Origin of the sequence: Skermanella mucosa, assembly GCF_016765655.2 — a bacterium.
In the GTDB taxonomy this organism is placed as follows: domain Bacteria; phylum Pseudomonadota; class Alphaproteobacteria; order Azospirillales; family Azospirillaceae; genus Skermanella; species Skermanella mucosa.
Genome location: NZ_CP086106.1, coordinates 2,701,127 through 2,756,640 on the forward strand (window position 1 = coordinate 2,701,127; position 55,514 = coordinate 2,756,640).

The 55,514-nt window shown below is 66.7% G+C and carries 56 protein-coding genes, 1 tRNA gene and 1 pseudogene (2 of these 58 running past the window's edge); 34 read left to right on the forward strand and 24 right to left on the reverse strand.

Going from position 1 to position 55,514, the window contains the following annotated elements; all coding sequences use genetic code 11:
* Positions 1-423 carry the 3' portion of an anthranilate synthase component I gene (gene trpE, locus JL100_RS12270; RefSeq protein WP_202679586.1) on the forward strand. It extends 1,083 nt beyond the left edge of the window, so the window shows 423 of its 1,506 coding nt (coding positions 1,084-1,506); its start codon lies beyond the left edge, outside the window; the stop codon is at positions 421-423.
* Between the two features lie 63 nt (positions 424-486).
* On the opposite strand, the gene JL100_RS12275 is transcribed toward trpE, so the two are convergent.
* The 3 genes from JL100_RS12275 to cueR all read right to left on the reverse strand — a co-directional run bounded on the left by JL100_RS12275 (position 487) and on the right by cueR (position 2,294).
* A complete protein-coding gene (locus JL100_RS12275) occupies positions 487-699 on the reverse strand; it encodes a heavy-metal-associated domain-containing protein (RefSeq protein ID WP_202679585.1) in 213 nt (70 codons plus the stop codon).
* Between the two features lie 41 nt (positions 700-740).
* Positions 741-1,772 carry a divergent polysaccharide deacetylase family protein gene (locus tag JL100_RS12280; RefSeq protein WP_228421219.1) on the reverse strand — a complete coding sequence of 344 codons (1,032 nt, stop codon included), beginning with the start codon at positions 1,770-1,772 and terminating at the stop codon, positions 741-743.
* Positions 1,773-1,883: 111 nt separating this feature from the next.
* The gene (gene cueR, locus JL100_RS12285; protein WP_202679583.1) at positions 1,884-2,294 is read right to left on the reverse strand and encodes a Cu(I)-responsive transcriptional regulator; all 411 of its coding nucleotides are present in this window, start codon (positions 2,292-2,294) and stop codon (positions 1,884-1,886) included.
* Between the two features lie 235 nt (positions 2,295-2,529).
* Between cueR and JL100_RS12290 the strand changes: the two genes are divergently transcribed.
* The 8 genes and pseudogenes from JL100_RS12290 to JL100_RS36525 all read left to right on the forward strand — a co-directional run bounded on the left by JL100_RS12290 (position 2,530) and on the right by JL100_RS36525 (position 8,231).
* Positions 2,530-3,123 (forward strand): anthranilate synthase component II, encoded by a 594-nt coding sequence (locus JL100_RS12290; protein WP_202679582.1) that lies wholly within the window; start codon positions 2,530-2,532, stop codon positions 3,121-3,123.
* Positions 3,120-4,157 carry an anthranilate phosphoribosyltransferase gene (trpD, locus tag JL100_RS12295; protein ID WP_202679581.1) on the forward strand — a complete coding sequence of 346 codons (1,038 nt, stop codon included), beginning with the start codon at positions 3,120-3,122 and terminating at the stop codon, positions 4,155-4,157. The genes JL100_RS12290 and trpD overlap by 4 nt, the downstream gene beginning before the upstream one ends.
* A complete protein-coding gene (gene trpC / locus JL100_RS12300) occupies positions 4,154-4,957 on the forward strand; it encodes an indole-3-glycerol phosphate synthase TrpC (RefSeq protein WP_202679580.1) in 804 nt (267 codons plus the stop codon). Before trpD ends, trpC begins: the two co-directional genes overlap by 4 nt.
* Entirely contained in the window at positions 4,954-5,436 is a 483-nt protein-coding gene (moaC, locus tag JL100_RS12305; protein WP_202679579.1) for a cyclic pyranopterin monophosphate synthase MoaC, read from the forward strand. Before trpC ends, moaC begins: the two co-directional genes overlap by 4 nt.
* A complete protein-coding gene (locus JL100_RS12310; RefSeq protein ID WP_202679578.1) occupies positions 5,433-6,647 on the forward strand; it encodes a molybdopterin molybdotransferase MoeA in 1,215 nt (404 codons plus the stop codon). The genes moaC and JL100_RS12310 overlap by 4 nt, the downstream gene beginning before the upstream one ends.
* Before the next feature lie 131 nt (positions 6,648-6,778).
* On the forward strand, positions 6,779-7,498 hold the full coding sequence (gene lexA / locus JL100_RS12315) for a transcriptional repressor LexA (protein ID WP_202679577.1): 720 nt from the start codon (positions 6,779-6,781) through the stop codon (positions 7,496-7,498).
* A 103-nt stretch (positions 7,499-7,601) separates the two neighbouring features.
* A pseudogene (locus JL100_RS36810) lies at positions 7,602-7,901 on the forward strand (class I SAM-dependent methyltransferase); the annotation flags it as partial.
* Between the two features lie 39 nt (positions 7,902-7,940).
* A complete protein-coding gene (locus JL100_RS36525) occupies positions 7,941-8,231 on the forward strand; it encodes a hypothetical protein (protein WP_267133610.1) in 291 nt (96 codons plus the stop codon).
* Positions 8,232-8,271: 40 nt separating this feature from the next.
* Here JL100_RS36525 and JL100_RS12325 read toward each other — a convergent pair.
* The 4 genes from JL100_RS12325 to JL100_RS12340 all read right to left on the reverse strand — a co-directional run bounded on the left by JL100_RS12325 (position 8,272) and on the right by JL100_RS12340 (position 13,332).
* A tRNA-Lys gene (locus JL100_RS12325) sits at positions 8,272-8,347 on the reverse strand.
* A gap of 81 nt (positions 8,348-8,428) precedes the next feature.
* A complete protein-coding gene (gene coaD / locus JL100_RS12330) occupies positions 8,429-8,968 on the reverse strand; it encodes a pantetheine-phosphate adenylyltransferase (RefSeq protein WP_202679575.1) in 540 nt (179 codons plus the stop codon).
* Positions 8,969-9,040: 72 nt separating this feature from the next.
* The gene (gene gyrA / locus JL100_RS12335) at positions 9,041-11,722 is read right to left on the reverse strand and encodes a DNA gyrase subunit A (RefSeq protein ID WP_407697017.1); all 2,682 of its coding nucleotides are present in this window, start codon (positions 11,720-11,722) and stop codon (positions 9,041-9,043) included.
* A 263-nt stretch (positions 11,723-11,985) separates the two neighbouring features.
* Complete coding sequence (locus tag JL100_RS12340) at positions 11,986-13,332, reverse strand: MATE family efflux transporter (protein WP_202679573.1); 1,347 nt, start codon at positions 13,330-13,332, stop codon at positions 11,986-11,988.
* A 237-nt stretch (positions 13,333-13,569) separates the two neighbouring features.
* On the opposite strand from JL100_RS12340, the gene JL100_RS12345 reads away from it, so the two are divergent.
* The 3 genes from JL100_RS12345 to JL100_RS12355 all read left to right on the forward strand — a co-directional run bounded on the left by JL100_RS12345 (position 13,570) and on the right by JL100_RS12355 (position 14,384).
* Positions 13,570-13,728: an entericidin A/B family lipoprotein gene (locus JL100_RS12345; RefSeq protein WP_202679572.1), complete on the forward strand. Its 159-nt coding sequence runs from the start codon at positions 13,570-13,572 to the stop codon at positions 13,726-13,728.
* A 107-nt stretch (positions 13,729-13,835) separates the two neighbouring features.
* Positions 13,836-13,985 (forward strand): hypothetical protein, encoded by a 150-nt coding sequence (locus JL100_RS12350; protein ID WP_202679571.1) that lies wholly within the window; start codon positions 13,836-13,838, stop codon positions 13,983-13,985.
* 213 nt (positions 13,986-14,198) lie between these two features.
* Positions 14,199-14,384 (forward strand): hypothetical protein, encoded by a 186-nt coding sequence (locus JL100_RS12355; protein ID WP_202679570.1) that lies wholly within the window; start codon positions 14,199-14,201, stop codon positions 14,382-14,384.
* A gap of 73 nt (positions 14,385-14,457) precedes the next feature.
* Here the strand turns inward: JL100_RS12355 and JL100_RS12360 are convergent, their stop codons facing one another.
* Positions 14,458-14,829 carry a methyl-accepting chemotaxis protein gene (locus tag JL100_RS12360; RefSeq protein WP_158045509.1) on the reverse strand — a complete coding sequence of 124 codons (372 nt, stop codon included), beginning with the start codon at positions 14,827-14,829 and terminating at the stop codon, positions 14,458-14,460.
* A 218-nt stretch (positions 14,830-15,047) separates the two neighbouring features.
* Here JL100_RS12360 and JL100_RS12365 point away from each other — a divergent pair, with 218 nt between their 5' ends.
* From JL100_RS12365 to JL100_RS12400, 8 genes are all read left to right on the forward strand, one after another.
* Positions 15,048-15,680, forward strand: a complete 633-nt coding sequence (locus tag JL100_RS12365) for a hypothetical protein (RefSeq protein WP_202679569.1) — start codon at positions 15,048-15,050, stop codon at positions 15,678-15,680.
* Between the two features lie 116 nt (positions 15,681-15,796).
* Positions 15,797-16,882, forward strand: coding sequence for a histidinol-phosphate transaminase (gene hisC / locus JL100_RS12370; RefSeq protein ID WP_202679568.1), 1,086 nt, complete (start codon positions 15,797-15,799; stop codon positions 16,880-16,882).
* A 151-nt stretch (positions 16,883-17,033) separates the two neighbouring features.
* A complete protein-coding gene (locus JL100_RS12375) occupies positions 17,034-18,569 on the forward strand; it encodes a DegQ family serine endoprotease (RefSeq protein ID WP_202679567.1) in 1,536 nt (511 codons plus the stop codon).
* 104 nt (positions 18,570-18,673) lie between these two features.
* The gene (locus JL100_RS12380; protein ID WP_202679566.1) at positions 18,674-19,348 is read left to right on the forward strand and encodes a winged helix-turn-helix domain-containing protein; all 675 of its coding nucleotides are present in this window, start codon (positions 18,674-18,676) and stop codon (positions 19,346-19,348) included.
* The gene (locus tag JL100_RS12385; protein WP_228421220.1) at positions 19,341-20,729 is read left to right on the forward strand and encodes an ATP-binding protein; all 1,389 of its coding nucleotides are present in this window, start codon (positions 19,341-19,343) and stop codon (positions 20,727-20,729) included. The genes JL100_RS12380 and JL100_RS12385 overlap by 8 nt, the downstream gene beginning before the upstream one ends.
* A gap of 213 nt (positions 20,730-20,942) precedes the next feature.
* Complete coding sequence (locus JL100_RS12390; protein ID WP_202679565.1) at positions 20,943-21,419, forward strand: PAS domain-containing protein; 477 nt, start codon at positions 20,943-20,945, stop codon at positions 21,417-21,419.
* A 141-nt stretch (positions 21,420-21,560) separates the two neighbouring features.
* Complete coding sequence (locus JL100_RS12395) at positions 21,561-23,489, forward strand: DNA translocase FtsK (RefSeq protein WP_202679564.1); 1,929 nt, start codon at positions 21,561-21,563, stop codon at positions 23,487-23,489.
* 266 nt (positions 23,490-23,755) lie between these two features.
* Positions 23,756-23,920, forward strand: a complete 165-nt coding sequence (locus JL100_RS12400) for a hypothetical protein (RefSeq protein ID WP_202679563.1) — start codon at positions 23,756-23,758, stop codon at positions 23,918-23,920.
* A gap of 27 nt (positions 23,921-23,947) precedes the next feature.
* On the opposite strand, the gene JL100_RS12405 is transcribed toward JL100_RS12400, so the two are convergent.
* Together JL100_RS12405 and JL100_RS12410 are read right to left on the reverse strand one after the other, a co-directional pair.
* A complete protein-coding gene (locus tag JL100_RS12405) occupies positions 23,948-24,376 on the reverse strand; it encodes a response regulator (RefSeq protein ID WP_202679562.1) in 429 nt (142 codons plus the stop codon).
* Positions 24,357-24,608: a hypothetical protein gene (locus tag JL100_RS12410; RefSeq protein ID WP_202679561.1), complete on the reverse strand. Its 252-nt coding sequence runs from the start codon at positions 24,606-24,608 to the stop codon at positions 24,357-24,359. Before JL100_RS12410 ends, JL100_RS12405 begins: the two co-directional genes overlap by 20 nt.
* 1,186 nt (positions 24,609-25,794) lie before the next feature.
* On the opposite strand from JL100_RS12410, the gene fusA reads away from it, so the two are divergent.
* A complete protein-coding gene (fusA, locus tag JL100_RS12415; protein ID WP_202679560.1) occupies positions 25,795-27,918 on the forward strand; it encodes an elongation factor G in 2,124 nt (707 codons plus the stop codon).
* A gap of 80 nt (positions 27,919-27,998) precedes the next feature.
* The gene (locus JL100_RS12420; protein WP_202679559.1) at positions 27,999-28,268 is read left to right on the forward strand and encodes a hypothetical protein; all 270 of its coding nucleotides are present in this window, start codon (positions 27,999-28,001) and stop codon (positions 28,266-28,268) included.
* Positions 28,269-28,279: 11 nt separating this feature from the next.
* On the opposite strand, the gene JL100_RS12425 is transcribed toward JL100_RS12420, so the two are convergent.
* Positions 28,280-29,518 carry a sigma-54 interaction domain-containing protein gene (locus tag JL100_RS12425; protein WP_202679558.1) on the reverse strand — a complete coding sequence of 413 codons (1,239 nt, stop codon included), beginning with the start codon at positions 29,516-29,518 and terminating at the stop codon, positions 28,280-28,282.
* Positions 29,519-29,770: 252 nt separating this feature from the next.
* On the opposite strand from JL100_RS12425, the gene JL100_RS12430 reads away from it, so the two are divergent.
* The 6 genes from JL100_RS12430 to JL100_RS12455 all read left to right on the forward strand — a co-directional run bounded on the left by JL100_RS12430 (position 29,771) and on the right by JL100_RS12455 (position 39,056).
* Positions 29,771-31,618: a TolC family protein gene (locus JL100_RS12430; RefSeq protein ID WP_202679557.1), complete on the forward strand. Its 1,848-nt coding sequence runs from the start codon at positions 29,771-29,773 to the stop codon at positions 31,616-31,618.
* A complete protein-coding gene (locus tag JL100_RS12435) occupies positions 31,615-33,660 on the forward strand; it encodes a TolC family protein (protein WP_202679556.1) in 2,046 nt (681 codons plus the stop codon). Before JL100_RS12430 ends, JL100_RS12435 begins: the two co-directional genes overlap by 4 nt.
* Entirely contained in the window at positions 33,657-35,612 is a 1,956-nt protein-coding gene (locus JL100_RS12440) for a TolC family protein (RefSeq protein WP_202679555.1), read from the forward strand. The genes JL100_RS12435 and JL100_RS12440 overlap by 4 nt, the downstream gene beginning before the upstream one ends.
* On the forward strand, positions 35,609-36,664 hold the full coding sequence (locus JL100_RS12445) for an ATP-grasp domain-containing protein (protein ID WP_202679554.1): 1,056 nt from the start codon (positions 35,609-35,611) through the stop codon (positions 36,662-36,664). Before JL100_RS12440 ends, JL100_RS12445 begins: the two co-directional genes overlap by 4 nt.
* 171 nt (positions 36,665-36,835) lie before the next feature.
* The gene (locus JL100_RS12450) at positions 36,836-38,140 is read left to right on the forward strand and encodes an FHA domain-containing protein (protein ID WP_202679553.1); all 1,305 of its coding nucleotides are present in this window, start codon (positions 36,836-36,838) and stop codon (positions 38,138-38,140) included.
* Between the two features lie 19 nt (positions 38,141-38,159).
* Entirely contained in the window at positions 38,160-39,056 is an 897-nt protein-coding gene (locus tag JL100_RS12455; RefSeq protein ID WP_202679552.1) for an adenylate/guanylate cyclase domain-containing protein, read from the forward strand.
* Between the two features lie 14 nt (positions 39,057-39,070).
* Here the strand turns inward: JL100_RS12455 and JL100_RS12460 are convergent, their stop codons facing one another.
* Positions 39,071-39,832, reverse strand: a complete 762-nt coding sequence (locus JL100_RS12460; protein WP_202679551.1) for a PP2C family protein-serine/threonine phosphatase — start codon at positions 39,830-39,832, stop codon at positions 39,071-39,073.
* Between the two features lie 312 nt (positions 39,833-40,144).
* On the opposite strand from JL100_RS12460, the gene JL100_RS12465 reads away from it, so the two are divergent.
* Positions 40,145-40,393 (forward strand): hypothetical protein, encoded by a 249-nt coding sequence (locus JL100_RS12465; RefSeq protein WP_202679550.1) that lies wholly within the window; start codon positions 40,145-40,147, stop codon positions 40,391-40,393.
* 33 nt (positions 40,394-40,426) lie between these two features.
* Entirely contained in the window at positions 40,427-41,395 is a 969-nt protein-coding gene (locus tag JL100_RS12470; protein WP_202679549.1) for an ATP-grasp domain-containing protein, read from the forward strand.
* Positions 41,396-41,407: 12 nt separating this feature from the next.
* Here the strand turns inward: JL100_RS12470 and JL100_RS12475 are convergent, their stop codons facing one another.
* Both JL100_RS12475 and JL100_RS12480 read right to left on the reverse strand, forming a co-directional pair.
* Positions 41,408-42,820: an HlyD family efflux transporter periplasmic adaptor subunit gene (locus JL100_RS12475; protein WP_202679548.1), complete on the reverse strand. Its 1,413-nt coding sequence runs from the start codon at positions 42,818-42,820 to the stop codon at positions 41,408-41,410.
* 29 nt (positions 42,821-42,849) lie between these two features.
* Positions 42,850-43,599 carry a peptidylprolyl isomerase gene (locus tag JL100_RS12480; RefSeq protein ID WP_202679547.1) on the reverse strand — a complete coding sequence of 250 codons (750 nt, stop codon included), beginning with the start codon at positions 43,597-43,599 and terminating at the stop codon, positions 42,850-42,852.
* Between the two features lie 164 nt (positions 43,600-43,763).
* On the opposite strand from JL100_RS12480, the gene JL100_RS12485 reads away from it, so the two are divergent.
* Both JL100_RS12485 and JL100_RS12490 read left to right on the forward strand, forming a co-directional pair.
* A complete protein-coding gene (locus JL100_RS12485; protein ID WP_202679546.1) occupies positions 43,764-45,317 on the forward strand; it encodes a S10 family peptidase in 1,554 nt (517 codons plus the stop codon).
* Positions 45,314-45,901, forward strand: a complete 588-nt coding sequence (locus tag JL100_RS12490; protein WP_202679545.1) for a hypothetical protein — start codon at positions 45,314-45,316, stop codon at positions 45,899-45,901. The genes JL100_RS12485 and JL100_RS12490 overlap by 4 nt, the downstream gene beginning before the upstream one ends.
* A gap of 12 nt (positions 45,902-45,913) precedes the next feature.
* On the opposite strand, the gene JL100_RS12495 is transcribed toward JL100_RS12490, so the two are convergent.
* From JL100_RS12495 to JL100_RS12515, 5 genes are all read right to left on the reverse strand, one after another.
* Positions 45,914-46,765 carry an ureidoglycolate lyase gene (locus JL100_RS12495; protein ID WP_202679544.1) on the reverse strand — a complete coding sequence of 284 codons (852 nt, stop codon included), beginning with the start codon at positions 46,763-46,765 and terminating at the stop codon, positions 45,914-45,916.
* Positions 46,766-46,802: 37 nt separating this feature from the next.
* Positions 46,803-48,335: a UxaA family hydrolase gene (locus tag JL100_RS12500; protein ID WP_202679543.1), complete on the reverse strand. Its 1,533-nt coding sequence runs from the start codon at positions 48,333-48,335 to the stop codon at positions 46,803-46,805.
* 65 nt (positions 48,336-48,400) lie between these two features.
* Positions 48,401-48,895 (reverse strand): GAF domain-containing protein, encoded by a 495-nt coding sequence (locus JL100_RS12505; protein WP_202679542.1) that lies wholly within the window; start codon positions 48,893-48,895, stop codon positions 48,401-48,403.
* Between the two features lie 144 nt (positions 48,896-49,039).
* On the reverse strand, positions 49,040-49,327 hold the full coding sequence (locus tag JL100_RS12510; RefSeq protein WP_202679541.1) for a HigA family addiction module antitoxin: 288 nt from the start codon (positions 49,325-49,327) through the stop codon (positions 49,040-49,042).
* A gap of 22 nt (positions 49,328-49,349) precedes the next feature.
* Positions 49,350-49,625, reverse strand: a complete 276-nt coding sequence (locus JL100_RS12515) for a type II toxin-antitoxin system RelE/ParE family toxin (RefSeq protein WP_456115320.1) — start codon at positions 49,623-49,625, stop codon at positions 49,350-49,352.
* Between the two features lie 177 nt (positions 49,626-49,802).
* Here JL100_RS12515 and JL100_RS12520 point away from each other — a divergent pair, with 177 nt between their 5' ends.
* A complete protein-coding gene (locus tag JL100_RS12520; protein WP_202679539.1) occupies positions 49,803-50,591 on the forward strand; it encodes a 3'-5' exonuclease in 789 nt (262 codons plus the stop codon).
* Between the two features lie 6 nt (positions 50,592-50,597).
* Here the strand turns inward: JL100_RS12520 and JL100_RS12525 are convergent, their stop codons facing one another.
* From JL100_RS12525 to JL100_RS12535, 3 genes are all read right to left on the reverse strand, one after another.
* A complete protein-coding gene (locus tag JL100_RS12525) occupies positions 50,598-51,989 on the reverse strand; it encodes a dipeptidase (protein WP_202679538.1) in 1,392 nt (463 codons plus the stop codon).
* A 114-nt stretch (positions 51,990-52,103) separates the two neighbouring features.
* Positions 52,104-52,280 carry a hypothetical protein gene (locus tag JL100_RS12530; RefSeq protein ID WP_202679907.1) on the reverse strand — a complete coding sequence of 59 codons (177 nt, stop codon included), beginning with the start codon at positions 52,278-52,280 and terminating at the stop codon, positions 52,104-52,106.
* Between the two features lie 64 nt (positions 52,281-52,344).
* Entirely contained in the window at positions 52,345-53,436 is a 1,092-nt protein-coding gene (locus JL100_RS12535) for an alpha/beta fold hydrolase (protein WP_202679537.1), read from the reverse strand.
* A 138-nt stretch (positions 53,437-53,574) separates the two neighbouring features.
* Here JL100_RS12535 and JL100_RS12540 point away from each other — a divergent pair, with 138 nt between their 5' ends.
* Complete coding sequence (locus JL100_RS12540; protein ID WP_202679536.1) at positions 53,575-54,150, forward strand: tyrosine phosphatase family protein; 576 nt, start codon at positions 53,575-53,577, stop codon at positions 54,148-54,150.
* Positions 54,151-54,156: 6 nt separating this feature from the next.
* Here the strand turns inward: JL100_RS12540 and JL100_RS12545 are convergent, their stop codons facing one another.
* Together JL100_RS12545 and JL100_RS12550 are read right to left on the reverse strand one after the other, a co-directional pair.
* A complete protein-coding gene (locus tag JL100_RS12545; protein ID WP_202679535.1) occupies positions 54,157-54,843 on the reverse strand; it encodes an ABC transporter ATP-binding protein in 687 nt (228 codons plus the stop codon).
* A gap of 3 nt (positions 54,844-54,846) precedes the next feature.
* Positions 54,847-55,514: the 3' portion of an ABC transporter ATP-binding protein gene (locus tag JL100_RS12550; RefSeq protein WP_202679534.1), read on the reverse strand. The gene runs 73 nt beyond the window's last position; only the last 668 of its 741 coding nucleotides appear in the window; the start codon falls outside the window, past its right edge; it ends in the stop codon at positions 54,847-54,849.

A 55,514-nucleotide genomic window follows, 5' to 3' on the forward strand; every position in this document is an offset into this window, starting at 1 on the left:
TCCGTCACGGTGACGGAACGGATGGTGATCGAGTACTACTCCCATGTCATGCATATCGTTTCGAACGTGGAAGGAACGATCGATCCGAAGCATGATGCGCTGGACGCCCTGTTCGCCGGATTTCCCGCCGGCACCGTGTCCGGTGCGCCCAAGGTCCGGGCGATGGAGATCATCGATGAGCTGGAGAAGGCCCGCCGCGGGGTCTATGGCGGCTGCGTCGGCTATTTCGGCGCGAACGGCGCCATGGACACCTGCATCGCGCTGCGCACCGCCGTGCTGAAGGACGGTATCATGCATGTCCAGGCCGGCGGCGGCGTGGTCGCCGACAGCGATCCGGAAGCCGAGTACCAGGAAACGGTCAACAAGTCCCGGGCGCTGATCCGCGCCGCGGAGGAGGCCGTCAGGTTCGCCTCATCGCGCTGACGTGACGCGGCGCGGGTCGGCGGGGAGCCGGCCCGCGCCGCTCAGCGAGAGCGATCGCGGCGGTCAGGCCGCCGACGCCACGCCGTCGAAATCGAATCCGGCGCCTTCGACCGCGTCCTTGACGGCGTCCGCCGACAGGTTGCCATCCACCGCGACGGTGCCGGCCGCCAAGTCGACATCGACCTTGGCCTGCCCGTCCTTGGCAGTGATGGCATTGGTGACCGAGCGGGCACAGCCGCCGCAGGTCATGCCGGACACCTTGTATTTCGTGCTCATGGTTCTCTCCTCGGTGCACTTGGTTGGTTCAGGTCAACCGTTCAGCCGTTGGGCTGGCGGTATTTCAGGACGGCGCTGACGGGGACCAGCGCGAAGCCGCGCGCCGCGACGGCAGGAAGCCACTGCGACAGGGCCTCGACTGTCACGTCGTGCGGATGGCCGATCGCGACGGCGTAGCCCTGGCGCCTGGCGACGGCCTCCACCTTGGCGAGGCTTGCCCGCACCGCCGCGGGGCTCATGTCGTGGTCCAGGAAGACGTCGCGGCCGACGGTCGGCACCTGAAGCTCCCGGGCGACGCTGGAGGCGATGCTCCGCGTCGTGGTGCGGCTGTCCAGGAACACCAGCCCGCGCCGGTGAAGCTCCGACAGGACTGTACGCATGCCCGGCCGATCCTCGGTGAAGCGGCTGCCCATGTGGTTGTTGATGCCGATATACCCGTCGAACGCCTTCAGTCCCTGGTCGAGCCGCCGCAGCAGTTCCCCGCTGCCGGCGCTCACTGTCATGGCGCCCGGGCCGGGGTCTATGTCGCCGCCCTGGGGCTCCATCGGGATATGGACCATCAGTTCGTGCCCGGCCGCGCGGGCCGCCCGGGTCTGCCGAGGCAGATCGTTGGCATAGGGTAGCCAGGCAAGAGTCAACGGTCCCGGCAGCCCAACGACGCGGGCGCTCCGCTTGCGGTCGAGCCCCATGTCGTCGATCACGATCGCGATCATGGGACCTGAATGGGGCGCCGTGAACGAAAGGGCGTTCCTGAGCCACGCGGGCGCCCCGGGAGCCACCGCTTCGGGCGGCATGGCGGGCGCCAGGGGCGGCGGCAGCACCGCGGCCAGGATCGGCGGTATCGGTACCGGCTTGACGGCCGGAGCCAGCGGCGGGGATGGCGGGACGGCCTCGGCGGGTTCAGAAAGGCGCGGCGGTTCGACCGGCGGCGTCTCGATCCGCGGAACTGTCGGACGCACCGGCGCGGGACGGATGGTCGCGACCTGCGCCGGAGGGCGCTGCGGTTCGTGCTGGTACAGGAAGCCGAAGATCGCCCCGGCGGCGAAGGTGGCGGCGATTGCCGCGCCGGCCAATGCCGCCGGCCTCATGCGACCGCCGAGCGCCCTCAGCACAGGTCCCCTGGACAGGGATCTTGGCCGGGCACGCCGCGGCTTCGGCGTTTTTGACTTGGGAGATGCCATGGGTCAGGCGCAATGCTCCGCCGACGTGGGAGTCGCCAGCGATTCGAGGATGGGGCAGTCCGGTCGGTCGTCGCCATGGCAACGGTCCACCAGCGTTAGCAGCGATTCGCGGATGCTGCGAAGTTCCGCGATCTTCGCGTCGATTTCCGCGATGTGGCCGCGCGCGAGGGCCTTGACGTCGGCGCTGGCGCGGCTGCGGTCGCGCCACAAGGCCAGCAGGCTGCCGACGTCCCGGACGGAGAAGCCGAGCGAACGGGCATGCGACACGAAGCGCAGGGTCTGGACCTCCTCCTCCGTGTAGACGCGATAGCCGTTGGCGCTTCGGCCTGCCGACGAGATCAGGCCGATGCTCTCGTAATAGCGGATCGTCTTGGCGGGCACGCCCGACCGTTTCGAAGCCGTTCCGATGTTCATTGACCAGTTTCCCATTCGACAGCGCGTTACGATCGGTCGTGATCGTTAATGGATCGTTACTCAAGTGTCCCGGACATCCCGCCCCAGATTACGGATATGGGGCTTCCAGTGGCTGGAAGGTCAAGGCCCGACCCTATGAACCCGTCCGCGGCCCAAGCGGCGCGCTGGAAATCCGCGGGCGCGCCTTGTAGGGTATCGGCTCGCTGTTTCCCATTTGTTTGCCGCGGATTGCCGCATGCTGCTGCTGATCGACAACTATGACAGTTTCACCTACAACCTCGTCCATTTCCTCGGGGAACTGGGCGCCGAAATCGTGGTGAAGCGCAATGACGCATTGACGGTGGCACAGGCGCTAGATCTGCGCCCCGACGGCATCGTGCTGTCTCCCGGTCCCTGCGATCCCGACAAGGCCGGCATCTGCCTGGACATGATCAGGGCCGCCGCGGAGCGGCGCCTGCCGCTGCTGGGCGTCTGCCTGGGCCACCAAGCCATCGGGCAGGCGTTCGGCGGGCGCGTGATCCGGGCGCCGGCGCCGATGCACGGCAAGATCAGCATGATGAGCCATTCCGGCGAGAGCGTGCTGGCGGGATTGCCCTCTCCTTTCCCAGCGACCCGCTACCATTCCCTGATCGTCGAGCGCGAGACCCTGCCCGACTCGCTTGGCGTCACGGCGGAGAGCGAGGACGGCCTGATCATGGGCCTGATGCACCGCGAGCTGCCGATCCACGGCGTCCAGTTCCACCCGGAAAGCATCGCGTCCGAGAACGGCCACGAACTGCTGGCCAACTTCGTCCGGATGACCGGCGCCCCGGCGGAGCGCGCGGCATGACGGCCGATATGTCGGACATGAAGGCGATACTGGCTGGCGTCGCCGCGGGCCGGCGCCTTGGCGAATCCGAGGCCGAGCTTGCCTTCGACATCATCATGTCGGGCAACGCGACGCCGGCGCAGATGGGCGGCTTCCTGATGGCCCTGCGGGTGCGCGGCGAGACTGTGGAGGAGATAACCGGCGCCGCCCGCACCATGCGGGCCAAGGCGGTGCCGATCAAGGCCCCTCCCGGAACGATCGACACCTGCGGCACCGGTGGCGACGCCTCCGGCACCTACAACATCTCGACCGCGACGGCCCTGGTGGTGGCATCCTGCGGCGTCCCGGTCGCCAAGCACGGCAACCGCGCGGCGTCGAGCAAGTCCGGCGCCGCCGACGTGCTGACCGCCCTAGGCGTCGACATCGAGTGCGAGATGGCCCTGGTGCAGCGGGCCCTCGACGAGATCGGCATCTGCTTCCTGATGGCGCCGAGGCACCATACGGCCATGCGCAACGTGGCGGGAACGCGGGTCGAGCTGGGAACCCGGACGATCTTCAACCTGATGGGCCCGCTGTCTAACCCGGCGGGCGCGAAGCGGCAGCTTCTCGGCGTCTTCTCCAAGGAATGGCTGGAGCCGATCGCCCAGGTCCTGGCCCGGCTGGGATCGGAAACCGCCTGGGTCGTCCACGGCTCCGACGGATTGGACGAACTGACCACCACCGGCGCGTCCCATGTGGCGCAGCTGAAGGACGGCGTGGTCACCCGGTTCGACATCGAGCCGGCGCAGGCCGGGCTCCTGCTGTCCAGCCCCTCCGACCTGAAGGGCGGCGACGCCGCGACCAACGCGGAGGCGCTGAACGCGGTTCTCGCCGGAGCCCACGGGGCCTATCGGGACATCGTGCTGTTGAACAGCGCCGCGGCCCTGCTGGTCGCCGGCAAAGCCCCGGATTTGGCCGGAGCGGTTGCTCTCGGACGCGACGCCATCGACAGCGGGCGCGCGCGAACGGTTCTCGACCGCCTGGTCGCCATCACCAACAGCGGAGGCTCGGCATGAGCGACGTATTGACCCGCATCTGTGCCGACAAGCGCGCCCATGTCGCGGCGAGGCGCGCGGAGCACAGCTTCGCCGAGATGGACCGCGCGGCCTTGAAGGCCGACCCGCCGCGGGGGTTCACATCCTCCCTGCGGCGGAAAATGGCTGCGGGCGACTATGGCTTGATCGCAGAGATCAAGCGAGCATCGCCCAGCAAAGGATTGATTCGGCAGGATTTCAACCCAGCCGAATTGGCGCGTGCCTATCAGGCCGGTGGGGCGGCATGCCTGTCCGTCCTGACCGATGTCCCGTACTTCCAGGGCCAGGACTCGTTCCTGGTTGAGGCCCGCGCCGCTTGCGGATTGCCTTGTCTTCGCAAGGACTTCATGCTCGATCCTTATCAAGTGGTCGAAGCCCGGGCGCTTGGTGCCGACTGCATCCTGCTGATCATGGCGGCGCTCGACGACGCGACGGCCCGGGAGCTGGCCGAGGTTGCGGCGCGCTACGGTATGGATGTCCTTCTGGAAGTCCACAACGGCGAGGAACTCGACCGGGCACTTCATCTTCCGTGTGAACTGATCGGCATCAATAACAGGAATCTCAAGACCTTGGCGGTGGATCTTGCCGTTACGGAAGAGTTGGCGGCGCGGGTCCCCGCAGACCGCCTGCTGGTCAGCGAGAGCGGTCTCTACGGACCGGATGACCTGGAGCGGATGGCCGGGGTCGGTGCCCGCTGCTTCCTGGTCGGCGAGAGCCTGATGCGTCAGGCCGATGTCACGGAGGCGACCCGGACCCTGCTGTCCCGCCGGGCCGCCGCATGACCGGCGGCTTCACCCATTTCGATGCCGAGGGGCGCGCCGTGATGGTCGACGTCTCGGATAAGGACGAGACGGAGCGCACCGCGACCGCCACCGGGTCAGTCTTCATGGAGGCGGAGACCCTGGCCCTGATCATGTCCGGCGGGCTGAAGAAAGGCGACGTGCTGTCCGTCGCGCGGCTTGCCGGCATCATGGCGGCCAAGCGGACGCCCGACCTGATCCCGCTCTGCCACCCGCTGGCGCTGACCTCGGTCAAGGTCGACCTGACCTGCGACCCCGGCCGCAGCGCGGTGGACATCACGGCGACCTGCAAGCTGAGGGGCCGCACCGGCGTCGAGATGGAGGCGCTGACGGCCGTCTCGGTCGCGGCGCTCACGGTCTACGACATGTGCAAGGCGGTGGACCGCGCCATGACCATCGGCGACGTGCGCCTGGCCCACAAGGCCGGTGGCAAGAGTGGCGAGTACGGGACGCCGCGATGATCTCCGTCGCCGAAGCACGGTCCCGCGTCCTCGCCGCCTTTTCGCCGCTGCCGGCCGAACTGGTCGGCCTGACGGAGGCGCTCGGTCGCGTGACGGCGGAGGACGTGACCGCCCGGCTGACCCAGCCGCCGGTTTCCATGTCAGCGATGGACGGCTATGCCGTGCGTTGCGCCGACGTGGCGCAGGTCCCCGCGAAGCTCCGCCGCATCGGGGAGGCTCCGGCCGGCAACGGCTTCAAGGGAAACGTGGGTCCAGGAGAGGCGGTACGCATCTTCACGGGCGCGCCGATGCCCGAGGGGGCTGATGCCGTCGTCATGCAGGAAGACACCGAGTCGGACGGCGCCACGGTCACGGTGCTTCGGCCAGCCGGTCGCCACCGGCATGTCCGGCTGGCCGGAATCGATTTCCGGCAGGGTGAAGTCGGCATACCGGCTGGACGCATGCTCACGGCGCGGGACATCGGGCTCGCCGCCGCGATGAACTGGCCCTGGCTCCGCGTCCGTCGTCGCCCCCGCGTCGCGATCCTTGCGACGGGCGACGAGATCGTGCTTCCCGGCGAGCCCCTGGGGCCGGACCAGATCGTCAGCTCGAATGCCTTCGCCCTGGCCGGTCTGGTCACGGCGTGCGGCGGCATTCCGGTCAACCTGGGTGTCGCCCTGGACACGCCGGAGTCGCTGGCCCGGCTCGTCAAGGGTGCCGAGCGGGCCGACATCCTGGTCACCTCCGGCGGGGCGTCGGCGGGCGAATATGATCTCGTGCGGGGCGTGCTGGGCGACCGCGGCATGGACCTGGATTTTTACAAGATCGCCATGCGGCCGGGAAAGCCGCTGATGTTCGGCCGGCTCGGCGACGTGCCGGTGCTCGGCCTGCCCGGCAATCCGGTATCGAGTCAGGTCTGCGCCATCCTGTTCCTGCGGCCCGCGCTTCACCGCCTGCTCGGGCTTCCGGCGGAGGAAGAATCGCGCCGCACCGCGATGCTTGGCCGCCCGGTCAAGCAGAACGACCAACGCGAAGATTATCTGAGGGCATCCCTGAGTATCGGCCCGGACGGCGAACTGGTCGCCAACCCCTTCGAATCACAGGATAGTTCCTTGCTGACGGTGCTTGCCCGGGCCGACTGCCTGGTGGTCCGCCCGCCCTTCGCACCGGCAGCATCGGCCGGCGACACTGTAGAATTTCTTTCCCTGGGCGGCGGAATCCTGAGTCTTTAGGTGACCGGACCTGCCGGACAAGGGTAAAATTGTTCAGCGAATGCTTGACGCCTTTCGCGAACCAAACTAGAACATAGAATAATGTTTTTGTTTTGTTCCGGACCGGTTGGTCCCGCGCGCAGGGGGCGTAGATGCTGACACGTAAACAATACGAGCTTCTGCTCTTCATCAACGACCGGCTGGGCGAAGGCGGGGTTTCGCCCTCGTTCGACGAGATGAAGGATGCCCTGGGTCTCAAGTCGAAGTCGGGTATCCACCGGCTGATCACGGGGTTGGAGGAACGCGGGTTCATACGCCGCCTGCCCCACCGCGCCCGCGCGCTCGAAGTTCTCCGGCTGCCGGAAGGGGCTGAAGCGGGCTCTGCTCGCCAGCAGCAGCGCACGCCCGAACGCCCAAAGTTCCAGCCCAACGTCATCAAGGGCGACTTCACCGGTGCCCTGGCCGGGCGCGAGGCCAGCAACGATGCCGAGGCCATCCAGCTTCCTCTGTACGGGCGGATCGCCGCCGGTACGCCGATCGAGGCCCTGCGCGACAACAGCGCCATGATCAACGTGCCGGCGACCATGCTGCCGCCCGGCGACCATTACGCTCTGGAAGTCGCCGGCGACAGCATGGTCGAGGCCGGCATCCTGGATGGCGACACCGTCATCATCAACCGTTGCGAGATGGCCGACAGCGGCACGATCGTGGTGGCGCTGATCGACGAGCACGAGGTGACCCTGAAGCGCCTCCGGCGCAAGGGCCAGACGGTGGCGCTTGAGCCGGCCAACCCCGCCTTCGAGACCCGCATCTTCGGTGCCGACCGGGTGCGCGTCCAGGGCCGCCTGGTGGGTCTGCTGCGTCGCTACTGAAGCAGGTCGGCAGGCCGTTGCCACGAGGGGCGGACCGGGAAGCCTTGCGAGGCTGCCCGGTCCGCCCTTTTTCGTTTACCTATAGGCTGAAATCTGGTCTGCGATGCGCCCCTCTGGGCGAGGCGACGCCTGCGAGCTTGGGATCTACAAAGGCAAGTCGGCGATCGCGCTTGGATTGCTGGCGCGCGCCGACGGGACCGTTTTCTGCTTCGATGCCTTCCAGGAGACTCCACGGGCCGAGGCCGAAGCGAATATTCTTCGGTGCTGTCCTGAACTCGGGAAAAGGCTTGTCTGCGTCGCCGGTGACCTCCGGCAGCGGAAAGAGCCCCCTGGTATGGTCAAGCGGGGCAGCCTCCGTCTCCTCCACCTTGACGCTGTCCATGACCACCCCTCAGTCCTGAACGACCTGAACAACTTCGCTCCCCTGCTCACAGGCCAAGGAGTGATCGTCCTTGATGACTGCTTCGATCCGGAGTGGCCGGGCGTTCCCACGGCCATGGCGGAATTTTGCCTGTCGCCGGAAGGCCGCCATATCCGCCCTTTCGCGGCATCACGGGCCAAGATGTACCTTTGCGCGCGCCACATGGTCCGGACGTACCAGCATTGCATCGTCATAAGCGGATTGGTCAGCAACATGTCGCTGGAGCGGGTCCTTGACGGATCGGTGCTGCGCTGTTTTACCAACTGGCCGATACCGCCCGAAACTCTGCTGCAGCAGCTTGATGCGGGTTGACAAAAAGCCCCCGGAAACCGTTGGTTTCCGGGGGCTTTTTTGGTGAGCGCGCTGGGGCTCGAACCCAGGACCTACTGATTAAAAGTCAGTTGCTCTACCAGCTGAGCTACGCGCTCTCAGGGTCGGGGCGGAACATAGGGGCCGGGACCCTTCCGGTCAACCTGCATTTACCCTGATCCAGCCCCCCGGTTCCCCCGTCAGACCTTGAGGGTCTGAACGCGCTTGGTCAGGTCGCCTGCGTCAAGCGCGAACCGCGCGGTGAGCCGTTCGGCGACCCTGGGCGAGACGAAATGCGTGATGTCGCCGCCCAGCCTGCCGATCTCCTTGACGAAGCGCGAGGAGATGAATTGATGGCGGTCGGACGCCATCAGGAAGACGGTCTCCACCTTTGGGTTCAAGCGGGCGTTCATGCCGGCCATCTGGAACTCGTATTCGAAGTCCGATACCGCCCGCAGGCCCCGGATGATCACCGAAGCGTTCATGTCCACGGCGAAGTGCATCAGCAGGCTGTCGAACGGCTTCACCTCGATCTTGGTGCCGTTCGGTTTCAGGGCCGCGATGTCTTCCTCGACCATCGCGACCCGTTCCTCGGTGGAGAAAAGAGGGCCTTTTCCGGCGTTGCGGGCGACGCCGACGATCAGGTGGTCCATCACGCGGGAAGCGCGCTGGATGATGTCCATGTGGCCGTTGGTGACCGGGTCGAATGTCCCGGGATAGACGCCGATCCGTTTGCTCATCTGCCGCTTCTTCCCCTAACCTCGGGGCGGCCTTGAACCTGCCGCACCCTGCACCCGTCATTGCTCCGCCAGTTACTCGGGCGACGCATCGTCGCCCCCGCTAACAGCGGTCTCCGCTTCCGCTTCCTCGGTCAGCCAAGCTACCGAGACGACCCGCTCGCCCTGCGCCACCCGGAACAGGGTGACGCCCTGGGTCTTGCGGCCCGCGATCCGGACATCGTGAATCGGCATTCGGATCATCTGCCCGCCATCCGTCACCAACATGACTTGATGATCATCCGTGACGGGGAAAGCCGCGACGACCGGGCCATTGCGCTCGTTCATCTCGATGTTCCAGATGCCCTGGCCGCCCCGACCGGTGACTCTGTACTCGTAGGAGGAGGTCCGTTTGCCGAATCCGCGCTCGGAGACGGTCAGGATGAACTCCTCCTTGCGCCGCATCGCCTCATAGCGCTCGGGCGACAGGGCGATATTGGTCGAAACCTCGGCGTCGGGATCGGGCGCCTCGTCGCTCGACGCCTCTTCCCCGGCCGCCCGGCGCTCGGCGTTGGCCTGGCGCAGGTAGGCGGCGCGTTCGTCGGCGTCGGCGTCGACATGGTTCAGCATCGACATGCCGATCACCTCGTCGCCGTCGGCCAGCCGGATGCCGCGGACGCCCGTGGAGGTGCGGCCGCTGAAGATCCGGATGTCGTCGACCTGGAAGCGGATGCACTTGCCGCCGCGCGTCGCCAGCAGAACGTCCTGGTCGACCGTGCCGGTCCGCACCGCGATCAGCCGCTCGCCTTCCTCTTCCAGCTTCATGGCGATCAGGCCGTTGGCCCGGATGTTGGTGAAGTCCGACAGCTTGTTGCGGCGGACGTTGCCCTTGCTGGTGGCGAAGAAGACGCACAGGTCGCCCCAGGTCGCCTCGTCCTCCGGCATGGGCATGACGGTGGAGATCGTCTCGCCGTCGACCAGCGGCAGCAGGTTGATCAGCGCCTTGCCGCGTGCCTGCGGCGTGCCGAGCGGCAGGCGCCAGACCTTCAGCTTGTAGACCATGCCGCGCGACGAGAAGAACAGCATGGGCGTGTGGGTATTGGCGACGAACAGGTCGTGGACCGTATCCTCCGCCTTCATGCTCATGCCCGAGCGGCCCTTGCCGCCGCGCCTCTGCGCCCGGTACGTGGAGACCGGGACCCGCTTGATGTAGCCGGAGTGACTGACCGTGACGACCATGTCCTCGCGCTGGATCAGGTCCTCGATGTCGGACTCGAACTCCAGCTCCATCAGGGTGGTTCGCCGCGGAGTGCCGAACCGCTCCTTCATTTCCAGCAGCTCGGTCCGCAGGATCTCCAGCAGCAGGGTGCGAGACGCCAGGACTTCGAGATAGTACGCGATCCGGTCCGTGACCTCGCGCAGGTCGCCGCCGATCTTGTCACGCTCCAGGCCGGTCAGGCGGTTCAACCGCAGTTCCAGGATGGCGCGGGCCTGGGCCTCGGACAGGCGGTAGGTCCCTTGCGGGCTGACGCCCCTGCCCGGCTCGTCGATCAGGGCGATCAACGGGGTGACGTCGCCGGCCGGCCAATCGCGGGCCATCATCTCCTCGCGCGCGACGCCGGCATCGGGCGCCCGGCGGATCAGCGCGATCATCTCGTCCAGGTTGGCGACTGCGACCGCCAAGCCGACCAGGGTATGCGCCTTCTCCCGCGCCTTGCCCAGCTCGAACTCGGTCCGGCGGGTAATGACCTGCTCGCGAAAGGCGACGAAGGCGGAGATGATGTCCTTCAAGGTCATCGTCAGCGGCCGGCCGCCGTTGAGCGCCAGCGCGTTGACGCCGAACGAGGTCTGCAGCGGCGTATAGCGGTAGAGCTGGTTCAAAACCACGTCGGCGACGGCGTCGCGCTTCAGCTCGATCACGACCCGGACGCCGTCACGGTCCGATTCGTCGCGCAGGTCGGAGATCCCCTCGATCGTCTTGTCGTGGACGACCTCGGCGATCCGCTCCATCATGCGGGCCTTGTTGACCTGGTAGGGCACCTCGTTGATCACGATGGCCCAGCGGTCCTTCCGGATCTCCTCGATCTCGGTCTTGCCGCGCATCACAATCGAGCCGCGGCCGGTATGGTAGGCCTGCCGGATGCCGGTCTTGCCCATCACCTGGGCGCCGGTCGGGAAATCCGGGCCCGGCACATGCTCCATCAGGTCTTCGATGGTGATGTCGTTGTCGTCGATATAGGCACAGCAGGCGTCTATCACTTCCCCCAGATTGTGGGGAGGGATGTTGGTCGCCATGCCGACCGCGATGCCGCCGGCGCCGTTGACCAGCAGGTTCGGAAAACGCGCGGGAAGGACGTCCGGCTCCGCCGACGATTCGTCGTAGTTGGGGTGGAAGTCGACGGTGTCCTTGTCGATGTCGTCGAGCAGGCTTTCCGCCGCCTTCGCTAGCCGCGCCTCGGTATAGCGCATGGCCGCGGGCGGGTCGCCGTCCATCGAACCGAAATTGCCCTGCCCGTCGATCAGCGGCAGGCGCATCGAGAAATCCTGGGCCATGCGGACCATGGCGTCATAGATCGCGCTGTCGCCGTGCGGGTGGTACTTACCCATCACGTCGCCGACGATACGGGCGGACTTCTTGTAAGGCTTGTTGCTGTCGTAACCGCCTTCCTTCATCGCGAACAGGATTCGGCGATGCACCGGTTTCAGGCCGTCGCGCACGTCGGGAAGGGCGCGGCTGACGATCACGCTCATGGCGTAGTCGAGATAGCTGCGCCGCATCTCCTCTTCGATGGTGACCGGCGAAATATCGGAAGGCGGAGGTGTGAGATTGGCGGTCAAAAATCGATCTCAGGTTCAGGTTAAACGATGACTGCGGGCAAGATCACCGGGCACCGCCCGACGATTTGGACACCCGTCATATATAAGGTGGGTGTACCAGTTTTTGCAGACGCTAACAATGCGTTACACCTTGGCCTGCGCTCCCGGCGAGCCTTGGGTGGAGCGAACCATAGCGCATACTCCCTCCGCAGCATATCCCGGCTTCACGCCCGCGACAGCAGGTGGAATCGGACCGACAGCACGGTGACGGAGAAGATGCTGGCGATCAGGATTCCCTCAAGCAGCCCGGCGACGCCCCGGCCGGCCCACAGCGTCAGTGCGGCGGCCAGCGGGATCATAATTCCGTAGTAGGAGAAAAAGTGCAGGACCGTCGGGACCCAGGCGTCGGCTTGGCCGCGCAGCGCGCTCGCCATGACCACCTGCCCGCCGTCCACGATCAGGATCAGCGCGCTGAAAGCGACGAGCGGCACGGTCAGGGCGAGCATTTCGGGGTCGGCCGTGAAAAGGCCGCCGATGTTTCGGGGCAGCAGCGCGAACAGCACCGCGAAGACCGCCAGGATCACCGTCGTGACGCCCAGCCCGGTCCAGCCCGCCACCATGATCTCGCGCCGGTCGCGCCGGCCGTAGGCGACTCCGACCCGAACCCCGGTGGCGGTCGCCAGACCGACGGCGGTCATGAAGGACAAGGCGACCAGGTTCAGCAGGATCGTGTAGGCGCCCAGATCGAGCGGCCCGACCATGCCGGCGAACAGGCCGAGGATGGAGAAGGCGCTGCTTTCGAGCGCGAGGCTGATCCCGGCGGCATAACCCAGCTGCCGCTGGCGCACGGCACCGCTCCACCAGCGGGTGACCCTGCGGCGGATGCCGTAGCGATCCCGGTCGGACAGATGCCAGACATAGGCCATCAGCGACAGCGCCAGCATCCAGCGTACCCCGGTGGTCGCCCAGGCAGATCCCTCCGCCCCCAGCGCCGGTATGCCCCAGGCGCCCCACACCAGGATGATGTTGAGCGGGATGTTCAGGAGGTTGGCGGCGATCATGGCGATCATGCCCGGCACCGGCCGCTTCAGCCCCTCCAGGAAGAAGGCGGTCGTGGTGTAGAGCATGGCCGCCGGGATGCCGGCCGCCAGCACGAAGAACACGCCGGCACCGCCCCTCGCCAGGTCGGGGTCCTGCCCGGTCAGCCGGAAGAAACCTTCGCCGCCCAGGCTGAGCAGTGCCGCACCGATGCCGAGCAGGAAGGCGTAAGGCAGGGAACGGCGCCAGATCGCCCCGCATTCCTCCGGCTTCTCCGCCCCGACCGAGTGGGAGGTCAGGATCAGGGTACCCAGCAGAAGCCCGATGCCTGCGGTCACCAGCATTTGCGCAGGCAGGGTCCCCAACCCCAGATAAGCCAGCTCCTGGGAGCCGTAGCGGCCCACGATCAGGATGTCGACCGCCGACATGACCATCAGTCCGGCCCGCGCGACGATCACCGGCACGGCCAGCCTCAGCAGTTCGGTGATGTGATGGCGCAAGGCGGCCCGGCGGCCCCCGCCTTCCTGATCCATGGTGATTATGATTGCGTCTCCAGCCGATACGGTGCCCAGAAAAACGGCACTTGGCGGATTCTGTCAAGTTTCCCGCAGACATGGCGGGGTTGCGGTACTACTGCACGCTGTCGTCGCGCCGCTGCCTCCGATGGCTCTACCCGCTTGATCCATGACGCCGGCGCCGCGTCGCATGGAACATCCGCCCGGACGCGGTGTTCCTTTGTCGAATGTCAATCAACTTCGGAGACGACAAAAATGACGAAGCTCAACCGTCCGGATCGCAAGGCCCGTCCGTTCATGATGGCTGCCGGCGCCCTGGCGTTGGTTACCCTGCTTGGGGCCTGCAACACGATCGAGGGCCTTGGCCGCGACACCGAGCGCGCCGGCGAGGCCGTTCAGGACAGCGCCCAGTAACGCTCGCCTGAACAGGTTTCGTGACGGAAATCCGTTGCCGGTCCGGGACTTTTCAAGAACCTGTAGGTTGATGAAAAGTACCCGGACACAGCAGGAAAATAATGAACATGCGCTTTGAGCTTACCGGCCCGCCGGGAGTGGATCCCGACCAGCCGAATACCCCGCCGCCGGAAGTGCCGCCCGAGGTGGAGCCGACTCCGGAAATTCCCCCGATGCAGGATCCGCCGCCCGACGTTCAGCCACCGACCAGGGCCTGAACCTTCCCTGTTGCGCAGGATCGCCTTCGGGCGTCAGCCAGTACGAAGATATCGCCGGCACGGGCAGTAAAGTGCGATTTGCATCCCATATGGTCTAGCTCCATATGTATAGTGCTTGGGAGGTAGTTAACGCTGCTCTACCATTTACGATACATTAGGTATTGGGGCGGCCTAATGTAGCAATGCAACGTACTGGTCTGGCGAGGATTGACCGTGAAGCAGGCTGCCCTGTACCGAAAAGTAGAGCCTGAGGCCCACCCTTATCCGGAAGCGCTTCATGCGGACGGTGAGCTGGAATGGTCGCCCCGCCGCCGCGTGGCAACCATTCTCGCTGCGGCGCTCGTGTCGTGGGGGCTGGTAATCGGCGCAGGCTACGGTCTTTACAGCCTGTTCTTCTGAGCCTGCGTCCAGGATGGACCGTCACCCCTTACCCGTGTCGAACGGAAAGGGGTGACAAACCCGGCCGCAGCCATCACACTGAGCTGATCGCCTTCTCGACGAGCTGGCCCAGGTGCTGGGTCCGCTTGGTCAGGCTTTGCAGCACCGAGGAAATTTCCGCGGTCGCCGCGGCGGTCTGGCCGGACAGGTTTTTCACCTCGCCCGCCACGACCGCGAATCCCTTCCCGGCCTCTCCGGCGCGGGCCGCCTCGATCGTCGCGTTGAGCGCCAGCAGGTTGGTCTGCTTGGCGATCGCATCGATCTGCTGGGCGACGGTTCCGACCTTTTCGATCTCGCTGCGCAGACCCTCCAGTTCCCGGCTGATTTCCTGCAGGGAAGCTGACAGTTCCTGGCGGCTCAAGGTGCCGGCGTTATCAGAGGCGCTGAGTTCGTTGCCATAGGACATGGGAAGACACCTGGAGTTGAGTTATTGGGTCCGCGTGGCGGGACGCGGCGGCGGACCATCGAGCAGGATTAAAGCAGACTTTCCTAAATTTTCGTGAGTCCGCCCTGCTACGGGTCCGTGCGACTTTTCGGCGGGTGACGGGAAGCCACCGAATGCTATGGTGCGGTTCGCTGCCGGGCCCCGGCGGCGAACCGGGAAAGCAAACTCCAAGCAGCGTTATGATACTGACACCCATCGATACTTTCGATCTCCCCGCAGCGATCGACCGCTTCGAACAAGGTCTGGCCGGCCGGCCGCGGGCACTCTCGGCTTTCCGGCGGATCGCGTCTTCGATCCCGTCCGACGGGAGACTCGGGGACCCCTCGGAGCAACGGACCCAGGCCGTCGCGCTGGCCGCGTCGCTGGGGATCGAAACCTTGGACGAGGCGCCCGCCGAGGCTTTCAGCTGGGACGGGCAGCGGATCCGGACCCGAAGCGAGCCATCGGTCGTGATCCACGAGATCGCCCATTGGCAGCTCTGCGCCCCGGAGCGGCGTCCGCTCTTCGACTTCGGTCTCGGCGCGGGTCCCGAGACGGGGCGAATCGCCGAGGCCGATGCGGTCACGGCCCTGTCGGAGGAGGAGCGCCAGGACGAGGAGACGCTGACCTCCCTGCTGGGCATCCTGTGGGAAGCCGAACTGGGTCAGCCGGCCATGCTGGCCTTCCTGGAGCAGAACTGGATGGAAGGCTACGACCGCCCGGCGACCCCGGCCCATTTCGACCAGGTCCTGAACCGCCTGCATGCCGGCGGATTCATCGATGACCAGGCAAGGCCGCTTCCCGTCGCGCGCCGCGCCGGACAGGCGCTCTGAAATCCCCTGCGCCATCCGGTCACTGGAATATTCCTTCCTTTTCGACTTCTATGATGATTTGAGGCCATGACTCCCTCGGTACTGCGCGGGAGCGAAAAACAGGGAGACGTTTGCCGATGGAACGGCTGACACCGAGGGTGGGCATTGGCCAGATAACCCCGCACAAGCCGGTCCGCGTTCCGCACGGCGGGCGCCCCCTCATCGACCTGTCTCTCAGCCACAACGCCTTGGGACCAAGCCCGAAATCGATCACCGCCTATCGGCAGGCGGCCCAGAACCTGCACCGGTATCCCGATGGCGAGCATACGGCGCTGCGCGCGGCGATCGCGCGCCGCTACGACATCGAGCCGGACCACATCACCTGCTCGAACGGGTCGGACGAGATGATCCAGATCGTCACGGAGTCCTATGCCGGCCCGGGCGACGAGGTGCTGTTCCACCAGTACGGCTATCACGGCTTCGTCAAGGCGGCCCGGATGACCGGGGCGACACCGGTTATCGCGGCCGAGCGCGACTTGGCCGTCGACGTGGAGGCTCTCGCCGAACTGGCCGGCGACCGGACGAAGATCGTGTTCCTGGCCAATCCCAACAATCCCACCGGTTCCTATGTCCCGTCCGAGCAGGTGCAGCGGCTGCGGGCCGAACTGCCGGCGCATACCTTGCTGGTGCTCGACAGCGCCTATGCGGATTACGTCCGCCGCAACAATTACGACCCCGGATTCGACTTGGTGAACGAGCACGACAACGTGCTGATGGTCCGCACCTTCTCCAAGCTTCATGGGCTGGCGGGCCTGCGGATCGGCTGGGCCTACGGCCCGCCGGCGATCATCGAGACGCTGGACCGTGTCAGGCCGCTCTACAATGTCGGGCTGCCGGCCCAGGCCGCCGCCGCCGCGGCACTCGGCGACCTGGAGCACGAGGAGGCGACGCTCGCCCACAACGACGCCTGGAGCGCTTGGCTGTCCCATGAACTGCGGTCGATCGGCGTGCGGGTCTATCCAAGCGTCTGCAACTTCCTGCTGGTCCGGATTCCGCCGGATCCGACCATGAGCGTCCCGATGCTGTCGCAGCACCTGCTGGACCATGGCATCCTGGTGAAATCGCTGGGCCACTATGGCCTGCCCGACTGCATGAGGATCACGATCGGCACCGAGGAGGAGAACCACGCGCTGATGGGCGCGCTGCGCGAGGTGCTGGACTGATCCGGGGGCCGGCTCTCCGGGCAGCCCCGTGCCGGAGGGAAACCTTTCGGCGATTTAATGTTGCCGCAAGGAGACGGTAAGGCTCGTACCGCTAGAACGCCATCAATGCCGCCCTGTGGCGGCTCCCGATTCGTTCAGCCAGGAGCCTCGAATGGTCCCGTCTCTACCGGTCACCCGTTTCCCCGCCCCTGCCCTCGCCGCACGTTTCCGCAGGGCGACCGCCGCCTTCCTGCTGGGCACCACGATCCTGTCCGGCGCCGCCGCCGTGCTTCCCGCCGCTGCCGCCGCCCCGGTGTCGGTGCCGGGAGTGTCGCAGGAACTGCCGGGCAGCTTCGCCGACCTGGTCGACCGGGTCATGCCGGCCGTGGTCAACGTCTCAACCGTCCAAAGCGGCGACGGCGCTCCCGAGCAGCGCGATCTGCCTGGAATGCCGGAATTCCCGCCCGGCTCGCCCTTCGAAGAGTTCTTCCGCCAGTTCCAGGAGCAGCAGCGCGGGTCCCGCCCGCGCGCGGAGCGCCAGCAGGCGCAGGGGTCCGGCTTCATCATCGACGCGGGCGGCTACGTGGTGACCAACAACCACGTGATCGACGGCGCCGACGAGATCAGCGTGACCCTGCACGACGGCTCCAGGCTTGACGCCAAGCTGGTCGGGCGCGACCCGAAGACCGACTTGGCGCTGCTGAAGGTCGAGGCCGGGAAGCCGCTGGCCTACCTGGAGTTCGGCGACAGCGACACCGCGCGCGTCGGCGACTGGGTGATCGCGATCGGCAACCCCTTCGGACTCGGCGGCACCGTGACCTCCGGCATCGTCTCCGCCCGCGGGCGCGACATTCAGGCCGGGCCTTACGACGACTTCCTGCAGCTCGATGCCTCGATCAACCGCGGCAATTCCGGCGGCCCGACCTTCGACGTGCAAGGACGCGTGATCGGCATCAACACGGCCATCTTCTCCCCCAATGGCGGCAGCGTCGGCATCGGTTTCGCGATCCCGTCGAATCTGGCCAAGGGCGTCATCGCCCAGCTGCGCGAGAACGGCGCGGTCAGCCGCGGCTGGCTGGGCGTGCAGATCCAGCAGGTCACGCCGGAGATCGCCGACAGCCTCGGCCTAGAGCCCAAGGGCGCGCTGGTCGCGGACGTCACGGCGAACAGCCCGGCTGCCAAGGCCAAGCTGGCGGCGGGAGACGTGATCCTGGCGCTGGACGGGCGGCCGGTCGACACGATCAAGGATCTCACCCGGATGGTGGCGGACAGCAAGACCGGCTCCACCGTCAAGCTGGACATCCTGCGCCGGGGCAAGCGCGAGACCGTCGCCGTCACGCTGGACGCCATGCCCGACCAGCCCCAGGTCGCCGCGGCGACGCAGTCGCCGGACCAGCCGGGAGCGGCCCAGACCGACACCGTCCTCGGCATGACCCTGTCCTCGCTCGATATGTCCGGCCGGCGCCGCTTCGGCCTGTCCGAGGGTGTCGAGGGGGTGCTGGTGGTCGGGCTGGAGGATGCCGCCAACGGCGTGAACCTGCGGCCGGGCGACGTGATCACCGAAGTCGGCAACGAGCGGGTCGCCGCCCCCGCCCAGATCGCGGCGAAGGTCGAGGAGGCCAGGGAGGCCGGCCGCGGAGCCGTGCTGCTGCGGGTCAACCGCCAGGGCACCGAGCAGTTCGTCGCCGTTCCGATCAAGAAGGCGTGATCATGGGCAGGGGCTTCGGGGGAGCGTCCCCCGATGACCGCCCCGCTCCCTCCGGGCGGAGCGATCCTCCTGGCGAGCGGGCCCCGATCGGCTATGATGGGGGCATGAAGATACTGGTCATCGAGGATGACGCCCAGGCGGCCGCCTACATGGTCAAGGGCCTGAGGGAGAGCGGCCACGTCGTCGACCATGCGGCCGACGGGAAGGACGGCCTGTTCATGGCTGGGTCGGAGACTTACGACGTGCTGATCGTCGACCGGCTCCTCCCGGGACGGGACGGCCTGTCGCTGGTGGAGATCCTGCGCGGGGCCGGCACCGACACGCCGGTCCTGTTCCTCAGCGCGCTGGGCAGCGTCGACGACCGGGTGCGCGGTCTGCGCGCCGGCGGCGACGACTACCTGACGAAGCCCTACGCCTTCTCCGAGCTGCTGGCCCGGGTCGAGGCCCTGGGCCGGCGCAAGTCGGCGGGAGCCGCCGCGACCACCCGCCTGCAGGTCGGCGACCTGGAGATGGACCTGCTGGCGCGACGGGTGCGGCGGGGTACCAGGCAGATCGACCTGCTCCCCCGCGAGTTCAGGCTGCTGGAGTATCTGATGCGGCATGCCGGCAACGTCGTCACTCGCACCATGCTGCTGGAGAGCGTCTGGGACTATCATTTCGACCCCCAGACCAACGTGATCGACGTGCATGTTGCGCGGCTGCGGCAGAAGATCGACCGCGACTTCCCGACGCCGATGATCCACACCGTGCGCGGCGCCGGATATACCCTGCGTGCCTGACCTCGGCCTGCTCAGAACCACCACGTTCAGGGTGGCGCTGCTCTATCTCGGCCTGTTCCTCGCGTCGGTTCTGGTGATCCTGGGGCTTATCTACTGGTTCACAGCCGGCTTCATCGAGCGCCAGACCGACGAGACCATCGCGGCGGAGATCGCCGGATTGCGGGAGCATTACCGCCAACGGCGCCTGCCGGGCCTGATCGAGGTCGTCAATGCCCGCAGCGCCACGCCGCGGACGAACACCCTCTACCTGGTCGCGTCGCCGACCTATGCCCCGCTGGCCGGCAACCTGTCGGCCTGGCCTGACGCCGCCCCGGATTCGGACGGCTGGGTCGAGTTCGAGATCAAGGACGCGGCGCCAACGCCGGACGGCCGGCGCCATGACGCCAGGGCCGTGATGTTCACCCTTTCCGGCGGCTATCACCTCCTGGTCGGGCGCGACACGCGGGAGCGCGGTCAGTTCCAGGAGCGGGTGCTGATCTCGCTCGCCTGGGCGCTGCTGCTCACGGTAGGCCTGGGTGCCGCCGGCGGCGTGCTGATCAGCCGCAACGTGATGCACCGCATCGACGCCATCAACCGGACGACCCGCCAGATCATGTCCGGCGCCCTGCAGGAACGGATGGCGGTCAAGGGCAGCGGCGACGAGCTGGACCAGCTCGCCGGAAACCTCAACGCGATGCTCGACCAGATCGAGCAACTCATGGTCGGCATGCGGCAGGTGTCGGACAGCATCGCGCACGACCTGCGGACGCCGCTGACGCGCCTGCGGTCGCGCCTGGAGATAACCCTTGTCGAATGCGCCGGCGAGGACGAGTACCGCGGCGCCATCCAGGAGGCGATCGGGGAGGCGGACCGCCTGCTCGGCATCTTCTCCGCATTGCTGAGCATCGCCGAGGCCGAGGCCGGAACCCTCCAGCGCAGCTTCCACAAGGTCGCGCTGGCCGATATCGCCCGCCAGATCGCCGACCTCTACGAACCCGCGGCCGAGGAAGCCGGGCTCAGCCTCGACAGTGACATTCGGGCCGAGCCGGTCGTTCTCGGCAACCAGCAGCTCCTCGCCCAGGCTGTCGCCAACCTGCTGGACAACGCGCTGAAATACTCCCCGGCGGGAGGACGGGTTACCGTGGTCGTAGACGGCCCCGACGGGTCCCGCGGTGCCTTCATCTCGGTATCCGACGGCGGCCCGGGGATCCCGGCCGACCAGCGGGAGAGCGTCCTGCGGCGATTCGTTCGGCTGGAGTCGAGCCGGAGCTCGCCAGGCAACGGGCTGGGGCTCAGCCTGGTAGATGCCGTAGCCCGGCTGCACGGCGCCCGTCTCGAAATGGACGATAACCGGCCGGGACTGATCGTTGCCATTGCGTTCCCCCGGATCGACGCTGGGTGACAAGTTTCAGAAACACCTTGCCAGTGACTCCGCCAGCCTGTTACCCGTAGGGCGACCGGCATTTCCCCGCCGGTTGACGCATGCCCGTAAGGGTTCGGCCCGCCGGGTACGGTCCGGGTGGGCGGATTTCCCGGGAGGATGTCGTCACGCGGGGCACCGGCCGACTTCATGTTCCCGACTTTTACCCGCTGACGTGGGGCAGCGCATATCGATATGACCGACGAAACCCTCGTCCTTCGCCATCCCAAGCTGCTCAGCCTTTACGCCTTCTGGCTGGAGCAATGTGCGGGAGCGCCGCTGCCGCTGGCATCCGCGCTGAACCCGACGGGGCTGCGGCCCTGGCTTGGCAACCTGCTGATCATGGATGTCGTCCGCAATTCGGACTTCGTCTATTCGTATTACGGCCAGTCCTTCTCGGACTCGTTCGGCGGGGACCGGGTCGGCCAGTCGATCGCGCGCCTGCCCGAACCCCAGGGTGACATCCTGCGCGCGGAATACGACCGCGTCCGGACGGAGGTCAGGCCCGTCGCCCGCGTCTATTCCGCCGATTTCGACGGCGTACCCTCCACATGGGAACGGCTGGTGCTCCCGCTGACCGAGGACGGCTCCACCGTAGGCAAGCTGCTGGTCGGCGCCTACAAGCTCGACCGGCCCCACCCCGTCGCCACGGGTGCTCCCAGGGCGTTCTGAAAGCCGGCGGAAATTCGGCCGCTTGCGGGCCGAGTATTGACGAACATTTACCATTGGGAGACGGAGCGGCGTTAGGATGCGGCACGGGGAACCGGCCGCCGGCGTTTCCCGATTCACTATTCCAGGTGTTTGGACCAGACCATGACTCAACAGGAAAGCCGTCTGCCCATCGATGCGGCTAATTCCGACATTACGACCGCCCAGGAGTTCAACCTGAGCTGTGCCATGAACAGCCAGCCGTTCAGGCTCCTCCTGGACGAATGGTCCGACGGCGCGGTCGAATGGGTCTTGGAAATCAATCCGGGCCGACCGAACGCGACCATCGCCTACGGCACCGGCCAACAGGAAGAGCTGTTCGCGGTCATCGCCGCCAACGCCTTCCTCGCCGGCGTGGAATGGGGCGAAGCGACCGCCAGGGCGCCCATGATCGGCCAGGATGCCGGCGACGCCGATGACCTGGAGGCCGGAGACGGGGACGAGGCCGGCGAATACCCGGAAGCCGCTCCCCGCGACCCGAACGCGCCGTACGAGCTGCCGCCGGTCGAGCTGCTGCAGCCGGCCCCGCCGACCGACAAGGCGACGATGGACGAGTCCTCGCTGGCCCACAACGCCCGCAACCTGGAAACGGTGCTGAAGAACTTCGGCGTGCGCGGGGAGATCATGGAGGTGCGGCCCGGCCCGGTCGTTACCCTGTACGAGCTGGAGCCCGCCCCCGGCCTGAAGTCGTCGCGCGTCATCAACCTGGCGGAAGACATCGCCCGGTCGATGCGGGCGCTGACCGTCCGCATCGCCGTGGTGCCGGGCCGCAGCGTGATCGGCATCGAATTGCCCAACCCGACACGGGAAAAGGTCTTCCTGCGCGAGATGCTGGACTGCGACGCCTATCAGCAGACCCCGGCCAAGCTGGCGCTGGTGCTGGGCAAGGACATCGGCGGCACGCCGATCGTCGTGGACCTGGCACGCATGCCGCACCTGCTGATCGCCGGCACCACGGGGTCGGGCAAGTCGGTCTGCATCAATACCATGATCCTGTCGCTGCTCTACCGATTGCCGCCGGAGAAGTGCCGTTTCATCATGGTCGATCCGAAGATGCTGGAGCTGTCGGTCTATGACGGCATCCCGCACCTGCTGGCCCCCGTGGTGACCGATCCGAAGAAGGCGATCGTCGCTCTGAAATGGGCCGTGCGCGAGATGGAGAGCCGTTACCGTGCCATGGCCAAGTTCGGCGTCCGCAACATCGAGGGCTATAACCAGCGGATCGGGGAACTGCTGGAGACGGGCGAGCAGGTGTTCCGCCAAGTCCAGGTCGGCTACGACAAGGCCAAGCGCCAGCCGATCTTCGAGGAACAGCCGATGGAGCTGAAGTCCCTGCCCTACATCGTGGTGGTGGTGGACGAGATGGCGGACCTGATGCTGGTGGCCGGCAAGGACATCGAGGCGGCGATCCAGCGGCTGGCGCAGATGGCGCGGGCAGCCGGCATCCACCTGATCATGGCGACCCAGCGGCCCTCGGTCGACGTGATCACCGGCACCATCAAGGCCAACTTCCCGACCCGGATCAGCTTCCAGGTCACCAGCAAGATCGACAGCCGCACCATCCTGGGCGAACAGGGCGCCGAGCAACTCCTCGGCCAGGGCGACATGCTCTATATGGCTGGCGGTGGCCGTATCACCCGAGTCCACGGCCCCTTCGTCACCGACGAGGAAGTGGAGGACGTCGTCCGCCACTTGAAGGAGCAGGGCACGCCCGACTATCTCCACTCCATCACGGAGGACGACGACAGCGCCGGCGACGACGAGGAGACCCCCTCCCCCGCTCCGGAGGAAGGCGCCGCTCCGTTCACCGGCAGCGACGACGAGCTATATGAGCATGCGGTCGCCCTGGTGACCCGTGAGCGCAAGGCCTCGGTCAGCTTCATCCAGCGCTGCCTCCAGATCGGCTACAACCGGTCGGCTCGGCTGGTGGACCGCATGGAAGCCGAAGGTATCGTCAGTTCCGCCAATCACGTTGGCAAGCGCGATGTGCTGGTGTCGTCACGCAGCGAGGCCTACGAGCGCGACGGCGCTTGATGGCCAAGCGCGATGGCGCTCGAGTTCGTTTCTCGTTTTCGCGGTTGCGAAGAGGAATGCGGTAATACCAGTCCAGGAAAAACAAAACAGCGGGAGATTTGTCTTGTACTCGACAAGACTTCCTGGCAATTTATTGGTTTGCTACTCGAAAGATCACTCTCGTAAGCGCTGCGGACACGGAGTAGCATTTGGGTCATAAAGGTGCAAAGCGCCAGTAAGGCGAATGCGCTAGTCTAAGAACTGCGCGCCCAAGGGGGAGAAACGTCATGACCGGCAATCCGCGTAAAGAACCCTCTCTGACCGACCTGCTGAACGATCCGATCATCCAGCTCGTTATGCGCCGCGACGCGGTCGAACGGGAAGCCATCGAGGCCATGATCGCCAAGCTGCGCCTGAGTCGGCGCGCCGCGGCCGAGCGCATGGCGGCCTGAGCGGACCCTTTCCGGCCGGACGCCGGCTTACAGGTCCGCCCGCACTACCCTTTCTTCCGTGAACAGCATCAGGCCGTCGGGCAGATCGCCCGGCGGCTCGTTTGCCATGATCGATGCCGCGACGCGGATGCTGTCCAGGACCGCGTCGGTCGTGTAAGGCTTCGCCAGGAATCCCAGGGCCACATCTGCGGCCTGAACGGCCCTGTCCGCCTGTTCGGTGACGAACAACGAAGCTAGCCTGAAATGCTTCTTCATGCCCCGGGCCGCGGCGATGCCGCTCCCTCCCGGTCCGAGATCGATATCCATCAGGGTCAGGGCGGGGCGGTGCTGCCGCGCCAGGTCCATGGCCGCCTTGACGGTCGTGGCGTAGCCCACGACTTCGTGGCCGGCATCCTCCAGCGTCAGTCCCAGCTTCGCGGCCAGCAGACCATCATCTTCAACGATCAGGATCCGCATCCTGCTCCTCTTCGTTCTCGTCGTTTCGCTGCATCGACATAGGTTCCAGGATCCCGCCGACCAGTGACCTTTCGGACGGAAGAGGGACGACCACGAGGTCCACCTCCCGCACGTAGGAGAGGATGGTGCCATTGGCGAGCATGATATCGTACTTGGGTTGCAGTTCGATGGTCCGCCCGACGACGCGGCCGACCTGATCGCCGTACCCGACCCTGGTTCCGAGCTTGAGCATCGCGTTCTCCCTGGCACATGCCTGAATTCCAGTAGAACCCAAAGCAGTTGCATGGTGTGGAAATACGAAGCGGACGGGTTGCGCAAATAAGAGGTACGCTGCCGCACGCCGGGATGCTGCGGGCGCCATGATCCGATCGATCCGTTCGGAATTTCAAACGGCTCCTCGTTTAATATACTAAACAGACAATGGAGATCGAGTGCGCGACTTGTGCGGCGACGCTCTGCGAGCTTGCCCATGATCGGTGACCATGAGTGCCTTGGACGCCGATGTCGTCCAGCCGGCGCTTCGGCACCGATGGCACAGAAAGTTCAGTGTGAAGCCACCATGATGAAAATTCATGATGCACCTGCTAACTGCGAATCTGCAGGTTGTGGGATCTGCGATCTTGCAGGCTTTCCATTTCACTTACTGAACACCCAGAACGGGGCAGGTGTGATGGAGAAGCGGATCATAGGAAAAGATACTAGTGGATTGGTTCTGTGCCTACAGGCCTATAACAGGATTTTAAACCGATTAACCTATTCTTCATAGGTTGATGAGGTAGCTTGAACCCGTCTGGCACCTCAGGATCGGTGAGATTGAGGCGGGAAGATTCCCTTGGAGACGATATAGTTGGAGGTATCGAGTCGCCGCTCGCCGCTCCTACGATCCTGGCCGAAGTGCCGCGCAGAGAATGCCTGCCCCTGGCATGATTTCCCCAGATACTGTGGATAAGCTTGTGGGAAAGTCACGGGAGAAGTGTGCGTCCATCGGTCAGGACAGGGGTCTCGAAGGATTGCCTATATTTTGAGCAGCAGCGATAACTGCATGAAATCGTTTAGCATAGTCAACAGGAAAGAGGCTTGGCAGGAAAACTTTGAGCGATTTCGTCGGTTTGATGGCTGGTGTGGCGCTCCGCCGACACTATGTGGAAATTTTCCAGAGCCGCCCATCGGAGGGGAGAGACGAAATGTCGCACTTACCTTTTTGAGGTCACTGCCATATTTTCGATACCAAATTTCCTGTATAGGACAGCGCAATGGCGGCGGGTCACCCGACCCGGCTGCCTGAGCGCGCAACTGCCGCCCCTGCCCGCTTCCCCGATGGAAGGTAGACGGTCGCGGTCGGCGAACTCCAACCCATAAAGCCGGGGAACACCTCCGACGCCTCGGCGTCGGGTGGGACTGGCTCAGGAATAGTACTCATGGCACGCAGAACGCCACTCAAGGACATGCGCAACATCGGCATCATCGCCCACGTCGATGCCGGCAAGACCACCACGACGGAGCGCATCCTTTATTACACGGGCCGCAGCTACAAGATCGGTGAGGTGCACGACGGTGCCGCCACCACCGACTATATGGAGCAGGAGCAGAAGCGCGGCATCACCATCCAGAGCGCGGCCGTGACCGTGTTCTGGAAGGATCATCAGATCAACGTGATCGACACCCCGGGCCACGTCGACTTCACGATCGAGGTGAATCGTTCGCTGCGCGTGCTCGACGGTGCCGTGGTGGTGTTCGACGGCGTCGCCGGCGTCGAGCCGCAGTCCGAGACCAACTGGCGCCTCGCGGACAACTACAACGTCCCGCGCATGTGCTACGTCAACAAGATGGACCGTTCCGGCGCCAACTTCCGCCGCTGCGTCGACATGATCATCAACCGTCTGGGCGCCCGCCCGATGATCCTGTCGCTGCCGATCGGGTCTGAAGACAATTTCCGCGGTCTGATCGACCTCGTGACCATGAAGGCCCTCGTCTGGTTCTCGGACGAGAAGGACGCCCAGTGGGAAGAGTGGGAGATCACCGACGATCTCGCCGCCAAGCTGAAGATCGACGTCAAGGAAGACCTCGACATCCTCCGCGACATCCCGAAGTACCGCCAGGAGCTGATCGACACCGCTCTGGAGCAGGACGACGCGGCGATGGAAGCGTACCTGGACAGCGGTGAGGACCCGTCGGTCGACGTTCTCCGCAAGTGCATCCGCAAGGGCACCCTCGGCGGCGGCTTCACCCCCGTCATCGCGGGCAGCTCGTTCAAGAACAAGGGCGTGCCGCAGATGCTGGACGCCGTCGTCTGGTACCTGCCCTCCCCGATGGACGTCGAAGCGATCAAGACCGTCAACGAGGAAGGCGAGGTCGTCGGCGAGCGCATCTGCTCGGACGAGGAGCCGTTCTCCGCGCTGGCCTTCAAGGTCATCAACAACCAGTTCGGCGCGCTGACCTTCGCCCGCGTCTATTCCGGCGTGGCGTCGAAGGGCATGACCCTGCTGAACTCGACCCGCGGCAAGCGGGAGCGCATCGGCCGCATGGTCGAGGTCTACGCCAAGGACACCAACGCGATCGAGGAATGCCGCGCGGGCGACATCATCGCCTTCGTCTCGCTGGCCGAGACGGAGACCGGCGACACCCTGTGCGACCCGGCCAGCCCGGTCATCCTGGAGCGCATGAAGTTCCCCGACCCCGTCATCAGCGTGTCGGTCGAGCCGAAGGCCAAGGGCGACCAGGAGAAGCTAGGCACCGCGCTGGGCAAGATGGTCCGTGCCGATCCCTCGCTCCGGCTGGAACTGGACAAGGAGACCGGGCAGACCATCCTGCGCGGCATGGGTGAGCTTCACCTGGAGATCACCATCGACCGGATTCGCACCGAATACGGCGTCGACGCGGTCGTGGGCCGTCCGCAGGTGGCGTACCGCGAGACGATCACCAGCAAGATCGAGCACGTCTACACCCACAAGAAGCAGACCGGCGGTTCGGGCCAGTTCGCCGAAGTGAAGGTGATCTTCGAGCCGAAGGAGCGCGGCGAGGGCTTCGAGTTCGTCGACGCCATCGTCGGCGGCTCCGTCCCCCGCGAGTACATCCCGGCCGTCGGCAGCGGCATCGAGGTCCAGAAGGAGGACGGCGTGCTGGCCGGCTTCCCGACCGTGGACTTCAAGGCCACCCTGGTGGACGGCAAGTACCACGACGTCGACTCCAGCGCGCTGGCGTTCGAAATCGCGGCCAAGGCCTGCTTCCGCGAGGCGATCCGCCGGGCCAACCCGGTCCTGCTCGAACCGATCATGAAGGTCGAGGTCGTCACCCCGGAGAACCATCTGGGCGACGTCATCGGCGACCTGAACCGTCGCCGCGGCCTGATCCTGGGCCAGTTCGAGCGCGGCATGAACCTGGCGGTCGAAGCGCATGTTCCGCTGTCCGAGATGTTCGGCTTCATCGGCGACCTGCGCAGCATGACCTCCGGCCGCGCGACCTTCACGATGGAGTTCAGCCACTACGATCCGGTGCCGCGCAACGTCGCCGACGAGGTCATCGCCTCGAAGGCCGCAGCGTAAGCCACGGACCGTCGCGAAGTCGGAAGGATGGCCCGGGAGGAAACTCCCGGGCCATTTTCCTTTTCGGGGAGCCGCTTGCCTTGGAAGAGCTATTCGCCGGCGGCCGGATCATCGACGCCATCCTGGTGATGGTGGCGATCGAGGCGGTGGCCTTGACCGCTTGGCTTGGCCGCCGGGGCCGGGCTCGGCTTGCCCGGTCGCTCCTGCCCAATCTCGCCTCGGGCGCATGCCTTATGCTGGCGCTCCGAACAGCCTTGGCCGATGGGTGGTGGGGCTGGATCGCGCTGTGCCTCGCCGGGTCCCTGGCCGCCCATGTCGTGGATCTTGCCGGCCGGCTGCGGGACCGGTGAGACCAGCTGCTTCAGCGCTGGCGGAATTCGTCGGGGCGGAGGTGGTGCTTCTTGAGGAGCTGGTAGAGACGCGCGCGCGAGAGGTCGAGGGCCGCGCAGACCGCCTTGATATCGCCGCTGTGGCGCAGCAGCAGTTCGCTCAGGTGGCTGCGCTCCGCCCGATCGCGGACCACGCGGTGATCATCGTCGGGGTGGGTCGGCGCGGGATCGATGTGGGCGCGGGTATAGCGCTGGGGCAGGTCCGCGACGCGCACCGGCCTTCCGTCGAAGATATGGGCGATGTACATGCCCAGGTTCCGCAGCTCCCGGATATTGCCCGGATAGTGGTAGGTCTCCACCAGGAACCGCTTCAGTTCCGGATCCATCGTCGGCACCGGGATGCCGTTGTCTGCGCAAACTTTGCGGATGAAGTATTCCAGCAGCAGCTGGATCTCGTCCCGCCGCTCCCGCAGCGGTGGGATCAACAGATGGCAGATGTTCAGGCGGAAGAACAGGTCCTCGCGGAAGGTGCCGTTGGAGACCATCTGCTCCAGATTGCGGTTGGTCGCCGCGATGACCCGGACATCCACCTTGGTCACCTTGTCCGAACCGACCCTCTGGATTTCCCCGACGTCCAGCGTGCGCAGCAGCTTGACCTGGGCGAGCGGCTCCAGTTCCCCGACCTCGTCCAGGAAGATCGTGCCGCCATTGGCCTCCTCGAACCTGCCCTTGCGGTCCGCCGTCGCACCGGTGAAGGCGCCTTTCGAGTGTCCGAACAGTTCGGATTCGATCACGCCGCTGGGCAGGGCTCCGCAGTTGACGGCGACGAACTTGTCGCGCTTGCTGTTAAGATGGATGATCCGCGCGAACAGTTCCTTGCCCGACCCGGTCTCCCCCTCCAGCAGGACGGTGAGCTGGGACGGCGCGATGCGGGCGATCCGGTCCAGGTTGGCCGCGATCTGGTGGTTGGCGCCCAGGACGCCTTCGAGCTCCAGGTTCGCGCGGCCGCGGGACCCGACGGCGGGCCGCATCTGCTCGTTCACGGCGGTCGGCGCGGGCAGCGACAGGGTACAAAGGTGGAGGTAGGCCGCCCGCAGGGTGTTCAGCTCGCTCAGGAACTCGTGCTGCTCAAAGTCGAATAATCTTGAGTTGCCGAGAACCTTGAACTTGAGGGCTTCGATCCGGGCGATGCATTCATTGATGTGATCGCTGCTGCTGTCGGCGAAAATCCCCGCGGAATAAGGGCTTGGCTGACGGTAATCATCGTCCATGGCGCGCGGGTGCATGTGGTTGGGCGGGTGTGGCGGCGCGGTCGGTGGCGGGCCTGATCGAACCGGAACGGTGCGTGCAATTTTCCGCCGGTCCACCCCGCCCGCTAGATCTACTCGCAACCGGATCAATTTGTCTACCTACAAAGGCTTGCCGTTCCCCCTTCGAAATGTCATCAATCGCTCCTGATCTCATTGTGCTTGAGAAACCAGGCGCTGATGCAAGCTCTTGTTGGAAGAATCCGTGGAGCGAGTTTGATCAGGTTGCAACAGGCTCTGTCATGCCTGTTGCTGGCCCTGCTGCCGTTTACCCTGGCCGTCCCCGCCCATGGGCAGGCCATGGATGGCGGCGCGTTCGATCCCGTCGCCATGGTCAGGCTCGCCGCCTCGGGATCGGCGACCGGCGTTCGGCGCTTGCTCGACAGTCTCGCCCCACGGGAGATCACCCTGGGGATCGTCGCCGATACCCTGCTGCGCGAGAATTTCGGCTTGCTGGCAGCGCGTGAGGCGATCAACGCGGCGGGCACGCAGATAACCCAGAAGGAAGCTGCTTTCGATCTCAACCTGGTCAGCTCGGTCAGTCTCAGCTTCAACAAGACGGCGGACCGATTCGAGACGATCGGCCGCCCCCGGACCGCCGACACCGACCTTACCCGTGACGACGACGGCGACGGCATACCGGATTTCGTCCAGGGCAACACGGGTACCGTTGAAGAGGTGGACGGAGAGAAAGTCCCCTGCGTCTTCGAGGATGACGAACTGATCAACGGCGGCGTCGGGCCGGGTCTGTGCGGCCAGGAGCCGCAATATTCGGAGCGGGAGGAAGCGGCCAGCCTCGAGGGGCCGCCCACCAAGCGCCTGACGACCACGGTCGGCGTGTCCAAGATGTTCGCCTTCGGGGGCCAGGGCAGCCTGTCGATCAGTTCCATCTTCAACAGCAAGGCCGGCGCCCAGGCACCGGCGCTTACCCGGCCGATCTCGGCGACCGACCCGTTCGGCTGGGGCGACAAGCTGTTCTGGACCAGCTCGGCGTCTCTGTCGGCGACCATGCCGCTGCCCTACACCAAGGGGTTCGGCAAGACCGGATCGCCGGAGAACTTCGGCGTCGAGGCCGCGCGAAGCGGCAGCCGGCGGGCCGTGTTCGCGGAACAGGCGGCCCGCAACGCGACCCTGGCCGAGGCGGCCCAGCTCTACTGGGACATGATCCGCAGCCTCCAGGACATCCGGATCCTGAACGAGCAGAAGGCGGTCCTGGACCAGCGGCGCGCCAGGATCGAGCGGCTGATCGGCACCGGGACCGTCACCAACTACGAACTCGGCCAGATCCAGCAGGAACTTGCCTCCTTCGCCCTGCGGGAGGAGGCCGCCTGGACCCAGTACCTGCTGCGGTCCAACTCCCTGCTGACCCTGATGTCGGCCGACCCCGACCTGGTGCTGATCCCGGCCGACGCGGAGGCGCTGCTGTCCGAGTCCGTGCCCGAACCGCCGACCGACGCCTACGACCGCGCGCTGGTCGGCCATCCGGAGATCATGGCGGCGCAGGAGGATCTGGAACTGGCCAAGCTGTCGCTGGCCTTCCGTGACAACCAGGCGGCACCCGACATCGACCTGGTGGTGACGGCGCAGCTCACGCAGAGCGACCTGTCCTTCGGGTTCGGCAATCCGGCCGATGCGCTGATGAACCTTTCGAGGCCGGACAAGACCAACATCTTCATCGGCGTTCGCTATCTGTATCCGCTCGGCAACCAGGCCGCCCGCGCCGCCCTGAGCCGGGCCCGTATAGACGAGCGCAACGCCTTCGATCGGGCGCGCCAGACCAGGCAGAAGATCGTCAATTCGGTCGACCGGGCGCTCGCCGACATCCGCGGGGCCGAATCCCTGATGCTGGTCAGCAGGGGCGACATGGAACTGGCGGGTTTCGCCTATGAGCGCATCGTCGACGAGCGGGAGCGCGGGCTCGCGACGGAGTTCGAGGTGGTCAACCGCTACCAGGACGTCCTGGCGGCCCGTCTCAACGAGGCGAGCGCCAGGGTGGAGATGCACAAGGCCTGGATACGGCTGAGCGCCGCCCAGGGCACGCTGGAGGAGGACCTGTCGCGATGAGCCTGCCCGCAGCCCCCGCCCTCGCCGCTCTCCTGTCACTGGCGCTGGTCCCCGGCCCGCTTGCCGCCCAGCAGCCGATGGCGGCCGAGCCCCCGGCCGGGATGCCGGCGGGGCTTTTCACCAGCGATCCGGCGCGCATCGACGACGAGCGCGGCGCAAACGCCGTGGTCGGGAAGACCCGTGCGGCCCTCGCCCGGACCGGGGTCCTGTTCGCCCCGGAGCAGACCCGGGAACTGGCCCTGCGCGAGGCGGCGCTGACGGCATTGCAGCGCAATCTCGACGTCAAGCGGATCGGGCTGAACAAGTCGGTGGCCCAGCGCACCCTGGTCGAGGCGGAAGCGGTCTTCGACCCGGTGTTCATCCTGGCGGCGAACGCTTCCCTGTCCAACAGCTTCGAGCGGATCGAGCGGCCCATTCAGTGGAAGCCCGCGACGCAGGAATATGTCCGGGGTCAGCAGATCCTGACGGGCACCCGGACGGACGATATCTTCCTCTGCGGCACCATGGACGACATCCTGAGCCAGCCGGCGGAACTCCAGACCAATTTCCTGCGGGGCCGGATGATCGCGCCGGACGCGAACGGCCAGTGCCATGTCCGGGCCCTGCCGTCCACCGCCCCGGTGGCGCTGGTCGCCTTCGACAAGGAGCGGGTCGCCGGGTACTATCCGTTCCGCAAGGAGGCAAGCACCAAGAGCCCGAATGGCCAGACCGAGACCTATACCGGGACCGGCGGCATATCCCAGCGGCTGCCCTGGGGCGGCAACCTGGACCTTACCGTCGTCACCACCTACCGCGACGCCTATTACGTCAACAATCCCGACGATCCCTCGACCAGGGTATACGGTTCCTACGGGCGCCCCTGGACCTCGCGCGCGACTTTGTCCGGCAGCCATCCACTCCCCTACACGCGGAACTTCCGAGAGGGAGACGAGAACCGGCTGGCGATCGACACGGCCCGCCTCAACATCGACGTCGCCGACTTCGCGGTGCGCGGCGTGGTCAACCAGACATTGCTCGGCGTCGATACCCTCTACTGGACCCTGGTCGGCGCGATCCAGCGGCTGGACGCCGCGTCGGGCTCCGTGGCGCTGGCGGAGGAGAGCGCCGCGCGCATGCAGCGCCGGATGGAACTGGGTCTCGCCAGCGAGAGCAACCGCGGCCAGGTCGTGGCACAGATGGAGCGGCTGCGCGCCGTCCAGCAGCAGCTCTTCGGCGACTATCTCACAGCGTCCGAGTCCCTCCGCGAACTGCTGGACGAGCAGGACGATGCGTTGCTGCTGCCGATCGAGTACAGCGCCGCGCTGGACCAGCCGCCCGAGGTTCCGCCCCCATCCGGCGGAGCGGGCGGGCTGTCGGCCCGGGTGCTGGACAGCCCCGAATACCTGAGGTCGGAAACGGCGATCCGGATCGCCCTTCGGGTGCGGGAGACCAGGGATGCGCAGACCCGTCCGGACGTGACGGCCAGCGGTTCCCTACAGCTCAGCCAGAGCAACGCGGTCTTCGGCTATGCCAGCGTGACCGAATCGCTCGGCAGCCTGATCAGCTACGACAGCGCTTCCCTCAGCATCGGCGTGCTTTACCGCAGGCCGGTCGGCAACCGCGCCGCCAAGGCGGCCCTGGCCGGCGTCGATCACGACATCAAGCGGCAGACCCACTTGCTGCATCAGGTCGAGCGCCAGATCCGCAGCGACTACGAGACCGCCCGGATCCAGCTCGCCAGCGCCCGTCAGCGGATCGACGACACCGCCAAGCGCCTCGCCCTCGCCCGCGACCTCCACGACAGGGCCGCCCGCCTGGAAGCCGGCGGAGTCGTGACCGTCTACGAGACGATCGAACGCCTCGGCACCCTGCTGGAGGCGCGTCTCGGCCACATCCAGGCGCGGATCGACGCCCGCATCGCGGAGAGCAGGATGCTGGCCAGCATCGGTGCCCTGGCCGAGCGGTACGGGGAGGGAGCGGCACAAACCCGCGAGGATCGGGAACGCATCGCCCTGCTCCGCGGCACCGGCGCGCTCGCCGCCTTCGGGGAGCCGCCGCGATGACGCCTCGCCGCATCCTGCTGACGCTGGCGAACGCCACACTGATCCTGGCGCAGGCCGTTCCCGCGTCGGCGCAGTCTCCCGGTCCCGACCTGATCGCCCGCCACGGTGCCGCCGTCACGGAACTGGTGAGGCGGCAGATCGCGGAGCAGCCCGGCGCCCGCGACCTGGACCGGATCGCCCTGATCGGCGATCTGCTGAAGCGCCGTCCCGACATCGCCGGCGCGCGGACGGTGCAGCCGATCGACCGCAGGACCGCGGTGGCCAGCGGACTGGGCAACAACCTGCGCCTCGCGATCGGCCTGACGACGCCTGAACGCGCCGCCGCCCTGTCCCGCGAGGCGGACGCCGTGTTCAACCCCGTGCTGGACCTGACGATCGGCTATGGCCGGACGGACGCCGAGCACCGCACCCGCGTCGGAAAGGCGATCACCAAGGCGGTCAATGCCGACGGCTTCAACATCAATTCGCCCTTCAAGAACCTGCCGCCGAGCGAGAACGAAGGGCAGGCCCAGATCAAGGACATGAAGCTGCGGCCGATCAAGGGCGGCGAATTGATCGAGCTGCCGATCGAGGCGACGCCGGGCCGGACGTTCGGCAGCCCCGAGGAGAGCCTGAACTACACGCTCCAGATCACGCAGGAGTTGCCCTGGGGCGGCACCCTCTCGATCACCGATCGGACCGCTCAGCGCGAGGTCTATTACCGGGCCGGGTATTATTGGGAGGACGGGATGTGGAGCACCAACCTGTCCGGCAGCCTGAACACGCCCCTGCCCTTCACCAAGGATTTCGGGTCCGACAACAAGAAGAACGCGGCATCGCGCAGCGCCGCCGCCGTGGCCGAACGGGCCGACTGGGATCTCCAGGTACTGCTCAACACGATCCTGCTGGAAATCGATACCGCCTATTTCGATACCGTCCGCCGCCTGGAAGCGCTGGAAACCACCGCCGCCAACCGCGACATGATCGTCCGGCAGCAGGAAAGGATGGACCGCCTCTATGCGCTGAACCAGACCACCCGCCTTCAGAAGGCGCAGATCGACGCCGAGGCGGCCAGGGCCCGGGTCCGGATCGAACAGTCGCTCAGCGACTATGTCGCCGCGTCGCAGGCCCTGTCGCTGCTGATCGGCGAGCCCTCGGTCATCGGCGCGGACGCCATCTATCTGCCGGTCGACTACGAGGACGACCTGGCGCAGGCCGTTCCGGCCGACCTGGAGACGGCGCTCCGCACCGCCCGGGAAAGCCGGCCCGATTTCAAGGTGGACGACATCAACAGGACGCTGCGCGACATCAACGAGGCCCTGGCCCGTAACCAGGCGCGGCTGGATCTCCGCTTCGTGGCCAGTGTCACCGCCGGGCAGAACGGAACGACCTACGGCTATGCCGACCCCCTGAAGAGCCATACCGGGATAGCGTTGCCGGACAGCCTCAGCCAGAGTTACGGCCTGGGCCTGTCCTATCCGTGGGCGAATCGGTCCGCGGACGCAGGCGCCGACATCGCGCGGCTCGGCACCCGGGACCAGGATTATGCCACGCAGTCCCTCCAGAACCGCGTGCGCCGCGAGATCACCGAACGGTTGGCGGCCGTGCAGGCGGCCCGCGCCCGCGTCAAGGCGGGTGCCGCCGAAGTCGACAACCTGGAGACCTCGGTCGCCAGCCTGGAGCGCCAGCAGGCGCTTACCGGCACGGTGTCGGAGGACGAGTTGATCCAGGCCACGCGGCGCCTGCTCTCCGCCCGGCTCGCCCTGACCGGGGCCCGGGTCGAGGCCAAGCAGGCCGAGAGCGGGCTGCTGTTCGCCCAGGGGACCATCGCAGGCGCGCTGGCGGAACAGACCGTCGCCAGCCAGTTCGACCGCAACCGCCTCTCGCTGCTGGCCGATGCCGGCCACCTCTCTTTCTTCAGACCCGCCGAGTCCCGGACGGACCGGGTCGCCAAACCGGAAGGTAAACCATGAGAATCGGCCTGATCGCGCCCGCGGCTTCCCCACTCGGCCGCCGACTCCATGCCCGGCTGCGCCGGCGGCTGGGGAATGAGGTGCCTTGGTTCGACGCCTCGATGCCGGAAGGAACCCGGATGAGCGTGGGCCGGACCGGCATCCGCTGGGACGGTCATGACCTCGACCGGTTCGACGCCCTGTTCGTCCATGGGTTCCGCTACGAGGACCCGGTGATACCGGCGGCCGACCCCGGCAACGAACCCGGTGCCGACTGGTCCCTGTGGCAGTCGGAGCATGTCCGGCGGCAGCAGCGTTACAGCTTCCTCTACAGCATGCTGTCCCGGCTCGAAGACGTGCCGGTGCGGCTGTACAACGGCCCGTCCGGGCACCTCGCGGCCTTCTCGCGCCACCACCAGCTGGAGCGCCTGGGCCGCGGCGGGCTGGGGGTCGCCCCCGCGATCTGCACCAACGACCCCGTCACCGCACGGGACTTCGCCCGGTCTGCGGCTGATCAGGGCCGCGCCGTGGTGTGGCGGACGGCGACCGGGAAATGTGCTTGGCAACTGTTCCGCGACCGCCAGCGCGAGCACCTGATGGGGGCCGACAAGCCGCCAATCCTGCTGGCCCCGGCCGTGGACGGGCCGTTGCGCCGGGCCTACGCGATCGACGGCCGGACCGTGCTGACGCTGGAGTGCGCCGTCCCGTCGGACGATGCCCTGGAGCGCCTGGAGGTCTTCGCTCCCGTCGCCGCGCCGCAGGCCGAGGTCGAGACCCATGCGGCCGGGAGCGCGCTCACCCTCTCCGGCCTGCGCTGGGGCAGCGTCCTTTACGTAGCCGGCCCTGACGGCCCGGTCATCTATGACGTGGACGCGGATCCGGCCGTGACGGACCTTCCCGGGGGCATGGGCGAGCACCTGACCGAGTGCCTGGCCGCCACTCTATCGGGGGAGCCGCCGCCCGCGGCCGACGGGCTCGCGGCGGCTCCCAGGGAAAGCCTCTTCCTGCGCCGCATGCTCCGCATCCAGTTCGACATCGAACGGACCAAGCATGCCGCCGCACCTCCCGCATAAAGGTTAATGGTCGTAAATCATTAGCGTCATGGTTGCTTAAAATGCCATGCTTCGGCATAGTGACCGTGCGGCCCTGCTCCGCGGCGCGGCGGCTCGACGCCGTCGCGTCCCACACATCCCCTGGTCCGGACATCCCGTCGAGCGATGATCGATTCAAACCAAGACAGAACCATGCTGGTCCGCGACCAGGGACGCAGGGCCGACGCCGGCGGCGCGGCGAACGCACCGGCAGGCAATCCGGACGGAAAGCTGATCTGCCTGGATCCGTCGCAGATCGATGGCAGCCCTGCCCAGGTCGTGGTCCCGCTGGCCGGCGGAAAGACGGTGACGATAGGGCGGAGCGACGCCAGTTCGTTCGTCGTGGCGTCCCGCAAGCTCTCGCGCCAGCACGCCAAGCTGTTTCCCGGCGAGGGCACCTGGGGAGTCGAGGATCTCAACAGCACCAACGGCGTCTATGTCAACGGCCACAAGGTCAACACGATCTGGCTGAAGCACAACGACGAAGTCCGGCTAGGCTCCCTGGCCTTCCGCTTCGAGCTGGACCGCCCTCCCGCCAACGCGGCGGAGCGCGGGCGCGCCCTGCCCGTCCACCACGACGACGACCTGTCGGAGCGGACCATGATGGTCGGCAGCCTGGGCGCCGGCAAGGCCGTGCTCGATGCCGTCCGAAAGGTCGAGGCTCCCGTCAAGCTGAAGGTCGACGAGGATGATGACGGCCCCGGGGAGGAGCGCGAGCGCTCCGGCATCCGCGGCAAGCTGATCCTGAGCGGGGTCGTGGCCGCCGTGCTCGCGGGCCTGGGCATCGGCGCCGCGGTCTATTATCCGGTCCACAAGAAGAAGCAGTTCGTCGCCCAGGCGATCGAGCATTCCTCGGCGGTCCGCAAGCGGGTGATTGATCGCGCATCCCAGTATGCCGGCGGCAACCAAGCCGCATCCTTCGATCAGGATTTGAACGAGCTGGCGGAAGCTATCGCCGACAGCGGCCGCCTGCTCGCCTCCGAACAGAGCGCTCCCTTGGCCGACCTGGCGGCCCGCATGAAGTTCCTGTCCTTCGAGCGGGAGTTCCTGCCGCTGCTCGCCAAAGGCGATCTCGCCAGCCTGCGCCGGCTGACAGAACGGCTGGGCGCCGACCTGGAGACGACGGCCGGCCGGGTTCCCGCCAATGCCGAGCACGGCTCCACCGACGGGCTCGCGGTGGTCCGCGAACTGGTCAAGCTGGCACGGATCCTGATCGACCTGCGTGCCCTCTCGGCCGAGTTCCCGCAGGTGTCGAAGCTCGCCCCGGCCCAGCCGCCGCGCGACCGGATACAGGCCCTGGATGCGCTGAAGCTTGACTTCACCAGGATCCGGCGGGAGACGAACAGGTACCTGTCGGTGGATTACGTGCTGTTCAACTCGGCAGTGAAATCGGTCGAGGACCGCGATCTGCCGCTGCTCAACCAGTGGAAAGAATTCCTGGGGTCCGGCCCTGGGTAACGAGCGAGGTGGCGCGGTCGTGACGGTCCAGTCCGGCGAATCCATGGCGGTAATGTTCGCGGACGTCTGCGACAGCACCCGCCTTTACCAGGTCCTGGGGGATGCCGCCGCGCACGCCCTCACGGAACGGTGCGTCCGCCAGATCATCGAAGCGACCGAGCGCTATGCGGGAACCGTGGTCAAGACCATGGGCGATGGGGCGCTCAGCACCTTCCCCTCTGCCGACACCGCCTATTGCGCCGCCGCCCATATCCAGGAAGCGCTGCGCGGCACGGAGCCGAAGGTCAGGATCGGCTTCACCATCGGCCCGGTGATCGTCACGCCGGGCGACGTGTTCGGCACCACGGTCAACCTCGCGTCCCGCCTCGCCGCCCTCGCCAGTCCCGGCGAGGTGCTGATGACCCGCGCCTGCGTCGACGCCCTGCACCCGGCCTACCGGCCCAACACCCAGCGGCTCGATTCGGCAGTCGTCAAGGGTGGCATCGACGCCGTCGAGATCTACCGCACCCTGGGCGATCCGGAGAACGTGACGGTGGCGGCCGGCCAACTCGACGTGTCCAGCGGCAAGCGCCGCGGCATCCTGATCCTGACCCACCGCGGACGCCAGCTCCGCCTGGACACCGGCTCGGCGCCGGTGCTGATGGGGCGTGACGGCGGGTGCGGGCTGGTGATCAACAGTGACTGGGCCTCCCGCCGACACGCGACGCTGGAGATCATGAACGGCCGCTTCACCCTGACCGACCACAGCACCAACGGCACCTTCTGCCTGGACGAAAGCCAGCGCCTGCTGGTGCTGAAACGGGAGCCGACCTACCTGCTGACCTCCGGCCTGATCTCCCTCGGGATCGCGCCGGCCGAGGACCCGGACAACGTGGTCCGGTACCGCTGCGGCACGATCGAGGGGGAGACCGGCTGACCCCGGGCCGGCGGTCAGTCGAACCGGACCAGCGCCACGGTCACATTGTCGCGGCCGCCATGGGCGTTCGCCTCCTCCACAAGACGGCGGCAGGCCTCCTCCGGCGCCAGCGGTTCGATCAGTATGTCGATGATCGTGTCGTCCGGAACCATGCCGTTCAGGCCGTCGGAACACAGCAGGAAAGTGTCGCCCGCCCGGGTCTCCTGGACGGAGACATCAGCTTCGGCGTCGTCCGCAACACCCAGCGCGCGCATGATGATGTTTCGGTTCGGCGGGGCGCCGGACCTTCCTGCATCGACCCACGCTTGGTAGAGGCTGTGATCGTGGGTGATCTGGTCCAGCCGTCCGCCGCGCAGACGGTATAGCCGGCTGTCGCCGACATGGAAGACGATGGCCGGCGACAAGCCAGACGGCAGCCAGAACCCGACGATGGTCGTGCCCATCCCCCGGTTGTCCGGCAGGCCGCGCTCGTGGTTCAGGCCGACGATTCGCTGATTGGCCCGATGGACCGCGGTGCGCACGATCTCGACCGACCCCTCGGTTCCCGTCCGGTCGAGGCGGTCCGGCACCGGTTCGTATTCAAGGATGAAGTCGTTCACCGCCTCGATCGCGGTCCGGCTGGCGATGTCGCCGCCGACATGGCCGCCCATGCCGTCTGCCACGAGCACGAGGCCGAGGTCCGGATCGATCTGGAACGAGTCCTCGTTCTGGGAGCGGACGCGGCCGACATCCGTGAGGCCGGCATATTGAACTGAGCGGGGAGTGGTGCCTGTCATACAAGAAATCATCCTGATCGGGGGCCGGCGCCCTTCGCGAGGCAGCCCGGTCCACCCTGAGTTAATGTCATTCCCGTCCGAGTGACTCAAGATAAATATAAAATTGGCGATAACGGCGCTCTCCCGGGGTGCAACCGTCCGGGGTCTTCCGATCACGGGCACCCTCCCGGACGAAGCCATGGACGAAGCCCGCAACAAATGGTACATCGATTGACACAGCACCCGCCACGACATATGCGCGCGGCCGCAGATTTCCTCCAGGTTGCAAGCGGTGCACGAAATGGCTAAGGCATGGCGGCAGGGAGTTTGTCCATGAGCACTGACCTGAATTTCGACCAGAACGGGAAATCCGGCGGCGACGCCTTTGGCCATGCCCAATCCGTCTCGGCCGGGATCGGCGGCTCGGGTTCGGGATCGGCCGGCGGATTCGGTGCCTCCTTCGGCCAGGCCGACGCCTTCGGGTCCGGGGGCGACGCCTACTCGTCCGCCGCCGCGGGTGGTGCGCTGGGTGGATCGGCCGCCGACAATACCGCCATCGGTTCCATCAACATCAGCTTCTGACCGGTCGGCGACGACCAAGCGGGGATGCCTGGAATGACCGCGAAGATCGCCCTGTTCGCCAACCACGACAGCGCCCAGATCGCCGAGATCGCCGCCGAGGTGACGGCGCTGGGGGCCGAGCCGGTCGTCCTGGACATCCAGATCGGGCGGCTGGGCAAGCCGACGGTCGGGATCGGGGCGCCGGGTTCCGCCGCGGCATCGCGCTGGGGCGACGTGGATTTCGGCGATATCCGGGCTGTCCATATCCGCTGCACGGCACCCCGCACCCTGCCCGTCCTGCCGCCCGTGATGAACGAGGCGACTTATGCCGAGTACCGCGTGTCCTACATCCAGGAACAGGCGTTGAACGCGGCGACCTACGGCTTCTTCGAGCATCTGCACATGACTGGGCGGCTGGTGATCAACCGGCTGACCACGGCTTACGTCGACCACAACAGCAAGGGCCAGTTCTACGAGAAGCTGCGCGCCGCCGGCTTCCGGGTACCGCGGTCGCTCAGCACGAGCTGCCCGGACGAGGCGGCGCGCTTTTTGGACGAGGTGGGGGAGGCGGTGGTCAAGCCAGCCATCGGCGTCGGTTCCACCCGCAGCGTGACGGCCGAGGACCGCGCGCGGCTGGACGAACTTCTGATGTGCCCGGCGCTGTTCCAGCATCGCGTGCCCGGCTCAACCATCCGTATCCACATCGTCGGGGATCGGGTCGTGCTGCCGCTCCGCATCCTGGCCGACGGCGTCGACTCGCGGACCGCGACCCGCGGATTCGAGCCGGTGACCCTGGACCCGGTGGAGGAGGCCGCCATCGTCCGGGCCAACCGCGCCCTGGGCCTGCACTACGCCGCCTGGGATGCCATCCTGGACGACGACGGCAAGCTGACCTATCTCGACTGCAATCCCGGCCCGTTCGTCATGTGGCTGCCGCCCGAGCACCGCCACACCGTATTCGGCGCCCTCGCACGATATCTCCTCGCATTCGCCCGGACCGGCACGCTGGAGACGGCGGCCTAGGCGCCGCCGGCCTCACTCCTCCTTCTGGAAGAACCGGGAGGCCGGGGCGAACAGGATCTCGATCAGGCGCTTCTCGCCGGTCTTGATCTCCGCCGTACCCTCCAGGCCGATCTCCAGGGGCTTGGTAACGCCGTTCAGCCCGGTCACCGTCTCGCGCTCCAGGGCCACCTTGACCTGGTACATGGACTGACCGCCGGGCTGGCTGTCCGGCTTGGCCGCGATGTCGGCGACGATGCCGTTCTGGACCCCGTAATCCTCGCCCGGATAGGCGAAATACTTGATCTGCACCCGCTGGCCGCGCCTGATCCGGCCGATATCGCGGTTCTTGATCAGCACATGGGCTTCCAGCGGCGCCGTGTTCCGCACCATGGTGAACATCGGCATGCCGGGATTGATGATCGTGCCTCGCTGGACATGGACCGCCGTGACGACGCCGTCCACGACGCTGCTGTAGAGCGCCTTTTCCCCGTCGTAGCGGACGCCAGGGACCAGCGTGCGGGACTCCAGCAGGCGGTTGGTCAGCTCGTCGATACGGTCGCGGATCAGGGCTTGGTCGCGCTGCCTGGCGCTCTTCAGGTTCTCGATCTCGTTGTCCAGCCGGGACTGCGAGAAGGTTTGCGCCATCTGGGCCCGTTCGCCCCGTGCCGTCTCCAGCGCCAGCCTGACGTTCTGGATGTCGGATTCGGCGTTCACCTGGGCGCGCTGAAGGTCGCTGACCCGGGTCTGGGCGCGTTGAAGCTCGACCTGCGGAATATCGCGCATGGCATAGAGCTGCTGTCTTACGCCCAGGTCCTGCCGGGCGTTCGCCAGATCCTCGTCGATGCCCTGGCGATTGCGCTGGGTGATCTGAAGCTGGATCTCGATCTGGCGGATGCGGTTATCGATCGCCCCCTGCTCGGTGGCGCGGCGCCGCTCCAGGTTCAACCGGTCCAGCTCCAACTGACCAAGGCGGAAATCGTACTCCTTGGCCGCTTCCCGTTCCTGCTGCTGCAGATCGGCGATCTGGCGCTGCATCGCCTCCTGCTCGGGCGTGGTCGCCGCCCGGATCTTCTCCTGGATCGTGGCGAGCGGGTCGCCGGCGAATACCGTCGAGTTCTCGCCCGCCTCCACCGCCTCCACCAAGCCGCCGCCGACGGCCTGAATCACCATGGCCTGGCGCTGGAGCATCAATGGCGCCTCCACCATCGTGTCCTTGGACGCGAAGAAGGAATAGATCAGCATACTCAGCAGCGTGAAGAACAGAACATAGACCGGGGCGCGGAACAGCGGGTTGGGCGAGGAGAACAGCAGCGTCGCCGCCTTCAGCGGATGCCGGTCATCGTCCCGCGACCGCGTGGCCGCACCCTTGCCGGCCGGTTTCGGTGAGACCCGCTTCTTGGCGGGCTTCTGGATCTTCGGAGGTTTCGGGGGCTTGGCCGGTGCCACGGAACGGCCCCGATCCGGCTTGCCCATGTTCAGGCCGGCGCGACGCAGACCTGATGGCGCAGCCACTCCTCGAAGATGTGGTCCTTGATCTGCTTCGTCAGGGCGTCGTTCAGCTTGGTCACGGTCCGCGAATAGACCTTGTAGATGGTCCAGAGACCGTTCTCGGAGAACGGTCCGATGATCTCGTTCTCACCGCAGGCGAAGGCGCGTTCGTCCACCTCGGTCGGCAGCATGCCGCGCTTGAGGTTGCCTATGTAGCCGCCGCTCAGCTTCGTGTTGTCATCGACCGAGTAGAGCCTCGCCAGTTCCACGAAGTCGGCCTGCCGGGCGCCGACCGCGGCCAGGGCACGATCGGCGTCGGCCCGGGTGCGGCAGGCGATCCGCGCGATCGAGACCGACGTGAAGCGGGCGCTGTTCTGTCGGTAGTGGTTCTGAACCAGGTCCTTGGTCACCACAAGGTCGCGCAGCCGCTCGCGCCGCATATCGGCCGCCAGGGTGTCCAGCCACTGCTCCCGCGTCAGGCCGAAGTGCTTGAGATAGGAAGCGAAGGCGTTCTCGTCCCACAACGCCAGCATCGTCTTCCGGCCATGGACCTTCTCCTCGATCTCGGCGTCGGTCAGGCTTACGCCATGCTCCTCCAGCTTGTACTCGACCACCCGCCGTTCGATGATTTCATAGATGGCGGTGCGGAAGGTCCCCTTGGCCTTGAGGTGAAGGATCACGTCGGCGACCGTGATCGGGTCGCCTTTGACGGTGGTAACCGCAGTGCCAAGTTCCATGTTCCACCAGAAGCTTGTTCTTCTTGGACGTGCTCGAAGCGCATATGAAAGTGTTTAGCCCAAATTAGTTACTTCATTGTGACCGGATCGGCGGATCATCCCGCGCCCCGGAAGGTTGAGGTTTCCAAGAATCAGTCGTCGCAGCCAGTCAACGAAGGTCCCGGATGTTCCAGAACTTGTCGCCCTTTTTCCATCTGCCCACGGTCGCCATCGTGACGGTCGCGTGGCTGCTGGCCGGCACGCCGGTTCCTGCCCAGGAAATGCCGTCGCCTCCGCCCGAGGAAGCGGAGCGGACCCCGGCTCCCGGGCCGGCATCGACCCCCGCCGCCGCCCGCAAGGATCTGGCGCTCGACCTGCCCGGCCGCCGGCTCGACTACACGGCCACGGCGGAGATGATGCCGATCGTCAACGGCCAGGGCGAGACGACCGCCCGAATCTTCGTCGCTTCCTATATCGCGCGGGATACCGACCGCGCCGGCCGCCCGGTGACCTTTCTGTTCAACGGCGGCCCCGGCGCGGCCTCGGCCTTCCTGCACCTGGGCGTGGTCGGGCCCAAAGTGCTGGTGACCAACCCGGACGGCACGCTGGCGCCTCCGCCGGCGCGTCTCCAGGACAATCCGGAAAGCTGGCTGGCCTTCACCGACCTCGTCTTCGTCGATCCCGTCGGCACTGGCTTCTCGCGCGCCACCGGCAAGGAGGACGACGCGGAAAAGCGCTTTCTCGGCGTGCAGGGCGACGTCTCCAGCATGTCGGAGATCGTCAGGCTGTGGCTGACCCGAAACGGCCGCTGGGCCTCGCCCAAATACATCGCGGGCGAGAGCTATGGCGGCTTCCGCGCGGTCATGATGGCCCGCCACCTTCAGCGCGACGCCGGGATTGCCTTGAACGGGCTGGTCCTGGTCTCCCCGGCGCTGGAATTCTCGCTGCTGCGCGGGGGCGACTTCGACCTGCTGGGCTGGGCGATGACCCTGCCCTCCATGGCCGCCTCCGCGCAGGCGCTCGGCCGGGGCGACGGGACCTCGCTGGAGGAGGCGGAGCGTTTCGCGCTCGACGGCTATCTCGTCGGCCTCGCCTCGATGCGCGAGCCGGACAGCGAGGAGGCCAAGGCGTTCCACGCCCGGGTCGCCCGGCTGACCGGCTTGCCGGTGGACGTGGTGGAGCGATTCCGCGCCAAGCTGCCGATCCAGCTCTTCGCCAAGGAGATGCCGCAGGAGCCGGGGCGCGTCGTCAGCCTGTACGACGGTACGGTCCGTACCCCCGATCCCAGCCCGGAACGCCAGTCCGTCGGGTCCGACCCGTTCCTGGATGCGCTGATCGCGCCATACTCCACCGTGTTCAACGACTATGTGCGGACCGAACTGGGGTTCGAGACCGAGACCCCCTACCGCCTGCTCAACCGCCGCGTCTCGGGCGAGTGGAACTGGGACATGGGCCGGCAGCAGGGCTATGTCGGGGCGACCGACGATCTCCAGGAGGCGCTGGCGGTCAACCCCGACATGCATGTGCTGGTGACCCACGGGATCACCGACTTGGTCACGCCCTACCTGGCGTCTCGCTGGCTCATCGACCAGCTCCGCCTGCCCGCCGAGATCAAGGCGAACCTCGCCGTAAAGACCTATCCGGGTGGCCACATGATGTATATGCGGCCCGAACAGCGGCGCCTGATGAACGAGGATGTCGCGCAGTTTTACGAGAACTCGGCCGGAATCCGGCGATGATCGCCCGCCTGGCCGCCGCGATCCTGCTGGCGGCGTCCCTCCGCCCCGCCCTGGCCGCCGACCTCCACACCCTGGAAAGCGTCCGCTGGGGCATGAGCCCGGCCGAACTTTCCGATGCCCTGGGCAAGTCCGCCAACACCTTGCCCGGCCGCTGGGACTTCGGACGCTACTATTCGGAAACCACCGTCGAGGACGTCGAGGTCGGCGGCATCCCGTTCCGGGCGTTCCTTCAGATCGATCGGGAAACCGGCGGCCTTGGCCAGATCCTGCTGGAAAGGCGTGGCCGGCAGGCGACGCCGGTGGTGTTCGACGATATCGTCCAGGCCCTGAGCGATCGCTTCGGCGAACCGGAGGATAGGGCGCGGGAAGGGGACATCGCGGTGCCCAGCGCGTTGCGGATCGTCTGGCGCCTGCCCGACTTCACCATCAACGCCAGCTTCTTCGACTTCCGCACGACCGGCATCGTGTCGGAGAACCCGAACGTCGATCGGGACCCGCTGACGCCCTTCTCCGAGCGCCAGCGGAACAACCCGCGGTTCCTGCCCCGCCGGGCCCTGATCCGCTTCAACCCGCCCGGGGGTTGAAGCGGCGGGCCGTCACTTGCCCGAGTACGCCTCGACCTTCTGGACCTGCTCGCCCAGACCTTCGACGCCCAGGCGCATGGTGTTGCCCGGCTTCAACCAAACCTGCGGCTTCTGCCCCATGCCGACGCCCGGCGGCGTGCCGGTCGAGATGATGTCGCCCGGCAGCAGCGTCATGAACTGGCTGCAGTAATGCACCAGGTGCCGCACGCCGTAGACCATGGTCTCGGTCGTGCCGTCCTGGAACCGCTTGCCGTCGATCTCCAGCCACAGCTTCAGCTTCTGCGGGTCGGGAACCTCGTCGCGGGTGACCATCCAGGGGCCGATCGGGCCGAAGGTGTCGGCGCTCTTGCCCTTGACCCACTGGCCGGACCGTTCGATCTGGAAGGCCCGCTCGGACACATCGTTGACCACGCAATAGCCGGCGACATGATCCAGCGCGTCGGCCTCCTCGACATACTGGGCCTTCTTGCCGATCACGATGCCCAGTTCGACTTCCCAGTCCGGCTTGGTGCTGTTCTTGGGGATGATCACGGTGTCGTTCGGGCCGCAGATGGCCGACGGCGCCTTCATGAACATCACCGGCTCGGGCGGGACCGGCAGGTTGGATTCCGCCGCGTGGTCGGCATAGTTCAGGCCGATGCACAGGAACTTCGACACGTTGCCGACGCAGGGGCCGATGCGGGGATTGCCCTCCACCAGCGGCAGCGTCGCCGGATCGATCGCGCGCAGGCGATCGAGCGAGGCATCGTCCAGCGTCGCCGGCCCGATGTCGTCGATCACGCCGGACAGGTCGCGGATGCGGCCTTCGGCGTCCAGGATGCCGGGCTTCTCCGCACCGGGCGGGCCATAGCGCAACAGCTTCATGGTGTCTGGTTCTCCACTTCTTTTCTGGTCCAGGATTTCACATTACCGCGCCGATCTGCCACGGCACGAACTCGTTGTCTCCGAAGCCCTGGGCCTCGCTCTTGGTCGGCGTACCCGACGCAACTTCCAGAATCTTCCGGAAGATCTGCTCACCAGCCTGCTCGACCGTCTCCAGCCCGTCGGCCACGGTCCCGCAGTTGATGTCCATGTCCTCTTCCATGTGCTCGTACATGGTCGTATTGGTCGCCAGCTTGATGCAGGGCGCCGGCTTGAACCCCGACACCGAGCCGCGCCCGGTGGTAAAGCACACCACGTTGGCCCCGCCCGCCACCTGGCCGGTCGCCGACGCCGGATCGTAGCCGGGCGTGTCCATGAAGACGAAGCCTTTGGCCGTGATCGGCTCCGCGTACTTGTAGACCTCCACCAGGTTGGTGGTGCCGCCCTTGGCCGTCGCCCCCAGCGACTTCTCCAGGATGGTGGTCAGCCCGCCGGCCTTGTTGCCGGGGGATGGGTTGTTGTTCATCTCGCCGCCGTTGCGGGCGGTGTAGCCTTCCCACCAGCGGATGCGCTCGACCAGCTTCTCGCCGACCTTGCGGCTGACCGCGCGGCGGGTCAGCAGGTGCTCGGCGCCGTAGACCTCCGGCGTCTCGCTCAGCACCGCGGTGCCGCCGTGGCGCACCAGGATGTCCACCGCAGCCCCAAGGGCCGGGTTGGCCGAGATCCCGGAATAGCCGTCGGACCCGCCGCACTGCAAGGCGACCAGCAGCTCGCTGGCCGGCTGGGGGGTGCGGGTGAATTCGTTCGCCAGCGGCAGCATCTCCATCACGCGCTGCCGGCAGAACTCGATGGTCCGCCGCGTGCCCCCCAGTCCCTGGATGTTCATGGTCTGGAACATCGGACCGCGCTCGATGCCGTAGGCTTCCAGCAGGAAGTCGATCTGGTTGACCTCGCATCCGAGCCCGACCAGCAGCACGCCGGCGAAGTTGGGGTTGCGGGCATAGCCCCACAGGGTCCGCTGGAGGTTCGCGTAGCCTTCCCCGCTGTCGGCCATGCCGCAGCCGGTCGAATGGGTGATCGCGACGACGCCGTCCACGTTGGGGAAGGCATCGAGCGCGCCGGGCTTCTCGAACTCCGCCGCGATGTAGCGCGACACGGTGGCCGAGCAGTTCACGCTGGACAGCACGCCGATATAGTTGCGCGTGCCGACCTTGCCGTTGGCCCGCTTGAAGCCCAGGAAGGTCGCCCGTTCCGCCTCCGGCACGTAATCGACCGGCGTGACGTCGGCGCCGAACGCGTAGTCGCGCGCGAAATCGTGCATCTCGACGTTATGGACATGGACATGGTCGCCGGGGGCGATGTCCACCGTCGCGAAGCCGATGATCTGGTTGTACTTGCGGATCGGCTCGCCGGCCGCGATCGGCTCGATCGCGATCTTGTGCCCGCGCGGCACCTGCCCCCGGCACGCCACGTCGCCAACGCCGATCGGCGCCCCCGGCAGCATGTTGACGCGCGCCACCACCACATTGTCCGCGGCGCTCAGACGGATCGTCAGCGGCTGTACATCGGACATTCCCGTTCCCTCCTGATCCATTTCCCCCGGAGGGCTTTGCAGTCGCCTCCGTTGACCTCTCTTGCTTATCTTATATGGTCGACAAGCACCGCGACCAAAGCCTCGCACCCGACCCTGTCCTGCTCGTCGAACCGTCCCGGCACCGGACTGTCCAGGTCCAGCACCCCGATCACCCGGCCATCCACTGTGATCGGCACCACCAGTTCCGACCGCGACTCGGCGTCGCAGGCGATGTGTCCGGGAAAGGCGTGGACGTCCGGCACCACCTGGCTGACGCCCTGCTCGACCGCCGTCCCGCAGACGCCTTTGCCCACCGGGATCCGGATGCAGGCCGGCTTTCCCTGGAACGGCCCCAGCACAAGCTCGCCGTCCTTCATGAAATAGAAACCGGCCCAGTTCAGTTCCGGCAGCCCGTGATAGATCACGGCAGCCATGTTGGCGGCGTTGGCGATCAGGTCGGTTTCGCCCGCCATAAGCCCGGCAAGCTGGGACTTCAGGTCGCCATAGATATCGGCCTTCGGCAGATCGGCCGCGGGAGGCAGGAAGGTTTCGGCCGGCATCGCGATGTCCCCAGGCACTTCGGTACGGCCGCTAATCTGGACCAAGACGGACTGGTATGTCCAGTCGCACCGGATCATGGGCGGCATGCGCCGCGGGGGCGGACGAAATGAGGAATGCTCCGGGGCCGGAAGGGCTTCAGCTCGCTACGCCGCCCGCGGCTGGACGTCACGTTCTATATCGCCGCCGCGGTCCCTGGCCACGACGGATAAATCGTAGGCTTGCTGAAGGTTCATCCAGAACTCGGGTGAGGTGCCGAAGTAGCGACCCAGGCGCAGAGCCGTATCAGCCGTGACGGCGCGCCGTTCGTGTATGATTTCGCTGATACGCGTAACGGGCACACGCAACGCCGTGGCAAGGGCATTCGCGGATAGCCCGAGGGGAGCCAGGAACTCTTCGCGCAACACTTCTCCAGGGTGGGTCTTCAGTCTCATGTACCCTCCAGGCTGATGATCCTCAGTGATAATCGACGATCTCCACGTCGTCGGCACCGTCGCCACTCCATCGGAAGCAGATGCGCCATTGCTCGTTGATGCGAATACTGTGCTGCCCGTGGCGATCTCCCTTCAACGCTTCCAGCCTATTGCCGGGAGGGCTGCGAAGATCATCCAGTGCGATCGCGGCATTGATCATGTCGAGTTTACGCAAGGCCACCTTCGAAATTGAAGAAAATCTCCTGGCAGATCCGAGCCGGAAAAGCTCCTCGGTGGTCTTGTCACGAAAACTCTTTATCATCGGATAGCGATATACCGCCTCACGTTAAACGTCAAGCGTTCAACCCGATGAATGCCCACCCTTGCCCCGACCATCCGGCCGCAACGATCACATATCACCCCGCACCAACATCCGGTTTCGAAACGGCCCGACTCCGACTAAATATTCCGACATCACACGGAAGCGGGAAGCTTGATGAGGACTCTCTACGTCGATACCGAAACCAGCGGGGTCAGGAACGGTCCCGCGGGCCTCGTGGAAATCGCGGTGATCGACCAGGACGGCACCGTCCTGATGGACCAGCTGGTCAACCCGATGCACCCGATCGCGCCGTTCTGCACCCAAATCCACGGCATCACCGACGAGATGGTCGCCCAAGCCCCCACCTGGGACGACATCCGGCCCGAACTGACCCGCATCCTGGAAGGCGCACGCTTCGTCGCCCACAACGCGCAGTTCGACCTGGCCGTGGTCGGCGAAGCCGCTGCCGGCATCTCGGAGAGCACCTGCACGGTCAATCTCTGCCGCGCCAAGCTGGGCTACGCGCTGAAGCTGTCGCTGGCCGCAGAGCGGGCCGGCCACGTCGCCGCCGGGCCGTGGCACCGGGCGGCGGCTGATGCGCTGGCCTGCCGAACCGTGCATGGCTGGCTGGAGACCCTGCCCGACCTGACGGCGGAGGAGCGCCGTGCCGTCCGCGCCGAGATCAACCGGGAGAAGGCCGCGCTCAAGGCGGCGCGCAAGGCGATCGACCCCCGCCTTCAGAAGGTCCGCCGCGACCGCTGCCCCGAACCCTTGCGACGCGGCCAGCCCTGGACTCCGGAACAGGACGAACGTCTGCTCCGGATGTGGCGCGAGGGCGCCGCCGTGCTGGATATCCTGGAACAGTTCCTGCGGACGCCGGTGTCGATCTTCGCCCGGCTCGTCCATCTCGACGTGATCGAGCCGATCCACAATCCCTACGGCACCCGCCCCCACGAGCCCTGAGCGGTTTTAGCCCTCCGCCATCCGGGCCAGGATGGCGGCATGGGACCGCATGCCGTTGCGGTAGCACTTCAGCTCGAATTTCTCGTTCGGCGAATGGATCAGGTCGTCCTCAAGCCCGAAGCCGACCAGGATGCTGTCGAACCCCAGGATCCGCTGGATGTATCCCACCACCGGGATCGACCCTCCCGACCCGATCAGCACCGGCGGCCTGCCGTAGATGTCGGCCAGCCCGGCCATGGCCTTCCGCATCAGCGGCTGCTCCGCCGGCACCTTGATAGCCGGAGAATTGCCGAAGGTCTTGATCTCCCATCGGCAATCGGCCGGGGTGCGGGCGTCCAGGAACTCCCGGATGCCCGCCAGGATCTTCTTCGGATCCTGCCCCGCGACCAGCCGGCAGCTGAACTTGGCCGAGGCCTGGGCCGGGATCACCGTCTTCGATCCCGCACCCGTGTAGCCGCCCCACATGCCGTTGATGTCGCAGGTCGGCCGTGCCCAGACCCGCTCTAGTGTGCTCCATCCCTCTTCCCCGCGCGGGGTCTTCAGGCCTACGCCGCCCAGGAATCCCGCCTCGTCGAAGCCCAGGCCCCGCCATTGCTCCCGCTCCGCCTCCGAGAGCGGAACCACGTCGTCGTAGAACCCGGGGAACTGCACGCGCCCGGCCTCGTCGTGGATCTGCCCCAGGATTCGGACCAGGGCATTGTTCGGGTTCAGCACGGCGCCGCCATACATGCCGGAATGCAGGTCGTGACTCGGCCCGTGCAGCGTCACCTCCAGGTAGAGCATGCCGCGCAGCATGTAGGTGATCGCCGGCGTCTCTATGTTCCAGCTGTTGGTGTCGGTCACCACGCAGACGTCGGCGCCCAACTCAGCCTTGTTCGCCTCCAGGAAGGGGACGAGGTTGGGGCTGCCGGTCTCCTCCTCGCCCTCCAGCAGGACGGTGATTCGGGCCGGCATCGTCCCGTGGACGGCGTGCCACGCGCGGAACGCCTCGATGAAGGTCATCACCTGGCCCTTGTCGTCCACGGCGCCCCGGGCCACCACCCGCTTGCCGTGCCTGGCGTCCACGACGGTCGGCTCGAACGGCGGGCTGTTCCACAGGTCCAGCGGCTCGGGCGGCTGCACGTCGTAGTGGCCGTAATAGAGCAGGTGAGGTCCGGTCGCCCCCTCCGGCCCCGGATGGTGCGCCACCACCATCGGATGGCCGGGCGTGTCGCGCAGGCTCGCCTCGAAGCCCATGCCGGTCAGCTGGTCGGCCAGCCACTGCGCCGCCTGCCGCGTCTCGCCCGCATAGGCAGGGTCCGTGCTGACGCTGCGGATGCGCAACAGATCGCACAAACGGCCGACGGCGGCGTCGAAGTCACGGTCGAGATGGTCCAGGACGGGAGCGACGGAAAGCATGGGGATGAGTCCGGTTCTGCGGGAAGCCTAGGAAGGTCCTTTACCAAAGCAGATGCCGTCCCGTGCGGCAATATGCGACTTGGGGGCGCCCAGGCTCCCGCTGATATCACGCCGTCAAGTCAGCGGTCCTGGCGGATTGTGGACCGGCGGCACCGGGATCGGGGCCGGCGGTTCATCGATCGGCGGCGGCGCGTCGGGGTCGGCAGGGTTGTCCGGTTCGGGCTGGCCCGGCGTCGGCGGGATCGGTCCGGTCAGCCGGAACTCCCGCAGGTCATCCATCATCGCTCGCATGGCAAATCCTCCGCGTTGAAGGTCTCTCCTTCTTAACACGCCGGGATGCCCGCCGTTCCGGCTCTCATATCTTGGCGAGGTCGCTCAACACCTCGTTAAGGAACCGCCTGATCGTATCGTTGACGAACTCGATGTCCTTGGCGACCACGCCGCTCGCCATGTGCCCCTGATCCGACTCGATCTCCGCCAGCACGGCCCTCGGAATGTGCTTCGCGGCGAACCGGGCGTCCGCCGCCGGGTGCAGCAGGTCGCGGGTTCCGGGCATCAGCAGCGCCCGCGCCCGGATCCCGCGGAACGCTGCCGCATAGTCCCCGCCGGCGGCGATGTCGTGCAGGTCCTCGGCCCGGGTCTGATAGATGAAGTCGTTGGCGTCCCATGCCTTGGCCGTCTCCGCGGTGCGGGAGTCCAGCCACTCGATCACCGAGCCGTTTTCCTTGAACTGCCGGTCCAGGCCGTCCCAGTGCCGGGTCCAGACCTCCAGGGCCGCCGCCGCGGCCCGAAGCCCCTGCGTCGGCTGCTCGACATAGTCGCCGCCGGCCCAGGCGGCGTCGGCCATAATCGCCTGCCGTTGGCTTTCCCAGATGGCGGTGACCCAGGGGGAGGTGCGGCCCATGGACACGATCGGCACGATCGCCGCCATGGTGTCGGGATGGCTGACGGCCCACTGGTAGGCCTGCATGCCGCCCATGGACAGGCCGACCACCGCAAGCAGCCGCTCCAGGCCGAGCCCTTCGGTCACCAGCCGGTGCTGGGCGGCGACCATGTCGCGGATCGAGAACTGCGGAAAGGAGATGCCGGGCTGGGTCTGGCTGTTGCTGGGCGAGACCGCGCGGCCGTTGCCCAGCGTGTCCGCCGCGATGATGAAGAACTTCTCCGGGTCCAGCGCCTTGCCCGGCCCGATCAGGAAATCATGCCGGTGATGGGTCGCCATGAGGGCGGGAAGCACCAGGACGGCGTTGCTGCCCTGCTCGTTCAGCGTGCCGTGGGTGACGTATGTCAGGAAGCCGCCCTCGATGACCTGTCCGTTCTCCAGCTGGAAATCGCCCAGCTCGAAGCGCCGGTGCGGCTCGTCGCCATCGTGGTCGGCGAGCGCCGGCGCCGTTCCCATCGCTATGGCGACGCAGGCGGCACGCGCCCGGCTGATCCATGGGTTCATCCTGCTGCCCTCCCCGGCTATTCCTCCGATTGAACATGCATGCCGTCCGTCGTGCAAGGTTGACCTTGACCGCGGAACGGCCCAGCTTCCTTCCGCGCTCCCAACCGCCCCAATTACTGCCGAAAGCCGTCCGGACCGATGACCACCGACATCAAGACGCCCCTGCTTCCCTATCGCATCACCATCTGCGGCCTCGACGAGCTGGCGGGCCATGCCCAGGGCGGCTTCACGCACGTGGTCTCGATCCTCGACCCGGAGCGGGCCGATCCGGAGGATTTCACGGCCTACCTGCCGCACCGCCGGGTGCTCTGGCGCTTCGACGACACCCTCCAGCCGGGGCCGGGCATGACCGTCCCGTGCGAGCGGGACGTGCGCAAGATCCTGTCGCTGGGCGAGGAACTGATGGCCGAGAAGGCCGACCAGCTCCTGATCCATTGCCACGCCGGAGTCTCGCGCTCGACCGCGACCGCCGTGATCCTGATGGCCCAGAACAATCCCGGGCGCGAGCCCGAGATCTTCCAGGAACTGGCCCGCGTTCGCCCGCGGAGCTGGCCCAACAGCCTGATGGTCGGGATCGCCGACGACCTGCTCGGCCGGGGCGGCGCGCTGGTCCGGGAGCTGCGCGGCCACCACGCCCGGGTGGCGGCCTCCCATCCCGACCTGGCATCCCTGATCCGCCTGCACGGCCGCGCCCACGAGGTGCCGGAGGCGTAGGGCCGCTCAGACGCCCAGGTAACGCTGGCGGATCTCCGGCTTGGCCGCCAGCTCGGGCGAGGTGCCGGACCACACCACCCGGCCCTTCTCGATCACGTAATGGCGGTCGGCTAGACGGAGCATCGGTTCGATGTTCTTGTCGATCAGCAGGATCGACTGCCCGGCCGCCTTCAGCCGGTCCAGGCAATGCCAGATCTCCTGGCGGATCAGGGGAGCCAGCCCCTCGGTCGCCTCGTCCAGGATCATCAGGCGCGGGTTGGTCATCAGGGCGCGGCCGATCGCCAGCATCTGCTGCTCGCCGCCGGAAAGCTGGTTGCCCATGTTGCCGCCGCGCTCCTTCAGCCGGGGAAACAACCCGTGGATGGCTCCCAGGTCCCAGGGGCCAGGCCGGGCCGTGGCGACGAGGTTCTCGCGCACCGTCAGGTTGGCGAAGATCTGCCGCCCCTCCGGCACCAGCCCGAGGCCGGCCTGCGCCACCCGGAACGACGGCAGGCCGGAGATCACCGTGCCGTCGAAACTGATGGTTCCCGCGCGGGGCGGGGTCAGGCCCATGACCGACCGGACCGTCGTGGTCTTGCCCATGCCGTTCCGCCCCAGCAGGGTCACCACCTCGCCGGTGCCCACCTCCAGCGACAGGCCGAACAGGACCTGGCTGGTGCCGTAGAAGGTTTTGATGCCCTCGACCCTCAGCATGGCTCAGCCGGTCTCCTCGCCCAGGTAGGCACGGCGGACCTCGGGATCGGAGCGGATCTCGTCCGGCGTGCCGGTCGCGATCACAGCGCCGTGGACCAGCACGGTGATCCAGTCCGCCAGGGCGAAGACCGCGTCCATGTCGTGCTCGATCAGCAGGATGGTGTAGCGCCGCTTCAATCCGCGCAGCAGATCCACCATCAGCGCGCCCTCCGCCGGCCCCATGCCGGCCATGGGCTCGTCCAGCAGCAGCATGCGAGGCCCGGTCGCCAGCGCCATGGCGATCTCCAGCTGCCGCTGCTCGCCGTGCGACAGCAGCTCGGCGGGGACGCCGGCCCGGGCAGCCAGCCCGACCAGATCCAGCGCCGCGCGGGCCGGGCCGTTCAGCGCCTCGTCCCGGGAGGCCCGGCGCCAGAACCGGAAGCTGTGCCCGGCATGGGCCTGGACCGCCAGCGCCACGTTCTGCAAGGCGGTGAACCGCGGAAAAACGCTGGTGATCTGGAACGACCGCGCCAGCCCGGCCGCCGCCCGGCGCTGCACCGGCAGCCGGGTGACATCGCGCCCGTCGAACAGGATGGCGCCCTCGTCCGGCTTCACCTCCCCCGCCAGCTGGGCGATCAGGGTCGTCTTGCCGGCACCGTTGGGTCCGATCACCGCATGAAGCTCGCCCTCCC

What these genes read in the sequence shown, in the direction of transcription:
- JL100_RS12435 (WP_202679556.1), top strand. Translation starts at nt 31,615, where the DNA reads ATGAGCCTGCCCGCAGCCCCCGCCCTCGCCGCTCTCCTGTCACTGGCG.
- JL100_RS12275 (WP_202679585.1), bottom strand. Translation starts at nt 699, where the DNA reads ATGAGCACGAAATACAAGGTGTCCGGCATGACCTGCGGCGGCTGTGCC.
- lexA (WP_202679577.1), top strand. Translation starts at nt 6,779, where the DNA reads ATGCTGACACGTAAACAATACGAGCTTCTGCTCTTCATCAACGACCGG.
- gyrA (WP_407697017.1), bottom strand. Translation starts at nt 11,722, where the DNA reads ATGCGGCGCAGCTATCTCGACTACGCCATGAGCGTGATCGTCAGCCGC.
- JL100_RS12520 (WP_202679539.1), top strand. Translation starts at nt 49,803, where the DNA reads ATGAGGACTCTCTACGTCGATACCGAAACCAGCGGGGTCAGGAACGGT.
- trpD (WP_202679581.1), top strand. Translation starts at nt 3,120, where the DNA reads ATGACGGCCGATATGTCGGACATGAAGGCGATACTGGCTGGCGTCGCC.
- coaD (WP_202679575.1), bottom strand. Translation starts at nt 8,968, where the DNA reads ATGAGCAAACGGATCGGCGTCTATCCCGGGACATTCGACCCGGTCACC.
- JL100_RS12310 (WP_202679578.1), top strand. Translation starts at nt 5,433, where the DNA reads ATGATCTCCGTCGCCGAAGCACGGTCCCGCGTCCTCGCCGCCTTTTCG.
- JL100_RS12505 (WP_202679542.1), bottom strand. Translation starts at nt 48,895, where the DNA reads ATGCCGGCCGAAACCTTCCTGCCTCCCGCGGCCGATCTGCCGAAGGCC.
- JL100_RS12465 (WP_202679550.1), top strand. Translation starts at nt 40,145, where the DNA reads ATGAGCACTGACCTGAATTTCGACCAGAACGGGAAATCCGGCGGCGAC.
- JL100_RS12425 (WP_202679558.1), bottom strand. Translation starts at nt 29,518, where the DNA reads ATGGACGATGATTACCGTCAGCCAAGCCCTTATTCCGCGGGGATTTTC.
- JL100_RS12530 (WP_202679907.1), bottom strand. Translation starts at nt 52,280, where the DNA reads ATGCGAGCGATGATGGATGACCTGCGGGAGTTCCGGCTGACCGGACCG.
- JL100_RS12365 (WP_202679569.1), top strand. Translation starts at nt 15,048, where the DNA reads ATGATACTGACACCCATCGATACTTTCGATCTCCCCGCAGCGATCGAC.
- JL100_RS12410 (WP_202679561.1), bottom strand. Translation starts at nt 24,608, where the DNA reads ATGCTCAAGCTCGGAACCAGGGTCGGGTACGGCGATCAGGTCGGCCGC.
- JL100_RS12510 (WP_202679541.1), bottom strand. Translation starts at nt 49,327, where the DNA reads ATGAGACTGAAGACCCACCCTGGAGAAGTGTTGCGCGAAGAGTTCCTG.
- JL100_RS12400 (WP_202679563.1), top strand. Translation starts at nt 23,756, where the DNA reads ATGACCGGCAATCCGCGTAAAGAACCCTCTCTGACCGACCTGCTGAAC.
- hisC (WP_202679568.1), top strand. Translation starts at nt 15,797, where the DNA reads ATGGAACGGCTGACACCGAGGGTGGGCATTGGCCAGATAACCCCGCAC.
- JL100_RS12495 (WP_202679544.1), bottom strand. Translation starts at nt 46,765, where the DNA reads ATGAAGCTGTTGCGCTATGGCCCGCCCGGTGCGGAGAAGCCCGGCATC.
- JL100_RS12535 (WP_202679537.1), bottom strand. Translation starts at nt 53,436, where the DNA reads ATGAACCCATGGATCAGCCGGGCGCGTGCCGCCTGCGTCGCCATAGCG.
- JL100_RS12350 (WP_202679571.1), top strand. Translation starts at nt 13,836, where the DNA reads ATGCGCTTTGAGCTTACCGGCCCGCCGGGAGTGGATCCCGACCAGCCG.
- JL100_RS12525 (WP_202679538.1), bottom strand. Translation starts at nt 51,989, where the DNA reads ATGCTTTCCGTCGCTCCCGTCCTGGACCATCTCGACCGTGACTTCGAC.
- JL100_RS12545 (WP_202679535.1), bottom strand. Translation starts at nt 54,843, where the DNA reads ATGCTGAGGGTCGAGGGCATCAAAACCTTCTACGGCACCAGCCAGGTC.
- JL100_RS12380 (WP_202679566.1), top strand. Translation starts at nt 18,674, where the DNA reads ATGAAGATACTGGTCATCGAGGATGACGCCCAGGCGGCCGCCTACATG.
- trpC (WP_202679580.1), top strand. Translation starts at nt 4,154, where the DNA reads ATGAGCGACGTATTGACCCGCATCTGTGCCGACAAGCGCGCCCATGTC.
- JL100_RS12490 (WP_202679545.1), top strand. Translation starts at nt 45,314, where the DNA reads ATGATCGCCCGCCTGGCCGCCGCGATCCTGCTGGCGGCGTCCCTCCGC.
- JL100_RS12360 (WP_158045509.1), bottom strand. Translation starts at nt 14,829, where the DNA reads ATGTCCTATGGCAACGAACTCAGCGCCTCTGATAACGCCGGCACCTTG.
- moaC (WP_202679579.1), top strand. Translation starts at nt 4,954, where the DNA reads ATGACCGGCGGCTTCACCCATTTCGATGCCGAGGGGCGCGCCGTGATG.
- JL100_RS12340 (WP_202679573.1), bottom strand. Translation starts at nt 13,332, where the DNA reads ATGGATCAGGAAGGCGGGGGCCGCCGGGCCGCCTTGCGCCATCACATC.
- JL100_RS12395 (WP_202679564.1), top strand. Translation starts at nt 21,561, where the DNA reads ATGACTCAACAGGAAAGCCGTCTGCCCATCGATGCGGCTAATTCCGAC.
- JL100_RS12485 (WP_202679546.1), top strand. Translation starts at nt 43,764, where the DNA reads ATGTTCCAGAACTTGTCGCCCTTTTTCCATCTGCCCACGGTCGCCATC.
- JL100_RS12450 (WP_202679553.1), top strand. Translation starts at nt 36,836, where the DNA reads ATGCTGGTCCGCGACCAGGGACGCAGGGCCGACGCCGGCGGCGCGGCG.
- JL100_RS12470 (WP_202679549.1), top strand. Translation starts at nt 40,427, where the DNA reads ATGACCGCGAAGATCGCCCTGTTCGCCAACCACGACAGCGCCCAGATC.
- JL100_RS12390 (WP_202679565.1), top strand. Translation starts at nt 20,943, where the DNA reads ATGACCGACGAAACCCTCGTCCTTCGCCATCCCAAGCTGCTCAGCCTT.
- JL100_RS12290 (WP_202679582.1), top strand. Translation starts at nt 2,530, where the DNA reads ATGCTGCTGCTGATCGACAACTATGACAGTTTCACCTACAACCTCGTC.
- JL100_RS12345 (WP_202679572.1), top strand. Translation starts at nt 13,570, where the DNA reads ATGACGAAGCTCAACCGTCCGGATCGCAAGGCCCGTCCGTTCATGATG.
- fusA (WP_202679560.1), top strand. Translation starts at nt 25,795, where the DNA reads ATGGCACGCAGAACGCCACTCAAGGACATGCGCAACATCGGCATCATC.
- JL100_RS12440 (WP_202679555.1), top strand. Translation starts at nt 33,657, where the DNA reads ATGACGCCTCGCCGCATCCTGCTGACGCTGGCGAACGCCACACTGATC.
- JL100_RS12375 (WP_202679567.1), top strand. Translation starts at nt 17,034, where the DNA reads ATGGTCCCGTCTCTACCGGTCACCCGTTTCCCCGCCCCTGCCCTCGCC.
- cueR (WP_202679583.1), bottom strand. Translation starts at nt 2,294, where the DNA reads ATGAACATCGGAACGGCTTCGAAACGGTCGGGCGTGCCCGCCAAGACG.
- JL100_RS12460 (WP_202679551.1), bottom strand. Translation starts at nt 39,832, where the DNA reads ATGACAGGCACCACTCCCCGCTCAGTTCAATATGCCGGCCTCACGGAT.
- JL100_RS12540 (WP_202679536.1), top strand. Translation starts at nt 53,575, where the DNA reads ATGACCACCGACATCAAGACGCCCCTGCTTCCCTATCGCATCACCATC.
- JL100_RS12405 (WP_202679562.1), bottom strand. Translation starts at nt 24,376, where the DNA reads ATGCGGATCCTGATCGTTGAAGATGATGGTCTGCTGGCCGCGAAGCTG.
- JL100_RS12445 (WP_202679554.1), top strand. Translation starts at nt 35,609, where the DNA reads ATGAGAATCGGCCTGATCGCGCCCGCGGCTTCCCCACTCGGCCGCCGA.
- JL100_RS12480 (WP_202679547.1), bottom strand. Translation starts at nt 43,599, where the DNA reads ATGGAACTTGGCACTGCGGTTACCACCGTCAAAGGCGACCCGATCACG.
- JL100_RS12500 (WP_202679543.1), bottom strand. Translation starts at nt 48,335, where the DNA reads ATGTCCGATGTACAGCCGCTGACGATCCGTCTGAGCGCCGCGGACAAT.